The organism is Mesorhizobium sp. B2-8-3, assembly GCF_006440815.1.
GTDB lineage: Bacteria > Pseudomonadota > Alphaproteobacteria > Rhizobiales > Rhizobiaceae > Mesorhizobium.
The window spans coordinates 57,000-101,056 of record NZ_VFTW01000022.1; the positions used below are offsets into that span (position 1 = coordinate 57,000).

45 protein-coding genes and 1 pseudogene (1 of these 46 only partly in view) are annotated in these 44,057 nt (G+C 63.8%); 16 read left to right on the forward strand and 30 right to left on the reverse strand.

The annotated features are described in order from the left end of the window. The 3 genes in view from FJ418_RS25025 to FJ418_RS25035 are tightly spaced (at most 4 nt apart) and all read left to right on the forward strand, a layout consistent with a single transcriptional unit that may run on beyond the window. A protein-coding gene (locus tag FJ418_RS25025) for an efflux RND transporter periplasmic adaptor subunit (protein ID WP_140870200.1) crosses the window boundary here: on the forward strand, nucleotides 1-914 show its 3' portion. The gene continues 373 nt to the left of window position 1, outside the view; only the last 914 of its 1,287 coding nucleotides appear in the window; its start codon lies off the left edge, out of view; its stop codon occupies nucleotides 912-914. A 4-nt stretch (nucleotides 915-918) separates the two neighbouring features. After that, complete coding sequence (locus FJ418_RS25030) at nucleotides 919-1,626, forward strand: ABC transporter ATP-binding protein (RefSeq protein ID WP_140655236.1); 708 nt, start codon at nucleotides 919-921, stop codon at nucleotides 1,624-1,626. Beyond that, on the forward strand, nucleotides 1,623-2,840 hold the full coding sequence (locus tag FJ418_RS25035) for an ABC transporter permease (protein ID WP_140870203.1): 1,218 nt from the start codon (nucleotides 1,623-1,625) through the stop codon (nucleotides 2,838-2,840). Before FJ418_RS25030 ends, FJ418_RS25035 begins: the two co-directional genes overlap by 4 nt. 147 nt (nucleotides 2,841-2,987) lie before the next feature. Here FJ418_RS25035 and FJ418_RS25040 read toward each other — a convergent pair whose 3' ends face one another. Both FJ418_RS25040 and FJ418_RS25045 read right to left on the reverse strand, forming a co-directional pair. Continuing rightward, a complete protein-coding gene (locus FJ418_RS25040; RefSeq protein WP_140870272.1) occupies nucleotides 2,988-3,704 on the reverse strand; it encodes a hypothetical protein in 717 nt (238 codons plus the stop codon). A 5-nt stretch (nucleotides 3,705-3,709) separates the two neighbouring features. Then, nucleotides 3,710-4,822, reverse strand: a complete 1,113-nt coding sequence (locus FJ418_RS25045; RefSeq protein ID WP_140870206.1) for an endonuclease/exonuclease/phosphatase family protein — start codon at nucleotides 4,820-4,822, stop codon at nucleotides 3,710-3,712. Between the two features lie 166 nt (nucleotides 4,823-4,988). On the opposite strand from FJ418_RS25045, the gene FJ418_RS25050 reads away from it, so the two are divergent. Both FJ418_RS25050 and FJ418_RS25055 read left to right on the forward strand, forming a co-directional pair. Next, a complete protein-coding gene (locus FJ418_RS25050; RefSeq protein ID WP_140870209.1) occupies nucleotides 4,989-5,552 on the forward strand; it encodes a BA14K family protein in 564 nt (187 codons plus the stop codon). 184 nt (nucleotides 5,553-5,736) lie between these two features. After that, on the forward strand, nucleotides 5,737-6,021 hold the full coding sequence (locus FJ418_RS25055; RefSeq protein WP_140644262.1) for a PilZ domain-containing protein: 285 nt from the start codon (nucleotides 5,737-5,739) through the stop codon (nucleotides 6,019-6,021). A 103-nt stretch (nucleotides 6,022-6,124) separates the two neighbouring features. Here FJ418_RS25055 and ilvC read toward each other — a convergent pair whose 3' ends face one another. After that, a complete protein-coding gene (gene ilvC / locus FJ418_RS25060; protein ID WP_140644260.1) occupies nucleotides 6,125-7,144 on the reverse strand; it encodes a ketol-acid reductoisomerase in 1,020 nt (339 codons plus the stop codon). Nucleotides 7,145-7,169: 25 nt separating this feature from the next. Beyond that, nucleotides 7,170-7,823 (reverse strand): TetR/AcrR family transcriptional regulator, encoded by a 654-nt coding sequence (locus FJ418_RS25065; RefSeq protein ID WP_140870212.1) that lies wholly within the window; start codon nucleotides 7,821-7,823, stop codon nucleotides 7,170-7,172. Nucleotides 7,824-7,945: 122 nt separating this feature from the next. Between FJ418_RS25065 and FJ418_RS25070 the strand changes: the two genes are divergently transcribed. Continuing rightward, nucleotides 7,946-8,377: a DUF1772 domain-containing protein gene (locus FJ418_RS25070; RefSeq protein WP_181167084.1), complete on the forward strand. Its 432-nt coding sequence runs from the start codon at nucleotides 7,946-7,948 to the stop codon at nucleotides 8,375-8,377. Between the two features lie 21 nt (nucleotides 8,378-8,398). Here FJ418_RS25070 and FJ418_RS25075 read toward each other — a convergent pair whose 3' ends face one another. Next, nucleotides 8,399-8,854: a MarR family winged helix-turn-helix transcriptional regulator gene (locus FJ418_RS25075; RefSeq protein WP_140870218.1), complete on the reverse strand. Its 456-nt coding sequence runs from the start codon at nucleotides 8,852-8,854 to the stop codon at nucleotides 8,399-8,401. Nucleotides 8,855-8,950: 96 nt separating this feature from the next. On the opposite strand from FJ418_RS25075, the gene FJ418_RS25080 reads away from it, so the two are divergent. Together FJ418_RS25080 and FJ418_RS25085 are read left to right on the forward strand one after the other, a co-directional pair. Continuing rightward, complete coding sequence (locus tag FJ418_RS25080; RefSeq protein WP_140785585.1) at nucleotides 8,951-9,256, forward strand: Rieske (2Fe-2S) protein; 306 nt, start codon at nucleotides 8,951-8,953, stop codon at nucleotides 9,254-9,256. Nucleotide 9,257: 1 nt separating this feature from the next. Further along, nucleotides 9,258-9,977, forward strand: coding sequence for a glutathione S-transferase family protein (locus tag FJ418_RS25085; protein WP_181167082.1), 720 nt, complete (start codon nucleotides 9,258-9,260; stop codon nucleotides 9,975-9,977). Here the strand turns inward: FJ418_RS25085 and FJ418_RS25090 are convergent. Next, entirely contained in the window at nucleotides 9,931-11,160 is a 1,230-nt protein-coding gene (locus tag FJ418_RS25090) for an NAD(P)/FAD-dependent oxidoreductase (protein ID WP_140870224.1), read from the reverse strand. The genes FJ418_RS25085 and FJ418_RS25090 overlap by 47 nt on opposite strands. A 73-nt stretch (nucleotides 11,161-11,233) precedes the next feature. Further along, entirely contained in the window at nucleotides 11,234-11,641 is a 408-nt protein-coding gene (locus FJ418_RS25095; protein WP_140705807.1) for a helix-turn-helix domain-containing protein, read from the reverse strand. Between the two features lie 168 nt (nucleotides 11,642-11,809). Here FJ418_RS25095 and FJ418_RS25100 point away from each other — a divergent pair, with 168 nt between their 5' ends. Beyond that, nucleotides 11,810-12,703 carry an SDR family oxidoreductase gene (locus FJ418_RS25100; protein WP_140870227.1) on the forward strand — a complete coding sequence of 298 codons (894 nt, stop codon included), beginning with the start codon at nucleotides 11,810-11,812 and terminating at the stop codon, nucleotides 12,701-12,703. A 38-nt stretch (nucleotides 12,704-12,741) separates the two neighbouring features. Here the strand turns inward: FJ418_RS25100 and FJ418_RS25105 are convergent, their stop codons facing one another. From FJ418_RS25105 to FJ418_RS25120, 4 genes are all read right to left on the reverse strand, one after another. Next, the gene (locus FJ418_RS25105; protein WP_140870230.1) at nucleotides 12,742-13,782 is read right to left on the reverse strand and encodes an aldehyde reductase; all 1,041 of its coding nucleotides are present in this window, start codon (nucleotides 13,780-13,782) and stop codon (nucleotides 12,742-12,744) included. A gap of 74 nt (nucleotides 13,783-13,856) precedes the next feature. Beyond that, entirely contained in the window at nucleotides 13,857-15,773 is a 1,917-nt protein-coding gene (locus tag FJ418_RS25110; RefSeq protein ID WP_140644240.1) for a potassium transporter Kup, read from the reverse strand. Nucleotides 15,774-15,920: 147 nt separating this feature from the next. Continuing rightward, nucleotides 15,921-17,747, reverse strand: a complete 1,827-nt coding sequence (locus tag FJ418_RS25115; protein ID WP_226892240.1) for a potassium transporter Kup — start codon at nucleotides 17,745-17,747, stop codon at nucleotides 15,921-15,923. Between the two features lie 173 nt (nucleotides 17,748-17,920). After that, nucleotides 17,921-18,661, reverse strand: coding sequence for a pyridoxine 5'-phosphate synthase (locus FJ418_RS25120; RefSeq protein ID WP_140705813.1), 741 nt, complete (start codon nucleotides 18,659-18,661; stop codon nucleotides 17,921-17,923). Nucleotides 18,662-18,769: 108 nt separating this feature from the next. Here FJ418_RS25120 and FJ418_RS25125 point away from each other — a divergent pair, with 108 nt between their 5' ends. After that, nucleotides 18,770-19,165, forward strand: coding sequence for an STAS/SEC14 domain-containing protein (locus tag FJ418_RS25125; protein WP_140655184.1), 396 nt, complete (start codon nucleotides 18,770-18,772; stop codon nucleotides 19,163-19,165). A 12-nt stretch (nucleotides 19,166-19,177) separates the two neighbouring features. On the opposite strand, the gene FJ418_RS25130 is transcribed toward FJ418_RS25125, so the two are convergent. From FJ418_RS25130 to FJ418_RS25175, 10 genes and pseudogenes are all read right to left on the reverse strand, one after another. Next, entirely contained in the window at nucleotides 19,178-20,305 is a 1,128-nt protein-coding gene (locus FJ418_RS25130; protein WP_140856511.1) for an ATP-dependent RecD-like DNA helicase, read from the reverse strand. A 170-nt stretch (nucleotides 20,306-20,475) separates the two neighbouring features. After that, nucleotides 20,476-21,390: pseudogene (fusA, locus tag FJ418_RS25135) on the reverse strand (elongation factor G); the annotation flags it as partial. Nucleotides 21,391-21,482: 92 nt separating this feature from the next. Beyond that, nucleotides 21,483-21,827, reverse strand: a complete 345-nt coding sequence (locus FJ418_RS25140) for a nitrile hydratase accessory protein (protein ID WP_140856515.1) — start codon at nucleotides 21,825-21,827, stop codon at nucleotides 21,483-21,485. Next, nucleotides 21,814-22,473: a nitrile hydratase subunit beta gene (nthB, locus tag FJ418_RS25145; protein ID WP_140870237.1), complete on the reverse strand. Its 660-nt coding sequence runs from the start codon at nucleotides 22,471-22,473 to the stop codon at nucleotides 21,814-21,816. Before nthB ends, FJ418_RS25140 begins: the two co-directional genes overlap by 14 nt. Continuing rightward, on the reverse strand, nucleotides 22,470-23,075 hold the full coding sequence (gene nthA, locus FJ418_RS25150; RefSeq protein ID WP_140856519.1) for a nitrile hydratase subunit alpha: 606 nt from the start codon (nucleotides 23,073-23,075) through the stop codon (nucleotides 22,470-22,472). The genes nthB and nthA overlap by 4 nt, the downstream gene beginning before the upstream one ends. A gap of 63 nt (nucleotides 23,076-23,138) precedes the next feature. After that, nucleotides 23,139-26,294, reverse strand: coding sequence for an efflux RND transporter permease subunit (locus FJ418_RS25155; protein ID WP_140870240.1), 3,156 nt, complete (start codon nucleotides 26,292-26,294; stop codon nucleotides 23,139-23,141). After that, nucleotides 26,291-27,580 carry an efflux RND transporter periplasmic adaptor subunit gene (locus tag FJ418_RS25160; RefSeq protein ID WP_140870243.1) on the reverse strand — a complete coding sequence of 430 codons (1,290 nt, stop codon included), beginning with the start codon at nucleotides 27,578-27,580 and terminating at the stop codon, nucleotides 26,291-26,293. The genes FJ418_RS25155 and FJ418_RS25160 overlap by 4 nt, the downstream gene beginning before the upstream one ends. 269 nt (nucleotides 27,581-27,849) lie before the next feature. Continuing rightward, nucleotides 27,850-28,446, reverse strand: coding sequence for a LysE family translocator (locus FJ418_RS25165; RefSeq protein WP_140870247.1), 597 nt, complete (start codon nucleotides 28,444-28,446; stop codon nucleotides 27,850-27,852). Nucleotides 28,447-28,551: 105 nt separating this feature from the next. Next, complete coding sequence (gene ilvN, locus FJ418_RS25170) at nucleotides 28,552-29,127, reverse strand: acetolactate synthase small subunit (protein WP_140705828.1); 576 nt, start codon at nucleotides 29,125-29,127, stop codon at nucleotides 28,552-28,554. Between the two features lie 84 nt (nucleotides 29,128-29,211). After that, nucleotides 29,212-30,993 (reverse strand): acetolactate synthase 3 large subunit, encoded by a 1,782-nt coding sequence (locus FJ418_RS25175; RefSeq protein ID WP_140870250.1) that lies wholly within the window; start codon nucleotides 30,991-30,993, stop codon nucleotides 29,212-29,214. 331 nt (nucleotides 30,994-31,324) lie between these two features. On the opposite strand from FJ418_RS25175, the gene FJ418_RS32070 reads away from it, so the two are divergent. Both FJ418_RS32070 and FJ418_RS25180 read left to right on the forward strand, forming a co-directional pair. Then, nucleotides 31,325-31,501 carry a hypothetical protein gene (locus tag FJ418_RS32070; RefSeq protein WP_181167083.1) on the forward strand — a complete coding sequence of 59 codons (177 nt, stop codon included), beginning with the start codon at nucleotides 31,325-31,327 and terminating at the stop codon, nucleotides 31,499-31,501. Between the two features lie 82 nt (nucleotides 31,502-31,583). After that, complete coding sequence (locus tag FJ418_RS25180) at nucleotides 31,584-33,392, forward strand: NAD(P)/FAD-dependent oxidoreductase (protein WP_140870253.1); 1,809 nt, start codon at nucleotides 31,584-31,586, stop codon at nucleotides 33,390-33,392. A 203-nt stretch (nucleotides 33,393-33,595) separates the two neighbouring features. On the opposite strand, the gene FJ418_RS25185 is transcribed toward FJ418_RS25180, so the two are convergent. Beyond that, complete coding sequence (locus FJ418_RS25185; protein WP_140644211.1) at nucleotides 33,596-34,186, reverse strand: HD domain-containing protein; 591 nt, start codon at nucleotides 34,184-34,186, stop codon at nucleotides 33,596-33,598. Continuing rightward, nucleotides 34,183-35,334 carry a gamma-butyrobetaine dioxygenase gene (locus FJ418_RS25190; RefSeq protein ID WP_140870256.1) on the reverse strand — a complete coding sequence of 384 codons (1,152 nt, stop codon included), beginning with the start codon at nucleotides 35,332-35,334 and terminating at the stop codon, nucleotides 34,183-34,185. Before FJ418_RS25190 ends, FJ418_RS25185 begins: the two co-directional genes overlap by 4 nt. 111 nt (nucleotides 35,335-35,445) lie before the next feature. Between FJ418_RS25190 and FJ418_RS25195 the strand changes: the two genes are divergently transcribed. After that, entirely contained in the window at nucleotides 35,446-36,330 is an 885-nt protein-coding gene (locus tag FJ418_RS25195; protein WP_246683201.1) for a LysR family transcriptional regulator, read from the forward strand. Here FJ418_RS25195 and FJ418_RS25200 read toward each other — a convergent pair. From FJ418_RS25200 to FJ418_RS25210, 3 genes are read right to left on the reverse strand one after another with little or no spacing between them, the layout of a single operon-like run. Next, nucleotides 36,322-36,861, reverse strand: a complete 540-nt coding sequence (locus FJ418_RS25200) for a GNAT family N-acetyltransferase (protein ID WP_140705838.1) — start codon at nucleotides 36,859-36,861, stop codon at nucleotides 36,322-36,324. The genes FJ418_RS25195 and FJ418_RS25200 overlap by 9 nt on opposite strands. A 31-nt stretch (nucleotides 36,862-36,892) precedes the next feature. Continuing rightward, the gene (locus FJ418_RS25205; protein ID WP_140870259.1) at nucleotides 36,893-37,201 is read right to left on the reverse strand and encodes a hypothetical protein; all 309 of its coding nucleotides are present in this window, start codon (nucleotides 37,199-37,201) and stop codon (nucleotides 36,893-36,895) included. A gap of 5 nt (nucleotides 37,202-37,206) precedes the next feature. Then, nucleotides 37,207-37,773 carry an XRE family transcriptional regulator gene (locus FJ418_RS25210; protein WP_140870261.1) on the reverse strand — a complete coding sequence of 189 codons (567 nt, stop codon included), beginning with the start codon at nucleotides 37,771-37,773 and terminating at the stop codon, nucleotides 37,207-37,209. Nucleotides 37,774-37,925: 152 nt separating this feature from the next. Here FJ418_RS25210 and FJ418_RS25215 point away from each other — a divergent pair, with 152 nt between their 5' ends. Beyond that, nucleotides 37,926-39,758 carry an ATP-binding protein gene (locus FJ418_RS25215; protein WP_140870264.1) on the forward strand — a complete coding sequence of 611 codons (1,833 nt, stop codon included), beginning with the start codon at nucleotides 37,926-37,928 and terminating at the stop codon, nucleotides 39,756-39,758. A 178-nt stretch (nucleotides 39,759-39,936) separates the two neighbouring features. On the opposite strand, the gene FJ418_RS25220 is transcribed toward FJ418_RS25215, so the two are convergent. After that, the gene (locus FJ418_RS25220; RefSeq protein ID WP_140655136.1) at nucleotides 39,937-40,728 is read right to left on the reverse strand and encodes a GGDEF domain-containing protein; all 792 of its coding nucleotides are present in this window, start codon (nucleotides 40,726-40,728) and stop codon (nucleotides 39,937-39,939) included. A gap of 125 nt (nucleotides 40,729-40,853) precedes the next feature. Further along, nucleotides 40,854-41,798, reverse strand: coding sequence for a tRNA (adenosine(37)-N6)-dimethylallyltransferase MiaA (gene miaA / locus FJ418_RS25225; RefSeq protein WP_140870278.1), 945 nt, complete (start codon nucleotides 41,796-41,798; stop codon nucleotides 40,854-40,856). On the opposite strand from miaA, the gene serB reads away from it, so the two are divergent. Both serB and FJ418_RS25235 read left to right on the forward strand, forming a co-directional pair. Next, nucleotides 41,788-42,675 carry a phosphoserine phosphatase SerB gene (gene serB, locus FJ418_RS25230; RefSeq protein WP_140870267.1) on the forward strand — a complete coding sequence of 296 codons (888 nt, stop codon included), beginning with the start codon at nucleotides 41,788-41,790 and terminating at the stop codon, nucleotides 42,673-42,675. The two genes, miaA and serB, sit on opposite strands and share 11 nt — an antisense overlap. Before the next feature lie 8 nt (nucleotides 42,676-42,683). Next, on the forward strand, nucleotides 42,684-43,247 hold the full coding sequence (locus FJ418_RS25235; RefSeq protein ID WP_140870269.1) for a GNAT family N-acetyltransferase: 564 nt from the start codon (nucleotides 42,684-42,686) through the stop codon (nucleotides 43,245-43,247). Here FJ418_RS25235 and FJ418_RS25240 read toward each other — a convergent pair whose 3' ends face one another. After that, nucleotides 43,248-43,508 (reverse strand): pilus assembly protein HicB, encoded by a 261-nt coding sequence (locus FJ418_RS25240; protein ID WP_140644193.1) that lies wholly within the window; start codon nucleotides 43,506-43,508, stop codon nucleotides 43,248-43,250. Further along, nucleotides 43,505-43,819: a PIN domain-containing protein gene (locus tag FJ418_RS25245; protein WP_246683209.1), complete on the reverse strand. Its 315-nt coding sequence runs from the start codon at nucleotides 43,817-43,819 to the stop codon at nucleotides 43,505-43,507. The genes FJ418_RS25240 and FJ418_RS25245 overlap by 4 nt, the downstream gene beginning before the upstream one ends. Nucleotides 43,820-44,057: the final 238 nt, after the last annotated feature.

The window sequence follows — 44,057 nt, forward strand, 5'->3', positions numbered from 1 at the left end:
TGGAGGTCCAGATCGAGCGCGCCACTGCCTCCGCCAAGGCTGCGGCCGCCGCCGTCGAGGACGCCAAGGTCACCTTGCAGGAGAACGAGAACGCGGTTGTGCGCGCGAACGCGCTGACCAAGCGCGGCATGGCGACGGACCAGTCGCTCGAGGCGGCGACCGCGACGCGCGATCGTTCCAAGGCAGCGCTCGACAGCGCCGAAGCCAATCTCGCCATTGCCCAGGCCGACCTGAAGGCGCAGCAGACCGATCTCGCCAAGAGCACCATCTATGCGCCGATCGACGGCATCGTGCTGACGCGCTCGGTCGATCCCGGCCAGACGGTCGCGTCCTCGCTGCAGGCGCCGGTGCTCTTCGTCATCGCCGCCGACCTTCGCAACATGGAATTGCAGGCCGCGGTCGACGAGGCCGATATCGGCCAGGTTAAGCCCGGCCAGCATGCCCGTTTCACGGTCGACGCTTTCCCGGACCGGCCCTTCGATGCCGAGATCCGCGATATCTCCTACGCCTCGGTCACCACCGACGGCGTCGTGACCTACAATGCGCGCCTCGAAGTCGACAATGGCGAGCTTCTCTTGCGGCCCGGCATGACGGCCACGGTATCGGTCGTGACCCGGCAGGCCAAGGGCGTGCTTACCGTCCCCTCGACCGCCTTTCGCTATCGTCCGATGCAACAGCAGGCCCGCGGCTGGAGCTTCAGCGACCTGTTCACCGGCCGCATGGGCCGTCCCAACCGGCAGCGCGAGGCAACGAAAGCCCCGACCGACGGGTCGCGCACGCTTTACGTGCTGGAGAACGGCCGGCCGCACCCGGTCAACGTCAAGATCGGCTCGAGCGACGGCGAGTTGACCGAGATCACGTCCGGCCTCGACGAGGGCGCGCAAGTCATCACCGGCGTGCAGCAGCGGAGCTGACGACATGTCGGCTCCCCTGCTCATCACTTTCGACAAGGTCTGGAAAAGCTATGGCGAGGGCGAAGCCCGCGTGCATGCGCTGGCCGGCGTCGATCTCGCCATCCGCAGAGGTGAATTCGTCGCCATCATGGGCCCCTCCGGCTCGGGCAAATCGACGGCGATGAACATCATCGGCTGCCTCGACACGCCGACGGCCGGAACTTACTCCTTCATGGGCGTCGACGCGGGCCGCCTCGACCGCAACCGTCGCGCGCTTTTGCGCAACCTCTATGTCGGCTTCGTCTTCCAGGGCTACAATCTGCTGCCGCGCACGACCGCCGCGGAAAATGTCGAGCTGCCGCTGATCTATCGCGGCGTCGCCGCGCGCGAGCGCCGCGACCTTGCAATGCAGGCGCTGGCCGAGGTCGGGCTTGTCGGGCGCGAGCACCACACCCCGGCCGAGCTTTCGGGCGGCCAGCAGCAGCGCGTGGCGATCGCCCGCGCCATCGTCACCAGGCCGACGCTGCTCGTCGCCGACGAGCCCACCGGCAATCTCGACACCGCGCGCACGCACGAGATCATGGAGTTGCTGACCAGGCTCAACGCCGAGCTCGGGCTCTCGATCGTCATGGTCACGCATGAGGCCGACGTCGCGGACTATGCCGGCCGCACCATCCGCTTCCTCGACGGCCATGTCGCCTCCGATACCTTGAAAGCGGAGGAAGCGGCATGATCTGGGAGACCGTCCGCCTCTCGCTGCGCTCGATCCGCCGCAACGTATTGCGCTCGTTCCTGACGCTGCTTGGTATCGTCATCGGCGTCGCGGCCGTCATCGCCATGCTCACCATCGGCTCCGGCACCACCGAGAAGGTCAAGGCCGACATTTCCAAGCTTGGCAGCAACCTTCTCGTCGTTCGCGCCGGCCGGCCCGCGGGACCAGGCGGACCGGGAGGTCTCGACCAGGCGGTGCGGCCGCTGGCCGAAAAGGATGTCATCGCGCTCGTTGCGCATCTGAGCGGCGCGCGCGCGATTTCGCCTGCTTCGCAAAAGCAGGTCCGCGTCATCTTCGGCACCGAAAGCCTGACCTCGGGCGTCACCGGCACCGACAGCGCCTATCTCGACGCCCGCGACTGGAAACTGGTGTCGGGACGGCCGTTCAGCGATTCCGAGACGCGCGCCGGCGCCGGCGTTTGCCTGATCGGCGAAACCGTGCGCCAGCAATTCTTCGGCGCCGGCGATCCGGAGGGCGAGATCATCCGCGTCAACCGCACCTCCTGCAAGATCATCGGCCTGCTCGAGCCCAAGGGCTATACCGGCTTCGGCCAGGACCAGGACAATGTCGTGCTGATGCCGCTGCACGCCTATCAGCGGCGCATCGCCGGCAACCGCGACATCGACAACATCTATATCGCCGCCGACGACCGCACGCCGACCACCGAGCTGCAGCCGCGCGTCGAGGACATCTTGCGCGACACGCGCCGCATCACGCCGGACCGCGATCCCGATTTCGCCATCCGCGATATGACCCAGATCGCCGATGCGATGACCAGCGCCACCACCACCATGACCGGCATGCTGGGCGCCGTCGCCGGCGTCAGCCTGCTGGTCGGCGGCATCGGCATCATGAACATCATGCTGGTCTCGGTCACCGAACGCACGCGCGAGATCGGCATCAGGCTGGCGATCGGCGCGCATGAGAAGCACATCCTCATCCAGTTCCTGGTCGAGGCGACGGTGCTGTCGCTCTTTGGCGGCATCATCGGCATCCTGATCGGGCTGTCGCTGGCCGGCCTCGCCTCGATGGCGTTGACGATACCTTTCGCGCCGAGCCCCGCCGTCATCCTGCTCGCCGTCGGCTTTTCGGCGCTGATCGGCATGGTGTTCGGCTTCTTCCCGGCGCTGCGCGGCGCCCGCCTCGATCCGATCGACGCGCTGCGGCACGAATAGCCAGATCACAGCGACTGCTGACGTCCGGACGTCCAGCGAGCGTGGCTAATGCATGTCGCGCAAAAGTAACCTCGGTTTTGCGACAACGACATGCATCAAGCAACGACCTAAAGCGCGTCGCGTGAATCCGTTTCGACGCGACGCGCTTTAGTCGCGGCCGGCGAAATGCCACTCGATCAGCGGCTTCATATGCGGCATCAACCCGTCGGGCAGATCGCCGGCGTGGCGGATGATCACCGGCCCCTCGATCTCCGGGTCCGTCTCGGTGGCGACGAAGGCCGTAATGCGCCGTGCCAGCTCGTCGGCGGGCTCGGCGACCCGGTAACGGCGAAAGATCACCGTGCCGCTCGGCGTCGAGAGTGCGTGATAGTGCCGTCCACGCTCGGCCTCCGACAGGTCGAGCCCGGTCTCTTCCCCCACCTCGCGGATCATGTTGAAGTCGACATCGACCAGCCCGTCGCGGAAATCGATCGGCTCGAAGGAGCCGGCGGCGAAATAGACGCGGCCGGCATTGACGGTGTGCGGCCCCATGCGGATCGCCACCAGCGCGTTGTCGCCGGCGACCAGCATGGCATGCGCATAGGCATGTTCGGCGCCGGAAATTTCGCGCCGCTTGCGCCACAGCAGGAAGGTCGAATACTTCACCGCATGGCAGCGGCCGGCGAGGCGGCCGTCCCGGTAGGCAAGCTCGGAAAGCAGCACCACGGTGCCGTCGAACAGGGCCGGATTGGCCGCTGTTTCCTGCCGCCAGTTCTCGGCGATCGCCGCCGCATTGCTCAGCGCGAAGGGATGCGGGCCGGTATCGAGACGGACGTCGACCGCATCGACGGGCAGGATGACATTGCGCGGCAGGTCGAAACTCAAGACGGTCACGCCATGTCCAGTGTGATCGCCACCGGGCAATGGTCCGACGCTTTCGGCCTGTCCCAGCCGGCGCGCGGGAAACGCTCGACCTCCTGTCCGGGCGGAAAGATGGTGCGCCAGGGCTGGCCGTTGCGGATGATGTCGGGAACGGCGGTGGCGTTCTTCGCGGCCAGCGCCTTCGACAGCAGGATATAATCGAGTTGGCAAAGATGCCGCTCCTCCGGGCCACGCGTGTGGTAGAAGCTCCAGCGGTCCATCTCTGGCCGCCGTTCGACGACATTCTCGCAAAAGCCGCCGGCGGTAAGCACGTCGATCGAGGACCGGGCTTCGTCGACAACCTCGAAACGGTAGCCATCGATGGCGTCGCCGTCGACCTTCACGCGTTGTCGGTAGTCGTTCAGGTCGCCGCAGACCACCCAGCGCTTGTCGGCGGCATGGTCCTTGCCGAAACGCTCCTCGATGATACGGCGCACCGCCTGCGCCTCGGCGATGCGCAGCGGCATCGACGCCTCGCGGCCGTCCAGCCCGTTGCGCGGCGGGCCCATCGATTTGAAATGCACGAGATAGAGCGTCAACGACGCGCCGCCGACCCGCAGGTCGATCTCCAGGCAGTCGCGGCGAAAGATACGCTCATTGGCGAGATAGCCCAGCCCGGCGAGCTCCGGCGTGAACAGCCCGAACTGCTCGAAAGTGACATAGGCGTGGCTGGTCATGCGCAAGAATTCGATCGGCTGCCCCTGCGCGGTTTCGTTGCGCATCATCACGGCGACATCGATGCCGCGCGTATCGTTGCCGGCGGTGGTGTATTTCTGCCGGTACCCCCGCCCGACCATCTTGAACAGATAGCCGTATTCGAAGGCCTTCAGCGCCTCGATATTGTCGACCTCCTGCATGCAGATGACGTCCGCGCGGGTGGCCGCGATGGCGAGCGCCGTCAACTGGCGGGTGTCGTCGGACTGGGCGATCGCGCGGGCCTGCTCGAGGATGCGGTATTCGGCCTCGCTCCGGATGTCGAAGAGCGCCAGCGTGCGGTCTTCATTGAGCTGGTTGCGGTAGCCCGAGAAATCGAACCTGTTCATCAGGTTCTCGACATTGAAGGTGGCGAGGCGCAGCGACATGGCCGCGACCTTTGCCTGCAAGCGAGGGCGAAAACAAGGGCCAGGCCGATACTCGTCATGGTTGATGGAACCTTTCCGTTCATCCTCCGTTCAGACGGAAAGTTCCAACAATAGGCCTTTCCCCGGGGTGTGCTGGGCGTGGGGCCTTTACTCCTTGGAGAGTGAAATGAAACCGCTTTTTTCTTCCCTGAGATCCGGGCTCCTGGTCCTGGGCCTCGTTACCGGCGTGACGGCGCCATCGGTCGCCGGACCGATCCTGCAACCCGATCTCGGCGTCGCGACGAATGCTGCGCCGAAGATCATTCCCGTGCGCGAGGGCTGGGCCGGCAACAACAACGGCGGCAGCTTCCAGCAATGGCGTTGGCGCCATCGCGGCGGCGACTTCAGATGGCGTGGCGGCGACCGTCGCTTCTCGCGCCACTGGGACGGCGGCGGCGACTGGCGCTGGCGGCACCACCACCGCCGGCATTTCCGAGGCGGGGACGCGGCGATCCTGGGGCTGGGCCTCGGCCTGGGCTTGGGCAGCATGGCCTATGGCAACTACTACGATCCCTACTATTACGATCCCTATCCGCGTTACGCTCAGCCGCGGCGCATTTACCGGACCGAGCGGCTGTCCAGCGCGCATGTCCGCTGGTGCTACGACCGCTACCGGTCCTATCGGGCCTGGGACAATACGTTCCGGCCCAACTACGGTCCGCGCCGGCAGTGCATCTCGCCCTATATCTGAGCTCGTCGGCAGGAATGATGAAACGGCGCCCTTCGCGGGCGCCGTTTTATTTTGCCGCAACCTGTGGCTACGACGGGTGGCTACGACGGGCGATAACGCTAAATTCATTGGCGGCTTCTATCCATTCATGCCGATCTCCCCCAACACGACGACTCGCAGGACCAGGTTGCAGGACGTGCCCGCCATGGCCGAAAACGAACACAGAAACCAACACAGGCACCGCGTGCTGAAAGGCGCGGCGATCCTGACTGGCATCAACAATTCCGAGGTAAGGTGCACGGTGCGCAACATGCATGCGAACGGCGCCGAGCTGAAAGTGCCCATCGATGCGCGCGTGCCGGACGAATTCCTGCTTTATGTGCCGGTCAACGGCATCGGCTACAAGGCAGTGGTGCGCTGGCGCCGCGAGGATCGCATCGGCGTCGAGTTCACCGACACCGAGCCCAAGCCGCACTGGCACTACGGCTGAAATCGCGTCCACTTCGCGGAATAAAAAGCCGGCGGATTTCTCCGCCGGCTTGAAGCTGCAGCAACCTACCGATAGCCGGCAGGGTGGAATTGGCGCAGGTTTCTTAGTTCTTGGCCTTGTCGACCAGCTTGTTCTTGGAAATCCACGGCATCATCGCGCGCAGCTTGGCGCCGACTTCCTCGATCTGGTGGCTGTCGTTGTTGCGGCGGATGCCCTTGAAGCGCGACATGCCGGCGCGGTATTCCTGCATCCATTCCGAGGTGAACTTGCCGGTCTGGATGTCCTTCAGCACGCGCTTCATCTCGGCCTTGGTCTCGGCGGTGATGATGCGCGGGCCTGAGACGTACTCGCCCCATTCGGCGGTGTTCGAGATCGAGTAGTTCATGTTGGCGATGCCGCCTTCATAGATCAGGTCGACGATCAGCTTCACCTCGTGCAGGCACTCGAAATAGGCCATTTCCGGCGCGTAGCCGGCTTCCACCAGCGTCTCGAAACCGGCGCGGATCAGCTCGACCAGACCGCCGCACAGCACCACCTGCTCGCCGAACAGGTCGGTCTCGCATTCCTCGCGGAAATTGGTCTCGATGATGCCGGAACGGCCGCCGCCGACGCCGCAGGCGTAGGAGAGCGCGAGATCGAGCGCGTTGCCCGAAGCGTCCTGGTTGACGGCGACCAGGCACGGCACGCCGCCGCCCTTCTGGTATTCGCCGCGCACGGTATGGCCCGGGCCCTTCGGCGCGATCATGACGACGTCGACCGAGGCCTTCGGCTCGATCAGGCCGAAATGCACGTTGAGGCCATGCGCAAAGGCAATCGCGGCGCCGTCGCGGATGTTCGGAGCGATCTCCGATTTGTAGATGTCGGCCTGCAATTCGTCGGGCGTCGCCATCATCATAAGGTCGGCCCACTTGGCGGCGTCCGCCACGCTCATCACCTTGAGGCCGTCGGCCTCGACCTTCTTGGCGGTCGCCGAGCCAGCCTTGAGACCGATGGCGATTTCCTTGACGCCGGAATCCTTGAGGTTGAGCGCATGCGCCCGGCCCTGGCTGCCATAGCCGATAATGGCGACCTTCTTGCCCTTGATCAGATTGAGATCGGCGTCACGATCGTAATAGACACGCATTTGGTGTTCCTTCCCGTTTTGAAGATCAGAGGGCCAGTGGCCCGGTTTTTGCTCTGAAGAGAGCGAGAAACTGTTGCGTCGCGCGCGCGGCATCGCCGCCGATCGTCGCCCCAGTCAATTCCACCCGGTCGCCGAGCAGCAGACGTATCTGCACGTCGCGGCCGACCAGACCGAAAAAGGTTCTGAACGCCGTCTCGGCGTCCTCGAAATCGAGCAGCCCGGCCTGCAGACCGGCTTCAAGCACCGGCTTCAGGCGCTTGGCAAGAGCGAAGCGGCCATTCTGCAGCACGATCGCGCCGAGATCGTCCTTGCCGGAACCGGCATGGCTGACTGCCACACGGTTCAGCGCGATCGAAGTGTCGCTGGAGATAACCTTCAGCCAATCTGAAGCGAAGCGCTCCAGGCTCGCCGTGAGCGAACCGATATCAAGTCTCTCACGGTCGACGGCCGCGACACGCACCTTGGACGCCTGCCATTGCACCGTGGCGTTGAGCAGTCCATCGCGATCGCCGAACCATTTGTAGAGCGTTTCCTTGGAACAGCTTGCCCGCCGCGCCACCGCCGTCATGGTCAGGTTGTCGCCCTCTTCGACCAAAAGGCGAAGTGCCGCATCCAGAACGGCCTGCTGGCGCTCGGTGAGCGCTTCGCTGTTGTCGATATCCTGCACGCTGTGCAACACGTTTGCCCTCGGATACGTTGACAAGACCGATGCGTACCGTACGTTACGGTTCGGCTTCTATGCCGTATTGCCCGAAGTCATGCAAGCCCTATTTTCCATTTCCTTGCCGGAGGGATAAGATGCTGGTCGGCCTGCTCGCCCTGGCCGTAGCCGCCGCCTTCACCGGCGCCGCTGTCTATGTCAGCGTCGCGGAGCAGCCGGCACGGCTTGGCCTCGATGACCAGGCGCTGCTGCGCGAATGGCAGCCCTCTTATAAGCGCGGGGCCGCCATGCAGGCCTCAATTGCCATGGTCGCCTGCATTCTCGGCCTGATCGCCTGGTGGCTGACCGGCGCGTCAGCCTATCTTGCCGGCGCGCTGTTCATCATTTTGCCTTGGCCATGGACGCTGCTGGTGATGATGCCGACGAACCGGAGGCTGGAGGCGATGGATGTCGAGGCCCCCAATTCTCAGGCGAGGTCATTGATCGTCAGGTGGGGCGGGATGCATCTCGTCCGTGTCGCGCTGGGCGCGCTGGCGACGATCGCATTTCTATGGGCCTTGCGCCTGCCGTGAAAGCTCGTCGGCTCATGGATTTCAGTCCGCGACCGGCGGGTCGCGCAGCCGCCCGAGCAACCCGGCAAGCATCCCTAGCTCCTTGGCGGAAAGCCTGTCGCCCATCAGTTCCGCGATCGAAGCGCCATAGACGGTCCAGATGCGGCGGCGCATGTCCCGACCGCTTGGCGTGATGCGCACGGTCTGGCCCCGGCCGTCGTCTGAGACGGGCAGCTTTTCGACCAGACCATCCGCCTCGAGCCGGGCCAGCAGCCGTGAGACGCCGTACTGTGCCAAGAGAACGCGATCCATCAGCTCGAACGGTCGCAGCCCCCCCTCGCCCGCCTCCGCAAGCTCGTGCAGTACGTCGTACCAGGCGAGCGGCGGCAGCCCGCCGGCTTTCAGTGCACCCTCGGTCCTTTCGATCAGTTGGCGCGAGACGCGCATGAGGCGCGCCCAGGCGATGACGGCTTCGGGTGATGGTGATGTTTTCGTCATCGGGCCAGCCTAAGCGATAGATGCAATTGCATCAAGCTTGACGATCAATGCAAACGCATCCATATAGATGCAAATGCATTTATATGGAGAGAACCGATGAGACATGAAATCTGCAAGATCGCCGACATTCCGCAAACCGGCAGCCTGATCGCGCCTTTCTTCGGCCGCGAGGTCCATGTCTGGCGCAGCGGCGAGCGCATCCGCGCCGCGGCCAATATCTGCCTGCATTTCGGCGGGCCGCTGGACTGCAAGGACGGCGCTTTCGTCTGCCAGTGGCATGGTGCGAAATTCGACATGGCAAGCGGCGAGCGCCTGGAAGGCCCGGCGCCGAAGGGCTCGCGCCTGATGTTCCTGTCGACCCGCGTCGAGGATGGCGCGCTGAACTATGTCTGGGGAGAGTGAGATGACCGCAAGGCTCACCCTCGTCAGCCATCACTTGTGCCCCTACGTCCAGCGCGCGGCGATTGCGCTTGCCGAAAAAGGCGTGCCGTTCGAGCGGGTCTATGTCGACCTCTCCAACAAACCCGACTGGTTCAAGGCGATCTCGCCGCTTGGCAAGGTGCCGCTGCTGCGCGTCCGGCACGGCAATGCGCAGGATGTGATTTTCGAATCCGCCGTCATCCTCGAATTCCTCGAGGAGACCGAGGCCAATCCCTTGCACCCGGCCGATCCGCTGGCGCGGGCCAGGCATCGCGCCTGGATCGAATTCGGCTCGGCTATCCTCAACGCCATAGGCCGTTTCTATTCCGCTGCCGACGAAGCTGCTTTCCTGCATGAAAGCAAAGGCTTGTCCGAAATGTTCGCACGTGTGGAAGCAGAACTGTCTGCAAGGCAAAGCGGTCCGTGGTTCGCCTGCGATCGATTCTCGCTGGTCGATGCCGTTTACGGGCCGGTCTTCCGCTATTTCGACACGTTCGACCGCATCGGCGACTTCGGCATCCTCGACGGCAAGCCGCTCGTCCAGGCCTGGCGCGAGGCCTTGAGCGAACGCCGGTCGGTGAAGGAAGCCGTCGGCCCGGACTATCCGCGGCGGCTGCATGCCTTCCTTCTGGCAAAGCAATCTTGTCTGTCCGGGATCATCCAGCGGCAGGCCATTGCAACTCCGCAAGTCCGATCCGCCTGAACGGGTCGATCACCGTGCCGGCGACCATGGCCGCGAGGAATTGCGGCCCCGGCGGAATCCTCGCCAGCGCCGCCACCATGCGGTCGCGGACAAAGGGCAAGGCCGCGGAATCCGATTGGTAGAACGGCGTCAGCGACAGCGACAGCGCCTGGAAGACGCGCACATGCCAACGGCGCGCGCTTGCATAAGTCGCAAGCGCGTCATCGATGCCGTTCGTCCGCGCCAGCGCATGGCTGAGCGCGGCCGCGTCGAGCAGCGCCATGTTCGCGCCTTGCCCGAGTTGCGGGCTGGTCGAATGCGCGGCGTCGCCGATGACGGCAAGCCGTCGGCCGGCCGGCAGCGTCATCGTGTGGTGGCCATAGCGGGCGAGCGAGAGCTGCTCGAAACTGTCGATCTGACTGGTGAAAACCTCGCACTCAGGCCATACCGACATCACCCTCGCCTTCCAGGCGTCGAGCCCCTTCGCCTTCACCTGTTCGGCGTCGGCCGGCTTGAGGCTCCAGAAGAACGCCGCCATGTCTTCCGCGCCGGGCTCCGGCCGGCCGATCGGCAGCACGCCGACCATGACGCTTGCCTTGTCGTAGCGCTGCAGCAGCGCGCGTTCGTCGAAGCCGTCGCGCCAGCCGAGCGACGCCCAGAATGCCCCATAGGCGAGCGGCCGCGGCATCGCGGCATCGCCAAGATAGTGCCGCAGCTTCGAGCGCGCGCCGCTGGCATCGACGATAAGGTCGAATGGGCCGAGCCGCCTGCCGTTGCCGCACACGAGCGCCGCGCGCTCGGCCGCCTCCAGCGTCTCGACCTCGACATTGGTTTCGATGGCGATCGCTTCGCGCAAAGCAGCGCGGTAGAGCACGCCGAACAGCGCCGCCCGGTGCACCGCGAGGCCGAAGCGGCGGCCGCGCCGCGCGTCGTAGCGGACTTCGAGCACAGTGCGGCCGCTGCCGGCGTCGGTGCCGTGCAGCCGCTCGATCCGGCTGCCAAGCGAAAGAATCTCGGCGAGCAGGCCGAGATCGGCGAGCACGGTCAACCCGGTCGGCTGCAGGATGAGGCCGGAGCCGAGGGGCTTCGGCGCGTCGAAACGCTCGAAAATGGTGACCTTGTGCCCTGCCCGGTTGAGATAGAGCGCCGCGGCCAGTCCGGCCGGCCCGGCACCGGCAATCGCTATGTCGTAAGATCTGCTCATCGCCCGCCCAAGCCAAGCCGGCGCGACAATCTCCCACCAGTATCGTCAAATCAAGCTGGCGCTTTGACGCCCATCAAGTTTGGGCATCGAAAGCTGCGCGGGCCGCGCGCACGGCGTCATGGTTGAGCTCGGCCCACTGGATCAGCATCTGCAGGGGTGCGAACATCGAGCGCCCAAGATCGGTCAAGCTGTATTCCACGCTCGGCGGCTTGGTCGGAAACACTTCGCGATGAACATAGCCATCGCGCTGCAGGTCGTGGAGCGTTTGTGTCAGCATGCGCTGTGAGATGTCGGGAACCAGCCGTCGCAATTCGCCGAACCGATAGGGCTTCTCGGCCAGCGCCATGACCAGCAGCGAGCTCCATTTGCCGCTGATGCCCTGGATCACGTCGCGGACCGGACAATCGGCGAAATTGGCGCCGTTCGTCATGGCCTTGTAGATCTCGAGCTTGGCTTTGAGATTGAAGATCTTGCTGTCCATGGCGACATCCGCTGATCGAAATTTCGACCGGCCGGGGTGGTTCCCCCGCCGTGCCTACCTCCCGAAAAACTGCCTTCTTTACGGCTTGAGGTCAATTCCTATTTTAGCGCTGGTCTCTTTTTGAGACTACCTCAGCACCCGCCAATCGGCGCAATTCAGGAACCTCCCATGACCGAAACACTCCTCGTCACCGGTGCCTCCGGCCAGCTTGGCCGCGCCGTCATCGATCACTTGCTGGAAGCGCAGAAAATTGCGCCGGAAAGCATCATCGCCGCCACGCGCAATCCCGAAAACCTCGCGGATCTCGCGGCGCGCGGCGTTGCCGTCAGGGCTGCCGATTTCAACGACAAGGCCTCGCTCGAGAAGGCATTCAGCGGCGCCGACAAGGTGCTGATCATCTCGACCGGCGACCTTGACCTCAAAACCGGCCGGCGCCTGAAGCAGCATGAGACCGCGGTCGCGGCGGCCAAGGCGGCAGGCGTTTCGCATCTGCTCTACACCTCGATGCCCAATCCGGAGCCCGGCTCGCCGGTGCTGTTCGCCGGCGACCACTACGGCACCGAGCAGGCGATCAAGGCGAGCGGCATCCCCTACACCATCTTCCGCAACGGCTGGTACCAGGAGAACCTGTTCATGTCGCTTCCGCATGCCATTTCGTCGGGCAAGTGGTACACGTCGGCCGCCGACGGACGCATCGCCCATGGCGCGCGCGACGACATGGCGGCCGCCATTGCCGCCGGCCTTGCTTCCGGCACGAAAGAGAGCAGGATCTACACGCTGACCGGTCCGCAGGCCCACACCGTGGGCGAGATCGCCGCTCTGGTGAACGAAGTCACCGGCAAGCCGCTGGAAGTCATCCAACTGCCGGACGAGGCGCTGACCGAAGGGGTGAAAGCGGCCGGCGTTCCCGAAGATTTCGCCCGCATCATCGTCTCCTTCGACGCCAACACCCGCGCCGGCCGCATTGCAGAGGTGACCGATGCCGTCGAAAAACTATCTGGCCGCAAGCCGCGGACGCTGAAGCAGTTCCTCGAGACGAACAAGGCTGCCCTGCTCGGCTGAAGTCTGGCGCGCCTGGGGAAGCCGTCCCCCGGCGCGCCTCACTTCGTTTTCTTGAGCAATCCGAGCCGGATCAGGCTCTCGCTGGTCGCCACAAGCGCGTCTTCGCGTGACCGCGGCTTCCAGCCGAGCAGGCGCACGGCTTTGGCGCTCGTGGCGTTTCTCGGCTTGCCCAGTTCCGTCACGATCTGGGCCGCTTGCCCGTCGAACAGGCCGATGATCCGGACCAGCCAGTCCGGCAGCTCCCTCGTCGTAATACGCGATCCTGCATTGCCAAGCCGCGCCTTCAGCGTCCGCGCGAGCTCGAGCATCGTCATGAAGTCGCCGCTGATGGCCAGGAACCGCTCGCGCCTGGCGGCGGGGTTGGTCATGGCGCGCAGATGCAGGTCGGCGACGTCGCGCACGTCGACCACGCCGAACACCATGCGCGGCAGGCCGGGCATCTCGCCATCCATCAAACGCCTGATGAAGTCCGTCGAGGTCGAATGATCCGGCCCCAGGACCGGCCCGAAGATGCCGACCGGATTGACGACCGCCAATTCCAAGGCGCCGCTTTCGCGGTCGATGAAATCCCAGGCCGCACGCTCGGCCAGCGTCTTCGATTTCACGTAGGCGCTCACCTTCTGCGACAGATCGGTCCAGTTCTCTTCCGTGAACGGACGGCCGGGAACCGGTACCTGGCCATAGCCGATGGCGGCAAAGGACGAGGTGAGCACGACCCGTTCGACGCCGGCATCGCGGGCGGCGCGCAGCACGCGCAACGCCCCTTCCCTGGCCGGAACGATCAGGTCGTCCTCGTGTTTCGGCACGCCGGGCGGAAAGGGCGAAGCGACGTGCAGGACATATCGGCATCCGGCAACCGCTTCGGGCCAGCCCTTGTCGCTCATGAGATCGGCATAAGCGAAGGAGAGCGCATCGCCCGGTTCGACGCCGCCGACCTTCAGCATGGCAAGAATATCGGCTTCGCGCTTGGCCGAGCGCACCGTCGTGCGCACGCGGTAGCCCGCGTTCAAAAGCGACAGGATGCAATGAGCGCCAAGGAAGCCGGACCCGCCGGTCACAAGCACCAACCCGTCGCTCATGCCCCCGCCTCTTTCGAAAGCAACTGCGTCTTCCATCCGCAATTGCGGGACGTCAGCCTATGCGGCGCAGTCTGTCAGATCGCGACCTGCGTGCCAATCTCCACCACGCGCCCGGTGGGAATCTGGAAATACTCCGTCGCGTCCGCCGCCGTTTTCGCCAGGCCGATGAACAACCGGTCCTGCCAGATCGGCATGCCGGAATTGGGCGATGCCTTCAGCGAGCGCCGCGACAGGAAGAACGACGTCGTCATGATGTCGAACTTCCAGCCTTGCTTGCGGCAGATCGCCAGCGCGCGCGGGATGTTCGGCTGCTCCATGTAGCCGAAGGTCAAGGTCACGCGCATGAACAGCTCGTTGACCGTCTCCAGCTTCACGCGCTCGCTGTCGGGCACCACCGGTTGCGGCGCCGTCACCACCGACAGGATGACGTTCTTTTCGTGCAGCACCTTGTAGTGCTTGAGGCTGTGCATCAGCGCGGTCGGCGCGCTCAGCGGATCGCTGGTCAGGAACACCGCGGTGCCGGACACCAGTTGCGGTTTCTTCTTCAGAAGGTTCCCCGCCAGAAAATCGAGCGGGATCTCGTTGCGGCGGGTCTTGTCGAACAGATAGCGGCTGCCGCGCACCCAGGTCCACATGCCAAGAATAATGGCGAAGGCGACCGCGAGCGACGCCCAGCCGCCCTCGAACACCTTGACGATGTTGGAGGCGAAGAAGCCGATATCGATCAGGGCAAACACCGCGGTGAGCGCGATGGCCGGCCAGATGTTCCATTTCCAGATGCGCGTCATGACGATGAACAGCAGCGTCGTCGTCACCAGCATGTTGCCGGTCACCGAGATGCCATAGGCCGAGGCGAGCTTGCTGGATTCGCCGAAGCCGACCACGAGCATCATGACGACGAGCGCGATCAGCATGTTGACGCGCGGCATGTAGACCTGGCCGGACTGCTTTTCCGACGTATGCAGGATTTCCAGCCGCGGCAGCATGTTGAGCTGCACGGCCTGCCGGGTGAGCGAATAGGCCCCGGAGATCACCGCCTGGCTGGCGATGACCGTCGCCGCCGCCGCCAGCACCACCATCGGGATCAGCGCCCAGCCCTCGTTCATCTCGAAGAACGGGTGGCCGACCGTGCCGCCCTTGGCAAGCACGAAGGCGCCCTGCCCGGCATAGTTCAACAGCAGGCAGGGAAACACGATCGCCAGCCACGCCAGCACGATCGGCTTGCGGCCGAAATGGCCGAGGTCCGCGTAGAGCGCCTCGGCGCCGGTGACCGCCAGGAAGACGGCGCCGACCGTGACGAAAGACACATCCGGTGAATTGATGAAGAAGGCCACGATGTAATGCGGGCTTATAGCCCACAGGATTTCCGGGTCGTCGATGATGTGATTGAGACCGGACAGGCCGATCGCGAGAAACCAGACGGCGGTAACCGGGCCGAACACCAGGCCCACGCCGCCGGTGCCGAAGCGTTGCACAGCAAACAGCATCGCAAGGATCAAAAGGGTCAGCGGCACGACATAGGGCTGGAAGGCAGGCGTGACGACATTCATGCCCTCGACCGCCGATAGCACCGAGATGGCGGGCGTGATAACCGCGTCGCCGAAGAACAGCGATGCGCCCACGATACCGATGCCCAGCACGATCGCCGAGCGTGTCGGGAAGGTGCCGCGCGCCAGCGCCATCAATGACAGCACGCCGCCCTCGCCGCGGTTGTCGGCGCGCAACACGAACATGATGTACTTGATCGTCACTGTAATCGTGAGCGACCAGATGATCAGCGACAGCACGCCCAGAATGTCGGCGCGGTTGGCGACGTCGCCGCCCGAGGAAGCATGCAACGCTTCGCGAAACGCGTAGATCGGGCTGGTGCCGATGTCGCCATAGACCACGCCGAGCGCGCCCAGCATCAGCACCTTGGTGCTGTGCTGCTCTATTTCGGGATGGCTCGATTGGTCGACGGGTTCTGCCTCAGCACCATTGGCAAGGGCCATGGACGACACTCCGATAAAACGCGCGGTGCTCTACGCTTGCTGCGGTGCAATATCAAGTGCCCCGACGTAAGGGCTCCCATGCCGCCGACGCAGGGCTTTCAATATACGGTACGCGCGGGCTTCTTCATCCGGCGTAGATCGAGGCTGTCAGATCGCTACCTGCGTGCCGATCTCCACCACGCGCCCCGTCGGAATCTGGAAATACTCGGTCGCATCCGCGGCCGAGCGCGCCAGGCTGATGAACAGCCGGTCCTGCCAGACCGGCATGCCGGAATTGGGCGACGCCTTCAGCGAGCGCCGCGACAGGAAGAACGACGTCGTCATGATGTCGAACTTCCAGCCCTGCTTGCGGCAAATGGCCAGGGCGCGCGGAATGTTGGGCTGTTCCATGTAGCCGAAGGTCAAGGTCACGCGCATGAACAGCTCGTTGACCGTCTCCATCTTGACGCGCTCGCTGTCCGGCACCACCGGTTGCGGCGCCGTCACCACCGAGAGGATGACGTTCTTTTCGTGCAGCACCTTGTAATGCTTGAGGCTGTGCATCAGCGCGGTCGGCGCGCTCAGCGGATCGCTGGTCAGGAACACGGCGGTGCCGGACACCAGCTGCGGTTTTTTCTTCAGCAGATTTGCCGCCAGGAAGTCGAGCGGGATCTCGTTGCGGCGCGTCTTGTCGAAAAGGTAGCGGGTTCCGCGGATCCAGGTCCACATGATCAGGCCCATGAGGCAGGCGACGGTGATCGACACCCAGCCGCCTTCGACGATCTTGACGACATTGGCCGAGAAGAAGCCGAGATCGATGACGCCGAACAGCATTGCAAGCGCCAAAGCAGCGGCAACCTGCCATTTCCACAGCCAGCGCATCACCACGAACAAAAGGATCGTCGTCATCAGCATCTCACCCGTCACCGAAATGCCGTAGGCCGAGGCCAGCGCGCTCGAGCTGCCGAAGCCGACGACCAGAAGCATCACGCCGAGCGCGACCAGGAGATTGACCCTCGGCATATAGATCTGGCCGCTCTGCATCTCGGAGGTGTGCTGCACCTCGATGCGCGGCAGAAGGTTGAGCTGCACGGCCTGCCTTGTCAGCGAGAAGGCGCCGGAAATGACGGCCTGGCTGGCGATGACGGTGGCCGCCGTCGCCAGGCCGACCATCGGCATCAGCGCCCATTCGGGCAGCATCTGGAAGAACGGGTTGGTGGGCTTGCCGCCATGCGAAAGCACGAAGGCGCCTTGCCCGAAGTAATTCAGCAGCAGGCAAGGGAAAACGATTGCGAACCAGGCCATCACGATCGGCTTGCGGCCGAAATGACCAAGGTCGACATAAAGCGCCTCGGCGCCGGTAACCGCCAGGAACACCGCGCCGACGGTGACGAAGGCGCCTGTCGGCGTGGTGGCCAGATAGTAGATCGCGTAATACGGGTTGATCGCCAGGAAGACGGATGGGTCGTCGACGATGTGATAGAGGCCGGCCGCGCCGATCGCTACGAACCATGTCGCCGTCACGGGTCCGAACACCGCCGCCACTTTGCCCGTGCCGAAGCGCTGCACGGAGAAAAGCACGGCCAGGATGACCAGCGTGATTGGAACCACATAGGCATCGAGCGCCGGCGTGACCACTTCCAGGCCTTCGACCGCGGACAGCACGGAGATCGCCGGCGTGATGATCGAATCGCCGAAGAACAGCGCCGCGCCGCAAAGGCCGATCACCAGGATGAGCTTGGAACCTGGTGGGTAGGCGCTGCGCGCCAGCGACATCAGCGACAGCGTGCCGCCCTCGCCCTTGTTGTCGGCCCTGAGCACAAAGGCGACATATTTGATCGTGACGATGATGGTGAGCGCCCAGACGATCAGCGAAAGCACGCCGAGCACGTCATGGCGGGCAACCGAGCTCGACGAAGCATGCAGCGCCTCGCGGAAGGCGTAGATTGGACTCGTGCCGATATCGCCATAGACGACGCCGAGCGCGCCAAGCATGAGAACCTTGGTGCTGTGCTGCCGCTCGGTTTCGGCATGGCCCGAACGTTCGAGGGATTCCGTCTCGCTGGTGTTGGCTAGCACCGTGAACCCCACTTCACCGGATTCGCCATGCTCCGGGGTCGCCGCATCGCGCGGGACACACAAAGACTGCCGAAACTACGCAAGGCGCCCTACCATCCGCAGGCCTTCAAGAACCGTCCGATCGTGCCGGCCATGCCATACTCCAGCGCATCGGCTGTCAACCCATGTCCGATCGATACTTCGGCCAATGCCGGAATACGCTTGGCCAATGCCGGCAGGTTCTTCACGGTCAGATCGTGGCCGGCGTTGACGCCAAGCCCGGCCGCGAATGCGGCGTCAGCGGTTTTTCCCAATCTTTCCAGCTCCTTGGCCGCCTTTGCGGAATCGGAATGGAAGCCGCCATAGGGACCGGTATAGAGTTCGATGCGGTCGGCGCCGGTATCGCGAGCCGCGTTCACCCCATCCGGATCGGCGTCGGAAAACAGCGACACGCGGAACCCGCCCTTCTTCAGCCGCTTGACGATCGGTGTGAGGAACGCCGCCTGGGCGGCGAAGTTCCAGCCATGGTCCGAGGTTGCCTGCGCCGGGTCGTCGGGCACCAGCGTCACCTGCTCGGGCTGATGCTTCTCGACAAGCGCCAGGAAGTCCTCGGTCGGATAGCCCTCTATGTTGAATTCCGCGCTAGGAAATTCGTCGTCGATCAGCGCCCTGATCTCCGGCAGGTCGGAATGCCTGGTGTGCCGCTCATCGGGCCTCGGATGCACCGTCAGCCCATGCGCGCCGGCGGCAAGTGCGATGCGGCCAAGTCCGGTCACGCTCGGCCATGGCAGGTCGCGGCGGTTGCGCAGCATGGCGACGGCGTTGAGGTTGACCGAAAGCTTGGCGGGCATGAACTGGGTCCAGTGGATCGGCGGGCATCTATAACGCCTTTAAGGGGAACAGATAGAGGGTTTCGGGTGTTCCAGGGGATAGATGGAGGCTAACACAAGGATTTGCCATTGAATTTCCTCGAAGCCGTGCCGGCGATCCGCCGCATCGAAACCAACCGCGACGCGCTTTTCGCCATCGACGTCGTCGGCGATGTCTCGCCGGCCGATGCGGAAAATCTGTTCGGCCTGCTGGAGGCCGCCTACGCGCTGCATCCGAGGATCGACGTGCTGGTCAGGCTGACCGACGAGGAAAGCGTGGACTGGGCCAATATCTCGCAGGACACGCTTCGCCAGGGCGTTGCCGACGCAATGCAACATGTCGTGCGCTGCGCGGCCATCGGCGAGCCGAGCTGGGCTTCTCTCGTCACGGGCATTTTCCCCAAGGCGCTGCCCTTCGAATTCAGGCGCTTCGATGTCGACGATGAGGAAGCCGCCTGGCAATGGCTTGGCGCGCGGCCGACATGACATTTACAGGCGTCAGCGCACCACCGTCAGCCGCTCGGCGGCGCGGGTGATGGCGGTATAGAGCCAGCGCTGCCGGGTCTCCTTGAAGGCCCAGCTCTCGTCGAACAGCACGACGTCGTTCCACTGCGAGCCCTGCGCCTTATGCACGGTCAGCGCGTAACCGTAGTCGAAATCGTCGAAACGCTTCTTCTGCTGCCAGGGAATCTCGGCATCCGGGTCCTCGAACGCCGCCTTGAGCAGCTTGATCTTGGCGACGCCGCGATCGGGATCGTCCTCCTCCGGCGAAACCAGAAGGTTGATGCCGGGCTTCACCGTCTCGCGCGACGAGGTCATCACCTTCCACAGCGAACCGTTGAGCAGCCCCTTGGCCGGGTCGTTGCGCAGGCAGACCAGCTTGTCGCCGGCCTGCGGGAAGTCCGCGTTGAATCCCTTCAACTCGCGCAGCCTTTGATTGTAGCGCCGGCGCGTTCGGTTGGTCCCGACCAGCACCTGGTCGGCCTTGAGCACCAGTTCCTGGTTGACGCCTTCCCTGCCGATCACCTGCGCCGTGCCGTAGTCGCCATGCATGAACTCCCGGCCCTCGCGCACGTCGAGCGCCAGCCGGATGATGGGATTGTCGCGCGCCTGGCGGTGGATTTCCGTCAGCAGCACGTCCGGTTCGTGCTCGGTGAAGAAGCCGCCGCCCGAGATCGGCGGCAACTGGGCGGGATCGCCGAGCACCAGGATCGGCGTGCCGAAGCTCATCAGGTCGCGGCCGAGCTGCTCGTCGACCATCGAGCATTCGTCGATGACGACAAGCTTGGCGCGCGAAATCGGGCTTTGCCGGTTGAGCGAAAAGGTCGGCGACATCGATGTCTTGCCGGTCACCTCGTCTTCGACCGATTCCTCGCCCTTCGGCCTATAGATCAGCGAATGGATGGTGCGGGCGTTGGTCGCGCCCTTGGAACGCAGCACCTGCGCCGCCTTGCCAGTGAAGGCGGCGAACTGCACCTGCCCGTCGACGTGCTCGGCGAAATAGCGCGCCAGCGTCGTCTTGCCTGTGCCGGCATATCCGAACAGGCGGAAGACTTGCGGCCGGCCCTCTTTGAGCCAGCGCCCGACCGCTTTCAAAGCCTCGTCCTGTTGGGGAGAAAATTCCATCAGTGCGACAGACCGGATTCGCTGACGAAAGACAAGGTTGGCCGCCATATCGACCGTTGTCGGCTGCGGGCGCTCACGCCTCCGACAACCCAGGCTATCAGCCGCAAATAGGAACGTAAAGAGAACAAAAGGCCAATGCCGTGGGCGCAACCCAGTCCAGCGAGTGCAAGTCAGCCGTAGGCAGCCACTGCCGGGGGCGGGGGTGGATCACGGTCAGCCGTCGGAACGGGCGCGTAGTGGTCGAACTGCATCGTGTAGGTCGCACGGTCCCGGCTCATCGAGCGCAGGTTGTCGAAGTACTTGAACATAGTGGCCAGCGGCACCATCGCGTTGACGACGATGGCCTCGCCGCGGCTTATCCGACTCTTGACCAGACCGCGGCGGCCGTGCAGGTCGCCGATAACGCTGATGACGTAGATTTCCGGCGTCACCACCTCGACCTTCATGATCGGTTCGAGCAGTTGCACGCCAAGTTTGGGCAGGGCTTCCTTGAAGCAGGCGCGGCCGGCGACCTCGAAGGCCAAGGCCGAAGAGTCGGTATCGTGAGAAGCCCCATCAACCAATGACGCCTTGACTCCGATCATCGGGAACCCGGCGAAGGGACCTGAGACCAGGATGCTGCGCATCCCTTTTTCGACTGCGGCGGCATATTCGTCCGCAACCGCGCCACCAGGAACCTTCGACGAGAATGCGAATTCCGGACTGTGCCCGTTCGGCTCGAACAGGATCTTGACGCGGGCGAACTGTCCTTGGCCGCCGAACTGCTTCTTATGCGTGTAGTCTTGCTCGCGGGCGTAGGTAATCGTCTCGCGATAGGCCACCTGCGGAGCCCAGACCTTGAACGCGACTTCGAACTCAGTGAGCAGGCGATGGACGATGACGTCGAGGTCGAGTTCGGTCATCGCGGCGATGATCGTCTGGCCAGCTTCCTCGTCCCATTTCACTTCAAAGTCAGGCTGCTCCTCCGACAGTGTCGACAAGGCAGTGCGAAGCTTCTGCTCGTCGGCCGTGGACTTTGGCTCGATCACGATTTGCAGCAACGGCCATGGTGCGGCAGGTTTTTCCATAGTGACCGCACGGTTGCAGGCTGCTCCGATATTTGCAACCGAATATCGGGCCGAAATCCAGACTGAGATAACAGAAGCCTAAACTTGTCCCACTGGCTGGCAAGTCGCGATCAGAACCCCGGATCATTCTCCAGCAGGATCGGCTTGCCGTGCGGCGTCGCATGGGCGGCGCGCTCCCACGCGGCGGCGAGTTCATCCACCCCGCCTTCTCGGACGATACCCTTCCGGGACAAGAGCTTCTCCAGCGCCGCCAGCCAATGCTCGTAGTAATCGTGGCCGTCGCTCGCCGCGCCCGGCTGCTTCACCTCTGCCGACAAGGCCTCCGCCCATTCGCTCCACGAAAACAGGCCTTTGTCGTGCAGCGCGACGGTCATGGCGAAAGCTTCCGCCTGCCACGGCTCGGCGAAGACCGGCTCGCCAAAATCGGCCGGCAAAGCAGCATCATGCCGGCTCAAGATAGCTCTCCCAGGCGTCGATCGAGACGCTCAGCGTCGGATCGGCGCCCTCGCCCCAGATTTCGACCCCGTCGAACACCACCGTATAGACCCATTGCGGGTTCTCGCCCTTGCCATGCGCATTGGTGTCGGGGAAGACGAAGCCGCCGCGAACGGCATCGATCGTCCCGCTTTTGCCGCGCGCATAACGTGGGAGGCGCGTATGGCCGGTCGGGTTGAAATTCTTCGTCCGCACCTGGTCGCCCGCCTGGAACCGAGCCGGCGTGGCAACCGGCCGGTCGCACGGCCCGCCCTTGGCGAGCACGACCGGCACATCCGCCGCCTTCAGCACCCGTTTCGGCGTCGCGGCCGGATCGACCGCCTTGCCGGCGGCAAGGTCGCGCTCGGTAACGAAGCCGTGGCGTTTCAGGAGCGTTTCCAGCGCCTTGATCCAGATCTGGTAGTAGCTCGATGAGTAATAGTCGGCGGGATGCAGCGATTCCCGCGCATGCCGGCTCTCGTCGATGTTCCAGGCGCCCATGCCGCCTGCGGTGAGCGTGACGCCGAGCGCCCGCCTTTCCCATGCGGCGTGGAAATAAGGCTCGACCGTTTCGGGCGCGACCGGCCCGAACCCCATCTGCCCACCGAGATCCTGCGGCCCGTTCATGTCGGTTCCTTCGCGACCGCCGTGCCGATCATCGCATCCCGGCTCACCAGTCCGGCGAGTTGTTCCTCGCTCCAGCCTTCCGTGCCCTTGGGCCGCATCGGCACCACGAGGTAGCGAAGCTCGGCCGTCGAATCCCAGACGCGGATCTTCATCTCCGCCGGCAGCGTCAACCCGAACTCCTGCAGCACGCCGCGCGGATCGATCACCGCCCGCGAGCGGTAGGGCGGCGCCTTGTACCAGACCGGCGGCAGGCCGAGCACCGACCACGGATAGCAGGAGCAGAGCGTGCAGACGACGAGGTTATGCGTCTCGTCGGTGTTGAACACGGCCTGCATGTGCTCGCCCTGGCGACCGGTATAGGAGAGCGATCCGATCGCCGCGGTCGCGTCGCGCTTCAGCCAATCGGCGTAAGCCGGATCGCTCCAGGCCTTTGCCACCACCCGCGCACCGTTGCGCGGACCGATCTTGGTCTCATAGGTGTCGACGATGACGTCGATGGCCGCGGGATCGATCAGGCCCTTTTGCGTCAGGATCGTCTCCAGCGCGCGCACGCGCGCCGCGAACGGATCGAGCTCGTTGTCGTGGTCATGATCGTGGGCCATGTCACGAGGTTACGATTGCCCACACCGCGCCGCAAGCATGACGGCTTGGGCCAGAGCCGCCGCCTACTCGGCGGCGGTCTTTTGCGGGATATCATCGTTGGTGTCGAACAGCGAGGCTTGCTCGCCGCTTTCCACCACATGCAGCGCCGGACTGCTCTTCTTCGAGAAGAAGCCGAGCAGCCAGCCGGAGAAATTCTCGAAATAGACGTAGATCACCGGCGTGACGAACAGCGTCAGCGCCTGCGAGGCGAGCAGGCCGCCGACCACCGCGACGCCGAGCGGCTGGCGAAGCTCGGCGCTGGCGCCGGTGCCGAGCGCGATCGGGAACGTGCCCATCAACGCGGCAAGCGTCGTCATCATGATCGGCCGGAAACGCATCAGGCAGGCCTTGTGGATGGACTCCTTCGCCGACATGCCTTGACGCCTCAGCTCCAGCGCGACGTCGACCATCATGATGCCGTTCTTCTTGACGATGCCGATCAGCATCAGGATGCCGATCACCGCGATCACCGACAGGTCCATGCCGGCGAAGCGCAGCGCCACCACCGCGCCAAGCACCGCCGACGGCAGGCCGGTGAGGATGGTGAGCGGGTGGATGAAGCTCTCATAGAGCATGCCGAGCACGATATAGATCGTCAGGATCGCGCCGCCGATCAGGAAGCCCTGGTTGGCAAGCGAATCCTGGAAGGTCTTGGCCGTACCGGCAAAGCTCGTCGAGATCTCCTTCGGCATGCCGATCTGTTCTTTGAGCTGCTCGATGCGGGTCACTGTGTCGCCGAGCGACACGCCCTGCGGCAGATTGTAGGAAACCGTCACCGCCGGAAGCTGGCCGAGCTGGTTGACCGTCAGCGCGCCGGCCGTGCGATCGACATGCGCGAAAGCGCCGAGAGGCACCAGGCTGCCGCTCGCCGTCCGCATCTGGATGGCGAGCATCCGCTCGGGCGACCATTCGATCTTGGGATCGAGCTCGGTGATCACCTCATAGCTGTCGGCAGAACCGAAGATCGTCGAAACCTGATCGGTGCCGAAGCCGCCATAGAGGGCCGAACGCAGCGTGTCGGTATCGATGCCGAGCTGGGCGGCCTTGTCGCGATCTATCACCAGCGATGCCTGCAATGCGTTGTTCTGCAGGTCGCTGGTGACGTCGGTGAAGGTCGTGTGGTCCGCGGCCATCGCGTCGTCCAGCTTCTGCGCCCAGATGTCGGTCTGGCCGGTATCCAGGCCCTGCACCACGAGCTGATAGGCGCTGGCCGACGACCGTGAGCCCAGCCTGAGATTCTGCACCGGCTGCATATAGGCTTCGATGCCAGCCACATTCGAAAGCTGCCGCCTCAGGTCGGACTGGACCTTCTCGATGTCGGGGCGCTGGCTCTTGTCCTTCAACTGCACATAGAGCCGGCCCTGGTTGAGCGCGCTTTGGCTGCCGCCCACCGACCACGCGACATGCGTCACATAGGGAGAATGGGAGAATACATCGGCGACCTTGCCCTGCAGCTTGACCATGGCATCGAAGGAGATGTCCTGGCGCGCAAGCGTGGTCACCGAGATCTGGCTGATATCCTCCTGCGGAAAGAAGCCCTTTGGCGAAACCTGGATCAGCCACACCGAGGCCGCCGCGGTTGCGACGAAGACGAGGAACACCAGGAAGGTGTTTCGCAGGCAGAAGCCCAGGATCCGGTCGTAGCCGCGCGTGATGAAATCCGGCTTGTGACCGGGGGCATGCTTTTCGCGATCGGCCTTGCTCACCGACAGCAGGCGCGAGCAGAGCATTGGTGTCAGCGTCAGCGACACGAACATCGAGGCCAGGATGGCGACGGTCACCACGACCGCGAATTCGTTGAAGATGCGGCCGATGACGCCGCCCATCAGCAGCACCGGGATGAACACCGCCACCAGCGAGATCGAGATCGAGATGATGGTGAAGCCGATTTCGCGCGCGCCCTTCAGCGAGGCGTCGAAGGCCGACAGCCCGTCTTCCTCCATGTGGCGGAAGATGTTTTCCAGCATGACGATGGCGTCGTCGACGACAAGGCCGACGGCAAGCGTCAATCCCATCAGCGAGATGTTGTCGATCGAAAAGCCGAACAGGAACATCGCGCCAAGCGTGGCGATCAGCGAGATCGGCACCGCCACGGCCGGAATGATCGTCGCCGTCACCCGCCGCAGGAACACGAAGATCACCATCACCACCAGGGCGATGGTCAGGAGCAGCGTGAACTGGACGTCGTCGACGGCTTGCCGGATCGAGGTCGAGCGGTCGTTGAGCAGCTTGATGCTGGCGGCCGCCGGCATCTGGTCCTGGAAGGATGGCAGCATCGCCTTGACCTTGTCGACCACCTCGACGGTGTTGGCGTCGGGCTGGCGCTGGACCGCGAGGATGATGGCGCGCGTGCCGTCATACCAGCTTGCCGTCGTCGTGGTCTCGACCGAGTCGACGACGCGCGTCACCTCGCCCAGCCGCACCGGGTGACCATTCTTGGTGGCGATGATCAGGTTGGAGAAGCCGGCGGCGTTGTCGAGCTGTGTGTTGGCGGTGATGGTCAGCTGCTGCTTGTTGTTCTGCAGGACGCCGAGCGGCGTGTTGCTGTTGGCCGAAGCGATCGCAGCCTGCAGCTGATCGATCGAGATGCCGCGCGCCGCCAGCGCGGTCGGATCGATCTGGATGCGCACGGCATATTTCTGCTGGCCGTAAATCGAGACCTGGGCCACACCGTCGATGGTCGAGAGAGAAGGTGAAATGACGTTTTCGGCGAAGGCGTCGAGATCGGTCAGCGGGACCGTGTCGCTGACCAGCGACATCAGAAGGATCGGCGCGTCGGCCGGATTGACCTTGCGATAGCTCGGCGGCGCCGTCATTTCCGGCGGCAGCGATTTTTGCGTGCGCGCGATCGCCGCCTGGACGTCCGCCGCCGCCGCGTCGATGTCGCGGTTCAGCACGAACTGGATGGCGATCGAGGTCTGGCCGAGCGAATTGGTGGTCGAAATCGAATCGATGCCGGCGATCGTCGCGAATTGCTTGATCAGCGGCGTCGCCACCGATGTCGCCATCGTCTCCGGCGAGGCGCCGGGCAAGCTGGCCGAGACGTTGACCACCGGAAATTCGGCGCTGGGCAGCGCCGCCACCGGCAGGAACTTGTAGGCAAAGATGCCGCCCAGAATGAGGGCGAACGACATCAGAAGGGTGGCGACGGGCTTGCGGATGCAGAATTCGGAGATCATTGGCTCGCCCCGCCGGCCTTGTCGGCCTCCGCGACCTTGGGCGACGCCTGATCAGTGGATCCGGCCACGGCTTTGCCTTCGTGCACCGCCGCGCCGTTCTTCAATCGCGTCTGGCCTTCGACGACGACCTTCTCGCCGCTCTTGAGACCATCGCTGATGGCGCTGTTCTGGCCCTCGGTCAGCGCCACCTGCACCGGCCGCATCTCGACGGTGTTGTCCGGCTTGACCACATAGACGAACGGCCCCTTCTGGCTGGGCTGCACCGCGACCGTCGGAACCGAGGTCATCTGCGGCATCGTGCCGGCCTCGAGCACCACGTTCACATATTGCCCGGGCCACAGCGAAAGATCCGGATTGGGTATGCTCGCCCGCGTGGCGATGGTGCCGGAGGCAGTATCGACGCTGGAATCGACGAAATCGAGCGTGCCCTTGCCGATCGGCGTGGGATCGCCGTCCTTGGTCAGCGTCACGTCGCCTTGCTGCGGGTCGGCGAGCGCCTTGTGCAACAAGGCCAGATTGCTCTCCGGCAGCGTGAAGTTCACCTGCAGCGGGTCCATCTGCGTGATGGTGACCAGCGGCGTCGAGCTGCTCGAGTTGCCGTTGCTGGTGGTGACGAGATCGCCCACCGAGACGTTGACGGCGCCGAGCCGGCCCGCGATCGGCGCCGAGATGGTTGCATAGCTCAATTGCACGGTGTCGGCATCGATGGTCGCCTTGTCGGCGTCGATGGTGGCGGCCGCGGCCTTCTGCGCCGCCAGCGCCTGATCGTAGGTCTGCTGCGTTCCAGCCTGCTTGGCGACGAGGTCCTTGGCGCGCTGCAGGTCGGCCTGGGCGCTCACCAGCATTGCCTGGTCCTTGGTGAGCGTCGCCTGGTCCTTGGCGAGCTGCGCCTTCAGCGCGCGGTCGTCGAGCGAGATGAGAAGATCACCGGCCTTGACCATCTGCCCGTCCTTGACCGCGATCGATACGATCTGGCTGGAAACACGGGCATTGATGCTGACCACCGCCGGCGACGAGACGAAGCCGATGGCATAGCGGCGTATCGGGAAATCGGCGGTCGTCGCGGTCGCCGAAACGATCGAGGCCGAACGCCCACTGCCGCCTTTCGCATTATCCGATGCACTGGCTGTCTTGTCACCGCCGGCCGTCTTGTCCGCTGCGGCAGCGCCAGCCTGCTTGCCCGAAATGAGCTCCTGGACCTTGGCCAACGTCGTGGGCGAAAAATAGAGCCCGGCGCCCGCCAGACAGGCGACCGCTACAACTGCAAAGGCGATTTTTCCGCGCATCGACAAAATAAGCCCTCTACCCGACACGCCGATCCCGGTGGTCCATCTTAGCTCGATTCACGGCGCTTCGCCGCGATTTTCGCCGAATAGATAGGACAAGGCTTTGGCGGAAAAGGGCCAAAACGCGGCATTACGAAGATTTAATGTGCAGTGCACAAATGTTGGGCAGCCGGCAAATGAGGTCGCGAGCAGTTCTGCGGCCCATCCGAAAGGCTGTCTAGATGTGTCGATATTCAGGTCAGGCCGGCCTCACCTGAATATCGACACATCTAACCGAGCATCGGCCACAGCGTCGCCGCCAGCAGCACCCCCATGGCGATGTTGAACCATTTCAGCCGCACCGGATCCGACAGGAAGCCGCGCAGCGCCGAGCCGAAGCCGGCCCACACCGAAACGCTGGGCAGGTTGACGATGGTGAAGGCGATCGAGATCAGCGCCACCGAGACGAACGGGTGATCGGAATTGGTGTAGACGGCCATGGCGGTGATGGCCATCACCCATGCCTTGGGGTTGACCCACTGAAATGCAGCGGCGTCGATGAAGCGCATCGGCCGCCCCTCCGCCCCATTTCCGTCGCTTATCGAGCGGGACATGGCGATCTTCCAGGCGAGGTAGAGCAGATAGGCGGCGCCCGCGATTTTCAGCGCCGTATGCAGCGCCGGAAACGCCGTCAGCACCGCGCCGAGCCCGAAGCCGACGGCCAAAAGCAGGACCAGAAAGCCGATGCTGATGCCCAGCATGTGCGGAACCGTCCTGGCGATACCGAAATTGACGCCGGAAGCGAGCAGCATGAGGTTGTTCGGCCCCGGCGTGATCGACGTCACGAAGGCGTAGACCAGCAGGGCAAGGAATGCGTCGAGCGACATGTTATCCTCCCCGATATGTCAGCCTTACTGTCCTTTTAGCACATGCGCAAAAGCCAGAAACAGGCAACCGCCGGGCCAAAGCGGAAAACAGGATGGTCGTCCTGTTCACATCCCCTGCGGGCCGCGGTTCATCGCCGCGACGCCGGTGCGGCAGATCTCGACCAGGCCGAGCGGCTTCATGATGGCGATGAACTGGTCGAGCTTGGACCCCTTGCCGGTGATCTCGAAGATGAAATGCTCGGTGTTGGCGTCGATGACCGAGGCGCGGAAAGCATCGGCGAGGCGAAGCGCCTCGACCCGGGCATCGCCGGTGCCGGCGACCTTGACCAGCGCGAGTTCGCGTTCCAGCGGCCGCTCCTGGCCAAGCTCTTGCGAACGGACGGACAGGTCGACCACCCGGTGCACAGGCACGATGCGCTCGAGCTGATGCTTGATCTGCTCCATCACATGCGGCGTGCCGCGCGTCACGATGGTGATGCGCGACAGATGCTTCTCATGCTCGGTCTCGGAAACGGTAAGGCTCTCGATGTTGTAGCCGCGACCGGAAAACAGGCCGATGACGCGGGCAAGCACGCCCGGCTCGTTGTCGACCAGCACGGAGAGCGTATGCGTTTCCGGCTTCTCGGTTTCCTTGGCGATGAAATAGGCGGAGCCGGTCGGTTGAAGGTGCTGTGCGTTCATAAGGTGAATCTCGATTTCAGACTTTTTGAGCTAATTCTCTGTTTGCGCACGGCTTTCTCGCGACAGCCCCGCCTTTGTGGCTGCCTACACCAGTTCCCTGCCCTTGGCGTCAATGGCGTTGGCCACCGCCTCGTCGGTCGCCTCGTCCGGCAGGAGCATCTCGTTATGCGCCTTGCCCGACGGGATCATCGGGAAGCAGTTGGCCAAGGTCGCCACGCGGCAGTCGAACAGCACCGGCTTCTTCACCGAGATCATCTCCTTGATCGCGTCGTCGAGCTCGTCCGGCTTGTCGCAGCGTATGCCGTGGCCGCCATAGGCCTCGGCCAGCTTGACGAAGTCCGGCATCGCCTCGGTGTAGGAATGCGACAGCCGGTTGCCGTGCAGCAGCTGCTGCCACTGGCGCACCATGCCCATATACTGGTTGTTCAGGATGAAGATCTTGATCGGCGCATTGTACTGCACCGCCGTGCTCATCTCCTGCATCGTCATCTGCACCGAGGCGTCACCGGCGATGTCGACGACCAGCGCATCCGGGTGCGCGATCTGCACACCGAGCGCGGCCGGCAGGCCGTAACCCATGGTGCCGAGACCACCCGACGTCATCCAGCGGTTCGGCTTGTCGAAATGGTAGTGCTGCGCCGCCCACATCTGGTGCTGGCCGACCTCGGTGGTGATGTAGGTGTCCTTGTCCTTGGTCAGTTCGTAGAGCCGCTGGATCGCGTATTGCGGCATGATGACGTCGCTATTCATCTTGTAGGCGAGCGAGTCCCGCGCCCGCCATTTCGCGATCTGCTCCCACCATGGATAGAGCGCCTTCTTGTCGGTCTTGGCGGTCGCCCGCCACAGTCGCACCAGGTCTTCCAGGACGCGTCCGACATCGCCGATAATCGGCACGTCGGTGTGAACGTTCTTGTTGATCGAGGACGGATCGATGTCGATGTGGATCTTCTTCGAGTTCGGCGAGAACGCGTTGAGACGGCCGGTGATGCGGTCGTCGAAGCGCGCGCCGATGCAGATCATCACGTCGCAGTCATGCATGGCCATGTTGGCTTCATAGGTGCCGTGCATGCCGAGCATGCCAACCCAGTTCTTGCCCGACGCCGGATAGGCGCCGAGCCCCATCAGCGTCGAGGTGATCGGGAAACCGGTGAGGTCGACCAGCTCGCGCAGCAAGTGGCTCGCTTCCGGACCGGAATTGATGACGCCGCCGCCCGAATAGATGATGGGCTTCTTGGCGGCTGCCATCAACTCGACGGCGGCCTTCACCTTCTCCAGGTCGCCCTGGACCTTGGGTTGATAGCTGGTGCGCGGCGCCGTCTGCGGCGGCACATAAATGCCCTTGGCGAACTGCACGTCCTTGGGAATGTCGACCACGACCGGGCCGGGACGGCCGGTGGTCGCGACATGGAAAGCCTCATGGATGGTGGCGGCGAGTTGGTTGACGTCCTTCACCAGCCAGTTGTGCTTGGTGCAGGGCCGCGTGATACCGACGGTGTCGCATTCCTGGAACGCGTCGGAGCCGATCAGCGATGTCGGCACCTGGCCGGTGAGGCAGACCAGCGGAATGGAATCCATCAGCGCGTCCTGCAGCGGCGTCACCGCATTGGTGGCGCCGGGACCGGACGTCACCAGCATGACGCCCGCCTTGCCGGTCGAACGGGCATAGCCTTCGGCGGCATGGCCGGCACCCTGCTCGTGCCGGACCAGGATGTGCTCGACATCGTCTTGTTGAAAAATTTCATCATAAATTGGGAGAACGGCGCCGCCCGGATAGCCGAAGACATGCTTGACGCCGTTGTCCTTCAGCGCTTGCACCACCATTTCGGCGCCTGTCATTTCGCGCCGCTCGTTCTGTCCGTTGCTCATCGGTCTGGTCCCGTACTGTCCGCCATCTGGCGATTTGCTGGTCGTTTAGTCGTGTTTCAGGCAATAAAAAAGGCCCCCGAGGGAGCCTGTGTGATGCGCATGGGAGGTTTTCGCCCGGCGGTTACACCGCCTTGCCCACACGCCTGCCTACGAGAATGAGTGCCGTTTTCATGGGCGCGGACAATAAGGGCGAAAACGCGGGCTCGTCAATGGGGTCCAGCGCGAATTCACCCGCCTGTGAGAACGACATCGGCGCGCGCTCTCATCCCACAGCTACCATAGTACAGTTGAGCGTCCCTCTCCGACGCACCACTATGCGCTGGCAGAGGACGTGCGAGGAGGACGCAGGGCTGGCGAACGGGAGCATATCCGCGAAATCGAACAGGTGCTGTCCGGCGCGCGATCGGCCCGCGACGACATCGTCGTTCAATCCTGGATGCGCTGCATCGATACCCATCGGCTCGATACGGCGCGGCCGATCGAAATCTACATTGTCCTAACGGATTGATTTCATTGTAATTCTTGATGAACGTCACGATTGGCACGCCGCTTGCTGCTCATGACGGACTCTAGCAAGTGGAGGAGAACAAATGCTCGAGAGAACACCCACCACCAAGGCGCAGGCGCTGCTCGACAAGTTCGGCAAGGCATTGGAAGCCGGCGACATCGACAGCGCCGTCAACTGCTTCCAGGCCGATTGCTACTGGCGCGACCTCGTCACCTTCACCTGGAACCTGAAGACGATGGAAGGCCGCGACCAGATCCGCGACATGCTCCAGGCGACGCTGGCCAGCACCAAGCCGACCGGTTGGGCGGTGGCCAAGGGCGAGGAAGCGAACGAGGACGGCGGCGTCATCACCGCCTGGATCACTTTCGAGACCAGCGTGGCGCGCGGCTTTGGCCTCGTGCGGTTCAAGGGCGACCTGATCTGGACCCTGCTCACCACGATGGCGGAGCTGAAAGACCATGAGGAGAAGGCGGGCTTCACCCGCCCCCTCGGCGCCAAGCATGGCCACGGCAAGGACCGCAAGACGTGGCGTGAAGAGCGCGACGACGAGATCGCCGAGCTCGGCCACTCCCGACAGCCCTATGTCGTCATCATCGGCGGCGGCCAGGGCGGAATCGCTCTTGGAGCTAGGCTGAAACAACTCGGCGTGCCGGCCATCATCATCGAGAAGAACGAACGCCCAGGCGATTCCTGGCGCAGGCGCTACAAGTCGCTCTGCCTGCACGACCCGGTCTGGTACGATCATCTGCCCTATATCGACTTTCCGAAGAACTGGCCGGTCTTCGCGCCGAAGGACAAGATCGGCGACTGGTTGGAAATGTACACCAAGGTGATGGAGCTCAACTATTGGAGCTCCACTACGGCAAAATCCGCCAAATATGACGACAAGGCCAAGGAATGGACGATCGTCGTCGAGCGCGACGGCAAGGAGATCACGCTCAAGCCGAAGCAGCTGGTGCTGGCGACCGGCATGTCGGGCAAGGCCAACTGGCCGAAATACAAGGGCCAGGACATCTTCAAGGGCGAGCAGCAGCATTCATCGAATCATCCCGGCCCGGACAAATACCGCGGCAAGAAGGTGGTGATCATCGGCTCCAACAATTCGGCGCACGACATCTGCGCGGCGCTGTGGGAAGGCGGCGCCGACGTGACCATGGTGCAGCGGTCCTCCACGCACATCGTGAAATCCGACACGCTGATGGATATCGGCCTTGGCGCACTCTACTCCGAGCAGGCGGTCGAGAACGGCATGACGACGCGCAAGGCGGACATGATCTTCGCTTCGCTGCCCTACCGCATCCTGCACGAGTTCCAGATCCCGCTCTACGAGCAGATGAAGGAGCGCGACGCGAAGTTCTACGCGGACCTGGAAAAGGCCGGCTTCATGCTCGACTGGGGCGACGACGGCTCGGGCCTGTTCATGAAATACCTGCGACGCGGCTCCGGCTATTACATCGATGTCGGCGCCTGCGACCTCGTCATCGACGGTTCGATCAAGCTGAAGAGCGGGCTAGGCGCCGCGGTGCAGGAACTCACCGAAACCGGCGTGAAATTCGTCGACGGCACGGAATTGCCGGCCGACCTGGTGGTCTATGCGACCGGCTACGGCTCGATGAACGGCTGGGCCGCGGACCTCATCTCACAGGACGTCGCCGACAAGGTCGGCAAGGTTTGGGGTTTGGGTTCCAGCACCACCAAGGACCCCGGCCCTTGGGAAGGCGAGCAGCGCAACATGTGGAAGCCGACGCAGCAGCAAGCGCTGTGGTTCCACGGCGGCAACCTGCACCAGTCTCGGCACTACTCGCAGTATCTGTCACTGCAACTCAAAGCCAGGCAGGTCGGCTTGCCGACGCCTGTCTATGGGCTGCAGGAGGTCTATCACAAGGGATAGACGACTTCCGAACCTTTCCCAGCGAAGGCGCCGCCTCGGCGGCGCCCTCGCTGAACCGTCGACAGCGTGCCTTCGGCCGGCCGCGATGTGGCTGCGCGCTCGGCCGGCTTGGCTTCCCTGCATTCATCCGGCTGATACGCCACCAACGCGTGTTCGCCGTCGAAGCAGAAACACATGGCTTTCTCCCCAGACTTCGCCGCCCTCTAAGCTGCCTTTTCCGCCGCGAACTTCTTCACGACGCGCTCCAGCAGCGGCACGTAGTCGCGAAAGGCCCGCGTCTTCATGTCGGCGACCTTGCCGCCCTCGTCCCAGATGCGCACGCGCACCGCTTCCTCGTGGAACGGATTGCGGCGGAACTCCTTGACTTCCTCGGCATTCATCGGCCCGCCCTGCAGCGACAGCGTATGCACCGAGGCCGCCGACAGCTTGCCGAAATAGGTCGGATCGGTGGCGCACAGATAGCGCTTGGCCGAGACATGCAGCCTGACGCACTCGACGATGACCGGCGGAAAGAAGGGCGCCAGCACCTCGCCGCCCGCCTCGTCATGGTGCTTGTCCTCGACGTCGTCGGGCGAATAGGTGCCGAACTCGCTGGTATAGTGGCCGATATCGTGCAGCAGTGCCGCCGCCACGAGCTCCTCCGGCGCGCCGTCCTGCTCGGCCAGCCATGCGCCCTGCAGCATATGTTCCGACATGGTGACAGGCTCGCCGAGATAGGATTCGGCGCCGCGACGCTCGAAGATATCGGCGATGAATTCGACGATATTGCCCGTGTTCAATTCGTTCGGGTTCATTCCGCCGCCTCCTTGAAACCATGCTCGATCGCCGCCAGCGTCGACAACAGGCCATCCTTGTCGGCGTAGCAGCCCTGCAGCCAGCGCTTGCCGCCGCCGGAAAACGCCTTGCGCGCATGCATGACGCGGGTGTTGTCGACGATGAAGGATTCTCCCGCCTCGAGCTTGAAGGTCACCTCGAAGGCCGGATCCTCGATCAGTTCGGCGAACCGGCGGTAGGCCGCATAATACTTGTCCATCTCGGCGAACGGCACGTCCACCGCCGGCGCCAGCGAGCGGTTGTTGAAGCGGATGCAGATCAACTCGCCATCGGGCCCGAGCTCGATCATCGGCCGCTTCGACTGCAGCCGCACGCCCGACGAGCCGGCATATTCGAAGCGCGCCGGATAGGAAGAGAGCAGTCGGAAGCCGTCGGGGTTCTCCGCCTGAAGCGCCGCCGCCACCGCGAACCCGTCGACGACGCTGGATTCGCCGCCTTCCACCGTGTTCTCGATGCAGGCTAGGATCTGCAGCGTCGGCACCGGGTCGCGGTAGGGATTGTCGGTATGCGCCTGCAGGCCGAGATTGGTGTAGGCGAGATTGTTCGGATTGACCTCGGCGCGCACCTCGAACCAGCGCCCGTAATTGGTTTCCCTGATATAGCCGAACAGGTCGGCCACCTTGCACAGCGCGCCGGATTCCGTCGGCAGACCGTCCATGACGGCAAAGCCGTAGCTGCGAACCGCGGCCAGCCATTGCCGCAGCACGTTGCCGTCGCGGCTGGCGTCGGCATAGGCCGCACGCGGCACGGAGTTCTGCATCGTGGCTTTCGTCCAGCGCTCTATGTCGCCTCTCGTCCAGCCGGGCTCGCGAACCTCCTGGCGATCATAGGCATGGCTGCGCAGCCAGCCGGCGGGAAAGCCGACGGTCTTGCCTTCGGGAGCGAACGTGACTTCGAGCAACTCGCCCTTGATCGAGGCTGAGCCGATCCGCGTCCCGGCCGGAATGTCGAGGATGGTGATCAGCCGCTGGCCGTTGCCGGCGCTGCGCGTCTTGTCGTCCAGCGCATTGTCGCGCAGCCACATGGCGTGGAAGCGGCTCACCGCTCCGTCTTTCCAGCCAAGCTCGATCGTTCCTCCGTCGTCGCCCAGCGTTACCGTCGCCAACATATCCTGAAAGCTCCCATCCTCTAACCGCCACCGCAGGCACGGATTGCATGGTGGCTTCATCGAAGGCATAATTCAAATTATCGTTTTGTGGGCAATGGCACTAAATTTGTGATGGCTGGAAAAGCTTTCGACACGATGCCTCCACTCGACTGGCTGCGCAGTTTCGAGGCCGCCGCCCGCCTGTCGAATTTCACCGCCGCGGCCGCCGAGCTCGGCCTCACCCAGGCCGCGGTCAGCCAGCACATCCGTTTCCTGGAAGATCGGCTGAAGACGCGATTGTTCGCGCGCCTGGCGCGCGGCGTGGCGCTGTCGCCGGAAGGCGCGGCCTACCTCCCCCACATCCAGTCGGCATTCGCGACCATCGGCAACAGCACGAAAGAGCTGTTCGAGCCGCGCGCCGTGCAGACCGTCAGCATACGCGTTCCCATTTCCTTCGCCCTGCTGGTGCTGGTACCGGCTCTTCCCGACCTGGCAAAGGCGCTGCCGCGCGTCAGGCTCGATCTGGTGACCATCCATCGGCCGACTGATTACGACCAGCCGGGCTCGGCGCTCGACATACGCTTCGGCAACGGGTCCTTTCCCGGTCGCGAGGCCGACCGGCTGACCGCCGAGCGGCTCGTTCCGGTCGCGGCTCCGCCGCTCGCCCGAGACGCCGATTGGACATCGTTGCCGCTGCTCCTGGTGGCAGGCGCGCGCGAAATGTGGGCGGAATGGTTTGCCGCCGCGGGGCTTGCCGGCCATTCCCGGCGCTCGCATCGCTTCGACAGTTTCGTCGCCGCCTTGGAAGCGGCCAAGACCGGCGCCGGAGCGCTGCTCGGCTCCCGGCCCTTGGTCGACGCCGCGCTCAGGGAGGGTACTCTCATCAGGCTTTCGGATTTCGAGCTTTCGAGCCCATCGGGCCATTTCCTGACAAGACCGTCATCGTCGCGACTGTCCGGCGCCGAGCAGGATTTTCGCCGCTGGCTTCTGTCGCGCATCGCCAGGATTTCAGGATAGCGCGTCGGCCGCGATCCCTATCCGCTTCCAGTATATAAGGGTGCCGGTCAGCCCGCCATGTGGCTTGAGCGCGAAATCGGGGATCTCACCGGTCAGCGTGAAACCAAGTTTCTCATAAAGCCCGGCCGCGCCCTCTTCGCTCGCCGTGTCCAGCACCAGCAGCGTACGACTTTTCTCGACGGCCAATTTCTCCGCTGCCCGCATCAGCCCCGTCGCGACGCCTTTGCCGCGATGATCGCGGCCGGTCATCAGCTTGGCGATCTCGGCGCGGTGCGGTTGATTGGGCGGAAAGTCGAGCAGCAGCGTGACGGTGCCGGCAAGCGCCTCGCCCCGCCATGCGCCGAGCACCGCCCTTTCGCCGCGCTCGGCCCCGGCAAGCGACTTGCGCCAGAAGTCCCGCGCCGCTTCCAGCGACAGCGGATGCATGAAGCTCACCGATCCGCCGGCGGCGACCGTCTCAATCAAGAGAGCGGACAGTTGGGCTACGGTCGCCGCGTCGTGCATCAACACCCGGATTTCAAGGGAGTTCATTCTGGTGTTCTCCAGAGGTCTCGGGACGAGGTCATTCGAAATGGCTGGTTCGCTTGCGTCGGCGCGCCCGCCTGATTTCGGCGATACGGTCGGCGTCGTCCTCGCTGAGATGGCGCCCGCGCTCCAGGATCTCGAGCGTATATTCCTCATAGGTCAGCCCGAGCCGCTCGGCCCGTTCCAGCCGCATCAGCATGACGGCGTGGCTTGGCGCCTTCCAGGTCTTGTCGTGAGCGGCGCGCCAGGCGACGAAGATATAGGCGTCGCCCTTGCCCCAGGGCGGGCCGTCATAGTCGTCGAGCGGCGGCCCGCCATTATGCGAGCGCTTTGGCCGGCGAGACATCGCAATCAGTCCCTGACCAGCGCCACGAGATACTCCGCCGCATCCGGTCCGGGAGCATGAAAGACACAATCCGAGGGCGCGCCCAGCGCCAAGCAGTCGCCGGGCTCGAGCCTGTGCACCAAATCGCCCTCGGTGAAGTCCAGCCTTCCGTCGATCAGCCATACCTGCTGCTTGATGAAGGTGTAGGACGCCGCCGGCAGACTGACCTTGGCGCCCGCCGGAAGGCTGACCCTGACCAGTTCCAGCGGCATCTGCGATGCCGGCGATAGATGACGCCTGATGTACCCGGTTGCCGGATCCTGCCAGATCGGCTGCTCGTCCCGGCGCGAAATGCCGCCGCCTTGCATCTCGGCCCGCGCGATCAGCGTCGACAGCGTCATGCCGAAGGCCGCCGCGATGCGCACCAGAAGCGCCGCGGTCGGACTCGTCGTACCGCGTTCGATGGCGCTCAGCATCGCCTTCGAAACGTCCGAGCGCTCGGCCAATTCGGCCAGCGACCAGCCCCTCACCGTCCTCTCGGAGCGTATCCGTCTGCCGATCGTGGCGCTGATGTCATTCGATATACCATCCATTCGTCCAATATATCGGAATTCCGCACGCTGGGAAGAGATTGTTCGATCGAATTGTCGCGGCTGGCTTAACGCTGCCTACACCATTCGACCTCACCTGACTTTAACCCCGATTGGATAGGGTTGCCGCTCCAGGGGAATGGGACCACGGCATTATGTTTGTTGAACGCGAAGCCTCCGTTGGCGAACCGACTTCGCAGGAGCGCCGCAACATCCAGCAGAACGATAAGCGCATTCTGGGCAATGTCGTGCAATGCGACGGCGCGCGCGCCACCATCAGCGCCCACGCGGAAGACACCGAAGGCGCGGTCACCGGCCTCTGGACCGTCGGCAAGATGATCTCCATCAATCTCGGTTCGACACGAACGGTCGGCCTTGTCTATGCCATCGGCAAATCGGACCTTGCCTGGAACCACGAAGGGCAGAACCCGATCGAGGTCAGCGTCGAACTGGTCGGCGAGGTGCGCGACGGCGCCGAGCCCGGCGCCAAGCCGGTGTTCGACCGCGGCATCACCACTTATCCGCATATCGGCGCCATTGCCCACAGCATCCGCAGCCGCGACCTGCAGGCGGTCTACGATCTGGCCGGGCGCCATTCGGTGACCATCGGCACGCTGTCGCAGGATGAGTCGATCGATGCCAACATCGCCATCGACGACACGCTGGCGCGTCATTTCGCCATCGTCGGCACCACCGGCGTCGGCAAATCGACGGCGGTGTCGCTGCTGTTGCGCAAAACGATCGAGGCGCGCCCCGACCTGCGCGTGCTCATCCTCGACCCGCACAACGAGTTCGCCGGCTCGCTGCCGGAATATTGCGTCAAGGTCGATTCCAAGACACTCGACCTGCCGTTCTGGATGTTCAGGCTGGAGGAATTCGCCGAAGTGCTGTTTCGCGGCCGCGAGACGGTGCCCGAGGAAGTGGATGTCCTGCGCGACCTGATCCCGGCCGCCAAGAACCTTTATCGTAACCCGAATTCCGGCACCTATGTCAGGCGCGGCAGCGACGCGCTGACGGCAGACACGCCGGTGCCCTACCGCATGGCCGATCTCATCAAGCAGATCGACGAGCGCATGGGCCTGCTCGAAAGCAAGAACGACCGCCCGACCTTGAAGTCGCTGAAAACGCGCATCGAGTCGGCGGCGGCCGATCCGCGCTACCGCTTCATGTTTAATTCGCGCCTGATCGAGGACACCATCCACGAAACGATCGGCAACATTTTCCGCGTTCCCAGCCATGGCCGCCCGGTCACCTGCTTCGAGATGGCGGGCATGCCTTCGGAAGTCGTCAATTCGGTCTGCTCGGTGCTGGCGCGCCTGGCCTTCGACCTGGCCTTGTGGAGCGAGGGCCGGCTGAGGCTGCTCCTGCTTTGCGAGGAAGCCCACCGCTATATGCCGGCCGATCCGCGTCTCGGCTTCGCGCCGACCCGCCACGCGCTGTCGCGTATCGCCAAGGAAGGCCGCAAATATGGCTGTTATCTCGGCGTCGTCACCCAGCGCCCGGGCGAGCTCGACCCGACCATCCTGTCGCAATGCTCTACCTTTTTCGCCATGCGCCTCGCCAACGAACAGGACCAGGCGATCATCCGCTCGGCGATCGCCGACTCCTCGGCCTCGACGCTGGCTTTCCTGTCCTCGATGGGGCAGCGCGAAGCCATCGCTTTCGGCGAAGGCGTGGCGACGACCATGCGGCTGAAATTCGAGAAGCTGCCGCAACAATTCATCCCCGGCACCGCGAAAGGCGAGCAGGTCGAGCCCTCCGTGGATGGCAGCGACGTCGATCTGGCCATGATCGTCGAGCGGCTTCGCAACGTGCCGAAGCCGCAGCAGTCCATGGCTTTCGCCGAGACCGTGGACTCGACCCGCCAGGCCGGCGACCCGGACTACAAGAAGCCGGCCAACGCCCCGCGCGTGCAGCCGGACGACGACTTCGACACTCGCTACGGCCTGAAGCCCTCGACCTTCGGCATGCGCCAGCTCAACGACTGAGTTTCCGCTCTGCCTGAAGCCCCGCTTGAATGGGTAAATCTCGTCAGGAAATTCGTCAGGCTGAGTCGGCTGGAGCCGTTTTCGAGAACCGGAGCGGAGCGGACATTTGGGTCCGTGAGCACCGGAAGCGCAGAAAGCGCCTCCAGACGGCCAGCCTCACGAATTTGATGATGAGATTTTAGGCGCAGACGCGGTTGCGGCCTTGCTTCTTCGCCTCATAGAGCTGGCGGTCGGCGCGGCGGTAGAAATCCTCCGCGCTCTCCTTGTGGTCCCAGACGGCAAGGCCGACGCTGGTGGTGACCTTCAGCCGCACATTGCCCGACATGATCGACATGTTGGCGATCGCCTTGCGGATGCGTTCGGCGAACCTGGCGAGCAATTCGACATCCATGTTGGGGGTGACGACGGCAAACTCCTCCCCGCCCAGCCGCGCCACCACATCGTGATAACGCGTCATGCCCCTCAGACACGCGGCGACGGCCCTCAACACCTCGTCGCCGACGTCATGGCCATGCGTGTCGTTGACCTGTTTGAAATGATCGAGATCGAGGATCATCAGTCCGACCGGCCTGTCGATCCGGCGAAATTCGTGGAGATATTCGCGCAGCGCATCGTCGAAATAGCGGCGGTTCTGCATTCCGGTAAGACCGTCGGTGAGCGCCGCCTGCTCGAGCGTCTGCGAACGGGCGCTGAGCGAAACCGTCATAGCCCTGAGCTTGCCCTCTTCCCGCACCTGGCCGCGGATCAGCGGGTAGATGAAGAAGGTGCCGAAGAACAGCGCGGTCGCCAGCAGCGCCCCGGTGACGAACAGCAGTTTGTTGAGATAGACGATTTTGTCGACTCGCGATGCGGTATCGAGGTCGGCGGCGATGTCCTGCAATTGGCCATAGGCGTGGAAGGTCACCAGGCCCGCGGCGAGGATCACGAAAATAAAGACAAAAAATGCGGATTCCGCCTTATGGAAACGCATCTACTCCCCGCGGCACTGCAAGCCTCGAGGTTATGGCATGGCGGACCTTACGGACAGTTAACCCGGACAACCTTGGCGAGAATTAGAGCCAGGGATTTTAAGGTGCTGATTGAAAAAGCTTTTCGTCAGTCCGGGAGCGTCGGTTCGTCGCCCGGCCGCAGCCTGCGCCACTCCGCGCCCAGTTGGTGCCTGAACCAGGTCGACTGGCGCTTGGCATACTGCCGGGTCGCGATCTTGGCACGTTCGATCGCTTCGGGAAAACCCGACTGTCCGGCCGTTGCTGCTTGCAGCTCGCGCACGCCGATCGCTTTCATCGCCGGCAGATCCGCGTCGAGGCCGAGCGCGATGAGCCGGCGCACTTCGTCGAGCGCGCCTTTGTCGAGCATCTGGTCGAAACGCGCCTCGATGCGCCGCACCAGTTGCTGCCGGTCCGGCTCGATGACCAGGAAACGCGCACTGTCGCGATCGATCAGCGGCCGGCCGCGCGCCGCCTGCCATTCCAGGATCGAGCGCCCCGAAGCGTCGAGCACCTCGAGTGCCCGCACGATACGCTGGCCATCGGTCGGCCTGAGCTGCATGGCGACGGTCGAATCCTCACGCATCAACAGGCGATGCAGCCTTTCGGCCCCTTGTTCCTTGAGCTCGTAGCGCCAGCGCTCGCGGACGGAGGCCGGAATGTCCGGCATGTCCGAGATGCCTTCGGCCAGCGCGCGGAAATAGAGCCCGGTGCCGCCGACGAAAACGACCGGTCGGCCCGACAGCATGCCGTCTTCTATCAGCTTCGTGACGTCGCGCAGCCAGGCGCCGGTGGAATAGGCCGTGGAGGGATGGACATGGCCGTAAAGGAAATGCGGCGCGCGTGCCATTTCAGCGGGGCTCGGCCGCGCCGTCAGGACATCGAGTATCGAATAGCCTTGCATGGAATCGGTGTTGACGATGACGCCGCCGTCGCGTGCGGCGAGATCGAGCGCCAGCGCCGACTTGCCGCTGGCTGTCGGCCCGGCTATCAGGATCGCGTTCTTGACGCGGCCTTCGCCCGCCTGCCTACCGGAATGTTCGATGCCGCTGATCGCCACGCTAGTGTCCCGTCCAGAAGCCCGCGCTGTGCCGGCCTCGCTTGCGAATATGGCCTTGCGGGCCGCCGGCGCAAGCGCGGTTGATTGGCTGGCGGAGGACATCGCCTGCGATCTTGTTTTGCCGCGGACGCCCGATATCGGCAAAATGACCGCCAATCTGCGCGCCGCATTGGCTTCCGAGCCGGTCGACATCATCGTCCAGCCCGCCGAAGGCAGGCGCAAGAAGATACTGCTTGCCGATATGGACTCGACCATGATCGACCAGGAATGCATCGACGAGCTTGCCGACGAAATCGGCGTCAAGGATCATGTGGCGGCGATCACCGCGCGCTCGATGAATGGCGAGATCGCCTTCGAGCCCGCCTTGCGCGAGCGCGTCGCCCTGCTGAGGGGCCTCGATATCGCCGTGGTCGACCGCATCATCGCCAACCGGCTGACGCTCGCGGCCGGCGGCCGCGCCCTGGTGCAAACGATGCGCGCCAACGGGGCCTGGACAGCGCTGGTCTCCGGCGGCTTCGACGTCTTCACCAGCCGCATCGCCGCCATGCTGGGCTTTCAGGAAAACCGCGCCAACCGGCTGATCGAGAAAGACGGCACATTCACCGGCATGGTGGCCGAGCCGATCCTCGGCCGCGCCGCCAAGGCCGAAGCGCTGCTCGACATCGCGGCGCGGCTCGGACTGACGACCGAGGATGCCATCGCCGTCGGCGACGGCGCCAACGACCTCGATATGATCCGCCTTGCCGGCACCGGCGTCGCGCTCCACGCCAAGCCGGCGGTGGCGGAACAGGCCCGGATCCGCATCGATCATGGCGATCTGACGGCGCTGCTCTATCTCCAGGGCTACCGCCGGGATGAATTCGTCTTGTGAGGTCTCCAATGACGCCGATACGCACCGAGCGTCTCATCCTGCGCAATTGGGAAGAGCGCGACCGCGCGCTTTTCCATCGCATCAACTCCGACGAGCGCGTGATGGAATTCTTCCCGTTCCGCCGCGACCGTGCCGCGGCGGATGCCAAGATGGACGAGGTCCGCGCCTGGATCGATGAGGATGGCTACGGCTTCGCCGCGGCCGAGATTGCCGCGACCGGCGAATGCATCGGCTTTGTCGGTTTGTCCGGAACGGAAGACATCGACGTGCTGGCGCCCGGCACCATCGAGATCGGCTGGCGGCTGGCACCCGAATTCTGGGGCAAGGGCTACGTCACCGAGGCGTCGGAAGCTTGGCTCGCCTATGGCTTCGGAACGCTTGGCGTCGGCGAAATCGTGTCGTTCGCGGTTGCTGACAATCATCGCTCCATCGCTGTCATGAAGCGGCTCGGCATGCGAGTCGATCCCGCCGCCGATTTCGACTATCCCGCCGTCCCCTATAGCCATCCGCATCTCAAGCGGCATGTCATGTACAGGCTGTCGCGCGAGGATTGGCAGGCACGGCGTATCTGATCAATGCCTCTCAGAAGGACGTTCGTCTCCGGACTGTGGCGGACCATCCGGGACCTGATCGAGAATCCTGGCAAAATCCGCGCCGGATGCATTGCCCGCCCGTCGGCGTAGGAAATCGGCCGCAGTCTCCATAGCACCGATCTTTTGTGCCACGGCCGAGGCGATCCACTGATTGAGCGAGACACCGTCCGCTTTTGCCAGGCGCGCCGCCGCTTCCTTGACCGAGAGGGGCAGCTTCAAAGGATATGTTGCCTTGCTCATGTTCGTGTTCCTTCCAGCAACTCGGCCGGGCCGATGACCGGAACGCCTAAGCGAGCTTCGGCGGTCAAGAAGTCTCGGCGGTTGTACGTGACCAGCGCATCTGCCCTGCCATTGACGGCCGCCTCCAGCACCATTTCATCCTTCGGATCGGCCAACTGCGGACGCCAGAGAAAGTGCAGCTCAACAGGCTCCGCCAAGGCAGCAAAGCCGGCCAGCAAGCGATCTAGCTCAACAGCTGACGGGCGATGGATGGCCGCTTGCTCCGGTCGTGACAGTACTGCTTCATACTCAAGAAACAGAGCTGTCGTCACCTACGGCCGAACATGCCTTTCAGCGATCAACCGCAAGACCGCAAACGAAGCTCCATTTCTGCTTCGCAGGCCTGCGGTCAGAATGTTTGTATCCAGCACTATTCGCTTCACAGGTCAAAATAGTACATCCCATAGGATGTTGCAGCAGACCTGCTAGGCCATAGTGACGATTTAAGGAATTGGGATTCCCACGGGCCGGCAAATCAGATTCAACGCTGATTTTTGGGGATCAGTGATG

Excerpts from the sequence above, each read along its gene's own strand:
- FJ418_RS25055 (WP_140644262.1), top strand. The coding sequence starts at position 5,737 with ATGGCCGAAAACGAACACAGAAACCAACACAGGCACCGCGTGCTGAAA.
- FJ418_RS25205 (WP_140870259.1), bottom strand. The coding sequence starts at position 37,201 with ATGTCTCGCCGGCCAAAGCGCTCGCATAATGGCGGGCCGCCGCTCGAC.
- FJ418_RS25120 (WP_140705813.1), bottom strand. The coding sequence starts at position 18,661 with ATGCCCGCCAAGCTTTCGGTCAACCTCAACGCCGTCGCCATGCTGCGC.
- FJ418_RS25240 (WP_140644193.1), bottom strand. The coding sequence starts at position 43,508 with ATGAGCAAGGCAACATATCCTTTGAAGCTGCCCCTCTCGGTCAAGGAA.
- FJ418_RS25235 (WP_140870269.1), top strand. The coding sequence starts at position 42,684 with ATGACGCCGATACGCACCGAGCGTCTCATCCTGCGCAATTGGGAAGAG.
- ilvN (WP_140705828.1), bottom strand. The coding sequence starts at position 29,127 with ATGAACGCACAGCACCTTCAACCGACCGGCTCCGCCTATTTCATCGCC.
- FJ418_RS25185 (WP_140644211.1), bottom strand. The coding sequence starts at position 34,186 with ATGAACCCGAACGAATTGAACACGGGCAATATCGTCGAATTCATCGCC.
- FJ418_RS25200 (WP_140705838.1), bottom strand. The coding sequence starts at position 36,861 with ATGAACTCCCTTGAAATCCGGGTGTTGATGCACGACGCGGCGACCGTA.
- FJ418_RS25115 (WP_226892240.1), bottom strand. The coding sequence starts at position 17,747 with ATGCTTGGCGCGCTCGGCGTCGTCTATGGCGATATCGGCACGAGTCCA.
- FJ418_RS25165 (WP_140870247.1), bottom strand. The coding sequence starts at position 28,446 with ATGTCGCTCGACGCATTCCTTGCCCTGCTGGTCTACGCCTTCGTGACG.
- FJ418_RS25160 (WP_140870243.1), bottom strand. The coding sequence starts at position 27,580 with ATGCGCGGAAAAATCGCCTTTGCAGTTGTAGCGGTCGCCTGTCTGGCG.
- FJ418_RS25030 (WP_140655236.1), top strand. The coding sequence starts at position 919 with ATGTCGGCTCCCCTGCTCATCACTTTCGACAAGGTCTGGAAAAGCTAT.
- FJ418_RS25085 (WP_181167082.1), top strand. The coding sequence starts at position 9,258 with ATGACCGCAAGGCTCACCCTCGTCAGCCATCACTTGTGCCCCTACGTC.
- FJ418_RS25195 (WP_246683201.1), top strand. The coding sequence starts at position 35,446 with ATGGCTGGAAAAGCTTTCGACACGATGCCTCCACTCGACTGGCTGCGC.
- FJ418_RS25215 (WP_140870264.1), top strand. The coding sequence starts at position 37,926 with ATGTTTGTTGAACGCGAAGCCTCCGTTGGCGAACCGACTTCGCAGGAG.
- FJ418_RS25190 (WP_140870256.1), bottom strand. The coding sequence starts at position 35,334 with ATGTTGGCGACGGTAACGCTGGGCGACGACGGAGGAACGATCGAGCTT.
- FJ418_RS25080 (WP_140785585.1), top strand. The coding sequence starts at position 8,951 with ATGAGACATGAAATCTGCAAGATCGCCGACATTCCGCAAACCGGCAGC.
- FJ418_RS25130 (WP_140856511.1), bottom strand. The coding sequence starts at position 20,305 with ATGGAATTTTCTCCCCAACAGGACGAGGCTTTGAAAGCGGTCGGGCGC.
- FJ418_RS25175 (WP_140870250.1), bottom strand. The coding sequence starts at position 30,993 with ATGAGCAACGGACAGAACGAGCGGCGCGAAATGACAGGCGCCGAAATG.
- FJ418_RS25045 (WP_140870206.1), bottom strand. The coding sequence starts at position 4,822 with ATGTCGCTGCGCCTCGCCACCTTCAATGTCGAGAACCTGATGAACAGG.
- FJ418_RS25100 (WP_140870227.1), top strand. The coding sequence starts at position 11,810 with ATGACCGAAACACTCCTCGTCACCGGTGCCTCCGGCCAGCTTGGCCGC.
- FJ418_RS25155 (WP_140870240.1), bottom strand. The coding sequence starts at position 26,294 with ATGATCTCCGAATTCTGCATCCGCAAGCCCGTCGCCACCCTTCTGATG.
- FJ418_RS25180 (WP_140870253.1), top strand. The coding sequence starts at position 31,584 with ATGCTCGAGAGAACACCCACCACCAAGGCGCAGGCGCTGCTCGACAAG.
- nthA (WP_140856519.1), bottom strand. The coding sequence starts at position 23,075 with ATGGCCCACGATCATGACCACGACAACGAGCTCGATCCGTTCGCGGCG.
- nthB (WP_140870237.1), bottom strand. The coding sequence starts at position 22,473 with ATGAACGGGCCGCAGGATCTCGGTGGGCAGATGGGGTTCGGGCCGGTC.
- FJ418_RS25105 (WP_140870230.1), bottom strand. The coding sequence starts at position 13,782 with ATGAGCGACGGGTTGGTGCTTGTGACCGGCGGGTCCGGCTTCCTTGGC.
- FJ418_RS25220 (WP_140655136.1), bottom strand. The coding sequence starts at position 40,728 with ATGCGTTTCCATAAGGCGGAATCCGCATTTTTTGTCTTTATTTTCGTG.
- serB (WP_140870267.1), top strand. The coding sequence starts at position 41,788 with ATGCCGCTGATCGCCACGCTAGTGTCCCGTCCAGAAGCCCGCGCTGTG.
- FJ418_RS25210 (WP_140870261.1), bottom strand. The coding sequence starts at position 37,773 with ATGGATGGTATATCGAATGACATCAGCGCCACGATCGGCAGACGGATA.
- FJ418_RS25075 (WP_140870218.1), bottom strand. The coding sequence starts at position 8,854 with ATGACGAAAACATCACCATCACCCGAAGCCGTCATCGCCTGGGCGCGC.
- FJ418_RS25035 (WP_140870203.1), top strand. The coding sequence starts at position 1,623 with ATGATCTGGGAGACCGTCCGCCTCTCGCTGCGCTCGATCCGCCGCAAC.
- ilvC (WP_140644260.1), bottom strand. The coding sequence starts at position 7,144 with ATGCGTGTCTATTACGATCGTGACGCCGATCTCAATCTGATCAAGGGC.
- FJ418_RS25090 (WP_140870224.1), bottom strand. The coding sequence starts at position 11,160 with ATGAGCAGATCTTACGACATAGCGATTGCCGGTGCCGGGCCGGCCGGA.
- FJ418_RS25095 (WP_140705807.1), bottom strand. The coding sequence starts at position 11,641 with ATGGACAGCAAGATCTTCAATCTCAAAGCCAAGCTCGAGATCTACAAG.
- FJ418_RS25050 (WP_140870209.1), top strand. The coding sequence starts at position 4,989 with ATGAAACCGCTTTTTTCTTCCCTGAGATCCGGGCTCCTGGTCCTGGGC.
- FJ418_RS25110 (WP_140644240.1), bottom strand. The coding sequence starts at position 15,773 with ATGGCCCTTGCCAATGGTGCTGAGGCAGAACCCGTCGACCAATCGAGC.